Origin of the sequence: Terrabacter terrae (assembly GCF_039529575.1) — a bacterium.
Taxonomy (GTDB): Bacteria; Actinomycetota; Actinomycetes; order Actinomycetales; family Dermatophilaceae; genus Terrabacter; species Terrabacter terrae.
In genome coordinates, this window is record NZ_BAAANB010000021.1 from 273,839 (window position 1) to 331,509 (window position 57,671).

The following is a 57,671-nucleotide window of genomic DNA, read 5'->3' on the forward strand; positions in this document are numbered from 1 at the left end:
TCGTGACTTCCAGGGCAGTCGCACCGGTGGGGACACGGATGATGGCCCCGTTGGGCACGTGGTCGGCGCTGCCTGTGTAGATGGATACCGGCGTGTGCGAGGAGATGGATGGGCTGCCGTAGCCGCCTTTGTGAGTGTTGCCGTCAGGGGTGGTGATTCGCAGCCAGGTGATGCCGCTGTGGTCGTCGGGCTGCCAACCCAGCCGCCACGTGTCCCCGCTCGGGGAGACGCCTTCGGCGAAGACCTGCTCGTCACGATCCATGTTGAGCAAGGTACTTCGGGAGCGCGCCGTAACGCCGCTAGGTGCGTGAGTGGTTGCGACTACCTCTGGCTCGCGTCGCTCACGCGCACAGCGCGGCAGATCCGCGCGTTCTGATTCGGGTGCACCCTGCCTCAGCCGGGGGCCCAAGTTGTTCGCTCTGGCCCTGGTGTTGGGCCGACGTCGGCGAGCGCGATCGGCCGCACGACTGTTCCGCTGGTATCCACGACACGGCGCGGGCCAAGCGGCTTCGCCAAGTAGACGGTTCCCCAGACGTAGCCGAGCATGCCCACTGCGTTCCCAGATCGTCGGGACAGATCAGCACTCACAATCACCTGCGTTGGATCCTCGGACACCACGGACACGCCTCGGAGGGTAGCCAGCTGGTCCACCGTGACAAAGATCGTCAGCTCGCGTTTCCCGGGGACCGCCGAGTAGCCGGCGACCCGTGTCGGTCCGTCGACATGCGTCGGTGCTGGAACGGCTGAACGATTGGCCGCGACGTCGGCTGTGTTCGAGCACCCGCTTGCAGAGACAACAAGTGTGGTCGCGAGCGATACGAACACAGCGCTCGCTTTGCGCGGTCGGTTCACCTTTCCCTCCCCTGGAGCGGTCACGCTCCCCGGCTCTGGGCCGCAGGGGATGAATCCGTCCCTCAACCATTTGACACCCATGCGCTTACAAACGTTCCTTCATCAGCGGGCCGACGAGGAGAAGAGACCTATCCGCGGCAGATGCGTGCGTTGCGTCCGCAGCGCGAACGAGTGGTCGCCCCGGGCGTGAGCTCAGTCGTCAGCTCGGACGTGCCTTGCGATCGCATCCTTGAGGATCGGGTCGTTTGCGAGACCTTGAAGAGCCTCACGAATGCCGCGACGCCGGAAGCGGGCCAGACGAGGGACGAACATGACGCGACAGTCACCCAGCGATTTGTCACGGCACGCCTCAAGAAGGCGGTCGGCCTGGTCCGGCGATGCCATCTCTGACGCGGCCCCGGCCAGCGCGTCCCGAACCAATACGTCGTTCTCGCGCCGCAAGAGGTCGAGGACGTGCTCCAGGTGATCGCTCGCAGCGCGATTTGCCAAGGCATTGGCGAGTCCCAAGCGGATAACCCGGGGATGACGGGGGGTCTGCTCCAAGGCTCGGAACATGAGGTCGAAAGCAGCCGAGGGGACCGTCTTGTCGCGAGGTAGATCCCAGACCGACTCGACATGCACCCCTAGAAGCATCAGTTCGTTTGCAATGGATGCATCGGCTTGGTCGATGTGTGCTTCGCGCCGCTCGGACTCCTCCGCCGAAACCTTGCGCGCCATTCGTGTACCCCATCTCGCGGTGGTCTTATCTGCTCGCTGTCCGATTCGGGACTGCGACGACGGTACAACGGCACGTCGACGCAACCCGTCGAGACGGGCCAACGCCTTCACTCCCGCGGAACGATCCGCAACGTCCGGTCATCGGCAAATCCGGTAAACAACAACCGCCGACCGAGAGGAGCCGCAGGGGGCGAGTCCGGCTCGAGGAGCACGTCGGTTGGCATCGATGGTGAGCGGCTGAGGTCGAGTGTCTGTGGGGATTCTGTGGGGAATTTTCGGTGCCTCACGCATTGACGCTGGCCAACGAATTGCATTGTCGGGACTGTAAGTCCGTCGCGAAAGCTACGAAGGTTCGAATCCTTCACCTGCCACCCAGTGCCCCGGGAGGCCCTGAAAAGCGGAAACGCCGGTCGGGGCCTCTCGCATGTACCGGGAAGGGTACTTCGCGCTGCGGATTCCGAAGGCGATTCTGCAAGCCTCTGACTGGGGAATCGTGGAGCTGATGGCTCTGTGGGGTTCACGCGGGAAGATCCGCCTGCGAAGGCGAGGCGTTCGGCGCCCGCGGCCCACGACCTGCACCGATCGTGGGATGAGGTATGCAATCGCAGCAGACTCCTGCACCGTCGCGATTCCGTGATGTGCCAGCTAGGGGCGGCATCCGCCCTTCCGGCCTCGGGTCTTCAGCGCGCGTAGCGGGAGGCGGCGTGGACGTGGGCGCTGGGTTCTGCTGCCTAGGTCTGCTACGTCACCGAGCGGAGCCGACGCGAAACGAAGGGCCCGAGGCCGCGCATTGCGACATGAACGTCGGGTTCGCCCGCCTCAAATCGGCGTTGCCCGGTCCGGTCGCGAGCACCTTGCTACGCGGCCGGACCGGGACAGGGACTACCTGGCTCTGGTGACGGTCAACACCGGCGAGTTGCCGGCGGAGTCCGTGGCGCGGCGTGCGACAACGTCGTGTCAAGCCGTCCTCATCGGGGCTGAGGCCGCGGTGCGCTTCACGACCGAAACCTCCGAAGCGGAGAGCAGGCCCGCCGTGTGCCACTCCTGCGAAGTGGAGTCGACCGCACGCTCGAAGGCGACGTCGGTCTTGAACGGCGCCTTCGACCACAGGGCGTCGAGGAAGGATCGTCCGTCTTCGTGCACGCGGTTGGCGACGCCCGAGTCGTGCTTCGCGAACACGATGTTCGCCTCGCTTCGACGTAGGTACGCGTGGTAAGGCTCGGCGTTGCCGAGGAAGAACGGCTCGAACCGGATTCCGTTGTTCTCGAACGTCATCGCACTCTTTCCGGGCGCGAACGCTGCCCCCAGGTCGCCCGACAGGGGTACGTCGCCGTAGAGGCTGACGGGCAGATAGTCCGTCTGTGCCGCCTTGCCTATGAGGGCCACCGGTCCGTACATGAGCGCCTGGAGCGTCGGGTCGTCGATGGCTTTCTCGACCTGCATTGCGTAGGGGAACTGGACGACGAGCGTGTCACCGTCGCGCCACCGCCGGTTGAGACGTGCGTAGCCGTCGGCACCCGGATGCACCGGCTGGGGATGGCCGTTGATCGTCGCCGTGAACCGGTCGCCGGCCCAGGCCGGAACACGGAGGCGAAGGTCGATGACGGCTGAGCCGGAGAAGGTGAAGGTGCTGCGCTGCTCGCGTGGGTAGTCGCCGGACTGGGCGACGCGCACGCCGAGGGCCGTCCAGTCGAGCGTCGAGGGGATGTAGAGGTTGACCCACAGCGTCCGCCCCTGTGCGGCGCGGAAGTAGATGGAGTCCTGATACTTGGTGTGGTTCTCCAGACCGGTTCCGCCGCAACACGTCCCGATGTTGCCGTAGCCACGAGTCGCTCCTGGCCCGACCGGCACCATGTAGGTGACGAGTGGGTCGCTGGTGCTGTCGGAGTCCTCACGTGAGGCGAGGATCTGGTTGACGAGCGCCTTCTCGTAGTAGTCCATGTAGCGGGCGTCGGGGGAGTGGAAGAAGAGGTTCCGGGCGACCTTGAGCATGTTGTACGCGGCGCACGACTCGGCGTTCGTGGTCGTGACGATGGTGCCCGCGATCTTGTCGCGCGCGCGGAAGACCTCACCTTGTCCCGTGCCGCCGTGCATGTAGGTTCGGTGGGGCACAACCATGTCGAAGAAGTGCTCCGTGGCCGTCCGGTAGGACGCGTCTCCGCCCTGTTCGAAGGTGCGAAGGTAGCCGATGAACTGGGGGATGTGCTGATTGGCGTGCTTGCCGTCGAGCGTGTCCTTGTCGGCCACGCAGTCCGCGAGCAGCTGCGTGTTGTCGAAACAGCGTGCCGTCTCCATGAACCGCTCGTCGCCGGTCAGGGAGTAGAGGTCGGCCATGACCTCGTTCATGCCTCCGTACTCGCCGGCGATGTAGAGCGCCCACATCCGGTCGAGCTGTTCGCGAGGCAGTCGGCTCAGGCGGCTGTGGACCCACTCGCCCATACCGCGTACGACCTCGAGGGCCGTCGCGTTACCGGTGAGGGCGTACGCGTCCAGCAGGCCACGCATGATCTTGTGGCACGTGTAGTACGGAGCCCAGATGGCCGGATAGGTGACGAGCTGCTCGAGTTTGATGAACTGGGTCTCGGGGTAGGCGGCGAGGAAGCCGGCGTGGCTCGGGCCGGGGTCGCCACCCTCGCCGGTGACGACGGCGGCGTTCCAGGATCGACCGGACGCGTCGGCGACCACGGTGCCTGACGTGGCGTCGAACGGGTACCACGCCAGGTTGCCGTGCCCGGCACCGCCGGCCGCGGTCGTCAGCGCGGCCACCTCTGAACCGTCGAGGGCTCGATCGAAGAGGTGGAACTCGTCCACGGTTCCCGCCAGCGTGGCATCGCCGTACTGTGACCGTCCGATCCAGTTGTTCTTGGGAGCGCCGAGGTCAGCCGGCTTCAGCGTCATCCCTGGGTTGGTCCCCGCCACGGCGCCGTCGACATAGAGCGTTCCGACCTGGCCACGGAGGGTCACCGCAAGGTGCACCCAGCGCCCCGTGGGCAGGCGGCTCGAACCGTTGATGCGCTGCTCACCGCCGGCGCCCGTGGTCGTGATGGCGAACCGGGGACCTGAGCCGGCATCGACCGTGAGGAACATGTTGGCCCTGGTGCCCGTGCCGAAGTCGAAGGCGCGCGACCACGTACGGAGCTCCCGCAGGTTGGCCCAGAACGCGATGGTGAAGTCGGACAGCCCGTCGATCGTCGCATCGGGCAGGCCGACGTACTGCCCGTCGCCGGTCAGCACAAGGCCTCCGCCGAACCGGCCGTTGCCCCACGTGGCAGGAGGCGGTGGCGTGCCCGGGCGACCCACCTGGGTGGTGAGGGCGTCCTGACACTCCTTGAGCCCGGCCACGACGGCATCGAGCTTGTCCCTGAAGAGCTGCTCCCCGGTGCCGGCCCAGGCCTGCGCGAGCATCGACATCAGGTGGCCGCTGTAGTGGCCGCGAAGATTTCCTGTCGCGTCATCCCAGCCGCCTGGCGGTTGAGAACCCTTGGTGTCGAGGCCCGCGGTACGCCGGAAGTTGCTGAGGATGCGGTCGACCGGGTAGGCGCGAGCGTAGGCCAGAATGCGGTCGCGCTTCTCGGTGAAGATGCTCGGGGCGAGACGGACCTGCTGGAGGTCGAAGGGCACCGCCTTCCATGAGGTCGGAACGGGCAGTCCGTTGACCCTGCCGGCGGCGCCGCTCCCGGCCGCGAGTGGGCTCGCAGCAGGGTCGGACGCCGCGATGGCGGTTCCCGACGTGTTGATGCCAACGGCGAGGGTTCCCGCCGAGACTGCCCCGAACCGCAGCATCTGTCGGCGGGAGAATGTGTTGCTGGTCATGCGTCGTCTCCTTCGTCTTCGAAGGGATCGACCGAGGCCCAGCGCGCTCGCCCCAGGAAGGGCGTCGCCTGCTGGCGGCACCGATCCACGTCCTGACAGGCGTGGGGGGCGAGGACGAGGTCACGTGTGTGAGTGCACCCGGTGGTTCCCAGACGGAACGTGGTGAGTGTCCGGATGTGGGCGACCGGGTGGCCGTCCCTGCCGCCCCCCGGGTCGGGGCTGCTCACTCACCCTGTCCGGACAAAATATGATATATCACTTCGCTGGTCAACGGCTGGGCAGGGCCAGAGTCGCCTGTTTGCGAGATCATCGAGCGGATCTCACCACCGGATGGATTCACCTGCGGCGCAGCGGGACTGGGGCACATGCCACGGATTGGCGTCACGCACCGACGGTGGCAGGAGCGCGTCTGGAGCGCCCTGGAAGGCGACTCCGCGCAGGAACCGTGCAATCGCCGCAGTGCCGACCGAGGTGGCGTCGGTGGTCGTCGCGGGCCAAGGACCACCGTGCTGCATGGCCGGAGTCACGGCGACGCCCGTGGGCCAACCGCGCAGCAGCACGCGCCCACTCGTGCGCGCCATGGTCCGGACGATCGCCTGCACGTCGGGGCCGGTCTCGTCGTGACCGGCGTGCAGCGTGCTCGTGAGGTTCCCCGGGAAGAGCTCCAGCAGGGCGGCCGGGAGGTCGGCGTTCTCGTCGTACTCGACGACGATGGACAGGGGTCCGAACGCCTCGTCGAGCAAGGTGTCGCGGTGCGCCCGCAACGTCTCCAGTGAGACCGCCACGAGCGTGGGCGTGGCCCAGCCCTGGCCCGACTCGTCCCGGCGTAACGATCCCTCGTGCACGACGCGTACGCCATCGGTGTCGAGAATCGCGTCTCGTCGTGCTGCGTAGCCGTTGGCGATGCCGGGGTTGAGCAGGCGGTGCTCGGGGACTTCCGCCGCAGCGGCGCTGAGGCCATTGTCCAGCCCCCAGCCGGAGGGCACGAGAAGGAACCCGGGCTTGGTGCACAGCTGGCCGGCCGAGCCGCTGACGCTTGCGACGAACCCGGCTGCCAGATGGTCGCGCGACGCCTGGAGCCCCGCCCTCGTGACCACGACCGGATTGACGCTGCCGAGCTCGCCGAAGAAGGGGATCGGGTCGGGGCGAGACGCGGCGACGTGGGCGAGGAACCTTCCCGCGTGCAGGGAGCCGGTGAACGATGCAGCCCGAGTGCCGGGGTGGCGCAGGAGGGCGATTCCGGCGTCCTGGCCCTCCACGAGCTGCAGGGTGCCCTCCGGGAGACCCGCCTCGACGAGCGCGAGCGCGACGATGTCGCAGACGCGCCGGGAGAGAAGCGGGTGGCCGGGATGGGCCTTGACGACGACTGTGCAGCCGGCGGCGAGCGCGGCGGCGGTGTCACCGCCCGCGACGGAGAAGGCGAAGGGGAAGTTGCTCGCGGCGAAGACGGCCACCGGCCCGACCGGCATGAGGACCCGACGCAGGTCGTCACGCGGCACTCCCAGCGCGAAGTCGGGGTCGTGCGGGTCGATCCGCACGTCGAGGTGGTCACCACGCTCCGCGACGCGGGCGAACAGCCGCAGCTGGACCCGCGTGCGGCGCAGCTCGCCGGTGAGGCGCGCCGTCGTCAGGCCCGTCTCGCTCGCCGCGAGCTCGATGAGCTCGTCGGCGTGGATCTCGAGGGCTTCCGCCGCGGCGTCGAGACCGGCGGCGAGCACCGCCGGCTCCCGGGCCGACACGGCGTCGAAGGCGCGGCTCGCGCGCTCCACGACGTCGTCGACAGCGTGCTCGATCTCAGCCTCGGGCGTCGACGAGGCGCTGGGCGTGGTGGTTTCTGGGCTTGCGGAGTTCATGATCTCCTCGAAGAAGGTGCCGGCCGGGTGCCGCCCTCAGGCCGCTCCCGGGGCCTCGTCAGAAGGCGAAGCCGGTGGGGAAGGGGTCGGTGGGGTCGAGCAGGTAACGGGCTGTCCCCGTGACCCACGCGCGGCCGGTGATGGTGGGCACGACCGCAGGGGTGCCGGCCACGTCCGTCTCGGCGACCAGGCGGCCCACGAAGCGGCTGCCGATGAACGACTCGTTGACGAAGTCGGTGTGGAGCGGCAGCTCGCCGCGGGCCCACAGCTCGGCCATGCGGGCCGATGTGCCGGTGCCGCACGGGGACCGGTCGAACCACCCGGGGTGGATGGCCATGGCGTGCCGCGACAGGGTGGCATCCGACCCGGGGGCGATGAACTCGACGTGGTGACAGTGGTCGACCCCGTCGATGGTCGGGTGGTGCGGCGGGTCGGTGGCGTTGATCGCGTCCATGATGGCGAGACCGGCCGCCAGGATGTCGTCCTGCCGGGAGCGGTCGAACGGCAGCCCGACCGCGTCCAGGTCGACCATCGCGTAGAAGTTGCCGCCGAAGGCGAGGCTGTACGGCACGGCGCCCAGGCCGGGCACGTCGACGGTGGCGTCGAGCCGGACGACGAAGCTGGGCACGTTCTCGAGCGTCACCGACACGGCATGGTGGTCCTCGACCTCTACTGAGGCGATGACGAGACCGGCCGGTGTGTCGAGGCGGATGGTGGTCACCGGCTCGACGACCTCGACGAGTCCCGCCTCCACGAGCACCGTTGCGACACCGATGGTTCCGTGCCCGCACATCGGCAGGCAGCCGGACACCTCGATGTAGACCACGCCCCAGTCGCAGTCGTCGCGGGTGGGGGGCTGGAGGATCGCGCCGCTCATGGCGGCGTGGCCGCGCGGCTCGTTGACGAGCAGCTGCCGGATGCCGTCGAGGTGCTCGATGAAGTGCAGCCGCTTGTCGTTCATCGTCTCGCCGGGGATCGTCCCGACCCCGTCGAGGACGACACGGGTCGGCATCCCCTCGGTGTGCGAGTCGACGGCTGTGTACCACCGGCTCCCGGGGCGCGGGTCGATCCGCGCCCCGGCAGCCGTGTCGTCGGGTGTGCTCATCGGCTCGCGAGGTAGGACAGGGCCTTCTCGGTGTCCTTGCGGACCTGTGCCTCGTGCTCGGGGCTCAGGGGGCCGCGCGGCGGACGCGTACGGCCGCCGTAGCTCTGGCCCGCGATGTCGATGGACAGCTTGATCGCCTGGACGAACTCCGTGCGCGAGTCCCAGCGGAAGACGGCGACGAGGTGCGAGTAGAGCTCGCGCGCCTCGGCGATGTTGCCGTCCTTGACGAGCGTGTAGATCTCGACGGCCTCCTTGGGGAAGGCATTGGGGTAGCCGGCGAACCAGCCCACGGCACCCGCGACGAGCGACTCGAAGAGCAGGTCGTCCGCACCGGCGATGACGTCGATGTCGGCGACCTCCTGGATCTCGAGGACGCGGCGGATGTCGGCGGAGAACTCCTTGATCGCCACGACGTTGTCGAGCTGGGCGATCTCGGCGACCAGGTCGGGCGTGAGGTCGACCTTGGTGTCGAACGGGTTGTTGTAGGCCATGATCGGCAGGCCGACCTCGTCGACGCGGCGGTAGTGCTCGATGACCTCGCCGCGGTTGGCGCGGTAGATCGTCGGCGGCAGCAGCAGCACGCCGTCGGCGCCGTCCTCGGCGGCGAGACGCGCCCAGTGCTGCGCCTGGTGCCAGCCGACGCCGTGCACCCCCGCGACGACGATGCCGCGTCCGGCGACGGTCTCGACGGCGACCTGGACGACGCGTCGTCGCTCCTCGTCCGTGAGCGACGAGTACTCGCCGAGGGACCCGTTGGGTCCGATGCCGCGGCATCCGTTCTCGATGAGGAAGTTGCAGTGCTCGGCGTAGCGGTCGTAGTCGACGGCCAGCCCGGCGGGTGCGGAGGGGTCCTCCTTGAAGGGAAGGGTCGTCGCGACGACGACGCCGCCGAGGTCGAGGGTGGTGCTCACGGGTGGTCCTTTCAGTGGGGGTTGTGCGAAGCGGAGCCGGCGGCTGGGGCCCTGCTGCCGGAGTGGCGGGCCCGGGCGAGGTCGCCGAGGCGAACGGGGGTCACGATGGGCCTGGCCTCGAGGGCGGCAGGGGCACCCAGGAGCGCCGACACGGCGGGAGAGCACATGCGTCCCTGGCAGATGCCGAGGCCCGCACGGGAGGTGAGCTTGACGGAGACGGGATCGCTCGAGCAGGTGAGTGAGGCGGCCTCGCGCAACCGCCCGACCGAGACCTCCTCGCAGCGGCACACGAGGGTGTCGTCCTCGAGCCAGCGCACCCACCCCGGGCGTATGCCGTGGGCCGCCTCCATCCGCCGACTCACCTCGTGCGTCGCGCGGCGTCGCGCCACGGCGCGGCGGAGCCGGGTGTCGTCCCGGCGGCCCCCGGCTGCGTGGTGCCCGGCGATCCACCCTTCCGCGAGGGCTGCGTCGACGCCGGCGATGCCGGTGCTCTCGCCCGCGGCCCACACACCGGGAGTCGAGGTGCGCTGGTCGGCGTCGACAGCGACGAAGCGTGCGGCCGTGATGTCGGTGCCTAGGGCGATCGCGAGCTCCAACCGCGGCGTGAAGCCGTGGCTCACGAATACGGCGTCGGCTTCGACGATCCGCTCGGTGCCGGCGACCGGCGCCCAGGAGTCGTCGAGCCGCGCGATGGTGACGGCCTCGACCCTGTCGGCGCCGTGTGCTGCGATGACGGCCTCGCCGGTGCGGTAGGGGATGCGGTGGCGCACGTGACCGGCTGCATAGCCGGTGAGCTCGGCCAGCTTGCCCGGGCTGCCGGCAAGGAGCCATGGCCGGGGGAGCCAGCCACGGGCCAGGGCTCGGGCGCCGCTCGCCTCGTGGACGCCGAGCACCGTCGCGCCGACCCGGGCGAGGGTCGCGGCGACCGGGAGCAGGAAGGGGCCGGCGCCCGCGACGACGACCCGTCGCCCGACCGCCACCCGGTCGCTCTTGGCGAGCGCCTGTGCCGCCCCGGCGGTGGTGACGCCGGGCAGCTGCCAGCCGGGGAACGGCAAGGTGCGGTCGTGGGCGCCGGTGGCGAGGACCAGGGCGTCCGGGCGCAGCGTGAGCGGTGAACGGTCGATGTCATCGGGCGGGCCGACGAGGACGTGCAGCCGAGGGCCGTCGTCGTGCCGCTCGGCGGCCCAGACCTGGGCGTCGGTGAGCACCTCGATGCCGGGGTGCTCGTCGACGGCGGCATCGAGGGCCCGGAAGGTTGTCCATCCGTGCTGGAGCTCGAGGTCTGCGGCCTCGAGCCGGTCGGTCGCGACGGCGGGATGCCGCCAGTACTGCCCTCCGGTCACGTGCGATGCGTCGAGGACCGTCACCCGCGCGCCGGCCTCGGCTGCGGCCCGTGCTGCGCTGAGACCGGCCGGGCCGGCGCCGACGACGACCACGTGCCGGGAACCTCGGGCGTCGGCGAGAGGGTTCGCGGTCACCGGGCGGCCTCCGGCGGGCTGATGTGCTGACGGACCACGACGTCGCCGTCGCAGGCGCGACGCAGGCACGCGCGGACGTCGGCGAGGCCGTTCACCTGGACCACGCAGTCGAAGCACACGCCGATGCCGCAGAAGATGCCGCGAGGCTGGCTCGCGAACGACGTGGTGCGCCAGGCGGTGTCGCCGGCAGCCAGCAGGAGCCCGGCGATCGACGAGCCGGCCCGGCCGCTGACGGGTGCACCGTCGACGGTGATGGTGACGGTCTCGTGAGTGCTCATGAGGCGGTCTCCTCCGCGAGGACGGGGCCGGAACTCTCGAGCTCGGCGGCCCTCAGGCCCGGTCGGCCGGGACGGAACGGTGCGGCGTCGACCGCAGGGGCGGTGCCGGACACGAGGGCGGTGAGGATCTCTCCCGTGGCGGGTGCCAGCCCGATGCCGGCACCCTCATGACCGGTGGCGAACCACAGACCCGGCTGTCGCTCGTCGGCCCCGATAACGGGCAGGTGATCGGGCACGTAGGGGCGGAACCCGAGGTAGGACCGCATGACGCTCGAGCCTGCGAGCGAGGGGAACAACCGCAGGGCGCGTTCGGCGATCGCGGCGAGGATCTCGACGCGCAGCCGGGTGTCGAAGCCGACCTGCTCGCGGCTGGAACCGATCAGCACCGTCCCCGCGGCGGTGGACTCGACGACGGCCGACGTCTGCAGCGCGGCCTCGGCCGACTGTGTCGCACCGAAGTAGTCACCGTCGTAGACCTTGTGACGGATCCGGTGCGGCATCCGCGTCGTGACGAGGACCATGCCCCGGCGCGGTCGCACCGGAAGTGGTGCGCCCAGCCGTTCGCTGACACTGCCTGACCACGGGCCTGCAGCGACCACGACGGCATCGGCGCTGAGTAGGCCGGTAGAGGTGCGCACCCCCGTGATGCGTTCATGCGTGGTCAGCGCCTCGATGACCTCGGTCTGCGGCCGGACGGTCACGCCGAGCCGTCGCGCCGACGCGAGCAGGGCCTCGGCGGCGACCACGGGTTGCACCTGCGCGTCCTCGGGGTAGTGGACCGCGGCGGTGATGGCGGGGGAGAGGTCAGGCTCCAGCTCGAGCGCCTCTGCGATCTCCAACGGCCGGGCGTCGACGCCTGCGGCCTGCTGGTCCAGGGCGAACTGCAGGAGCGGCTGCGCGCCGGCACCGGTCGTGGCGGCGACGAGCCCGCCCTTGCGTTCGTACTCCAGCGACGGGAACTGCGGGCCCAGCTCGTCGGCCAGCTCCGCCGTGAGCGCAGGCCAGAGGGACGACGCGTAGCGGGCCAGGTCGAGCTCGGGACCGGGGCCCTTGTCCGACACGAGGACGTTGCCCTCGCCATGGGCGCTCGTGGCGGTGGCCGGTGTGCCACGGTCGACCACGGTGACGCGGGCACCGTCACGGGCGAGCGCACGAGCGCAGGCGGCGCCGATGATGCCGGCGCCGATCACGATGACGTCGCTCATGCTGCTCCTGTGGTGACTTCGAAGGGCGGGGGACGGATCACCGTCCCGCTGGACTGGCTGTCGGTGAGGTGCTCAGTGCTCGCTCTGGCCGGCCCAGAGGCCCAGCGAGTGGCCGATGTGGCGCTCCATGAGGGCGCGCGCGCCGCCGCCGTCGCCGCCAGAGAGCAGGTCGAGCAGCTCGTGGTGCTCGTGCGCGGACTCGACGAGCCGGCTGGTTCCGGCGATCGCGGACAGGCCGAGCAGGCGGGCCCGGCTGCGCAGGTCGCTGACGATCTCGACGGTGATGGGATTGCCCAGCATCGCGGTGAGCCGCACGTGGAAGGCGGTGTCCGCCTCGAGGTAGGCCACGAGGTCGCCGGTGCGAGCACCCTCGACGATCCGGTCCGCACCGGCGCGCAGCTCCGGCAGGGCTGCCGACGGGAAGGCGGCGGCGAGGCGCTCCATGCACGTCGGCTCGATCATGAGGCGAACCGAGGCGACGTTGCGCAGGGCGTCCTCGCTGACGGTGGTGATCCGGAACCCCTTGTTGCGCACCGGTTCGACGAAGCCGGAGTTCTCGAGCTCGAGGATCGCCTCGCGTACCGGCGTCGCCGAGACGTTGAACCGCGTCGCGAGCGTCGGGACGGAGACGAGCTGGCCCGGCGCGAGCTCGCCGGTCACGATGGCGGCGACGAGGGCACGCCGTACGCGCTCGCGCAGGCTCTCGGTGGGTTCGATCCGGCGGAGCGAGCCGCTGGTAGCCGATGCGCTCATCCCATCTCCTTCCGATGGCACGGCGTCGGCGGTCGCGGAGCGCGGCGAGACCCTCGTGCAGGTCAGTAGTATCTTACGTACTACTCCATGGCGCCTGTCAACCACGTCTCCCCGGCCGCGCTCCCTGGGCTTCGTCCACGGTGGTGAAGGCCGGGTACGTAGGCCGTCTCACGCACAGAACATTTTCTGTGAACGCTAACAAAGGCCTTCCGCTGGGCCACCCGGCTGTGATTGACTCCCCGGCATTCGCCGAAAAGCGATGATCAGTGAGATATCACGTAGCACTCAGGAGACCCAGTCGTGCCCGCTTTCCACCCCTCCGCACGCCCCTCCGCCGCGTCGGCGGCCGCCGACGTCGCCGGCCCTCTGGGGCGCACGCTCGGCGCCGGTGCGGTCCGCCTCGGGCCGGGCCTGCTGGCCGACTGGCAGGCACGCAACCGTGAGGTCACCGTGCCGCACACCGCGGAGCAGGTCGTCAACGCCGGCAACCTCGAGAACTTCCGTCGCATCGCCGACGGAATCACCGCCCCGTACGCGGGCCGCTACCCGTTCCTCGACACGGACGTCTACAAGACCCTCGAGGGCATCGCCTACGAGCTCGCCCGGCCGGACCTGCACGGTGCCCCGATGGCCGACGTGCGGGACTTCTACGAGGCCGCCGTGGACCTCATCGTCCGGAGCCAGCGCCCGGATGGATACCTCGGCACCGCCTTCGGCGGTGAGGGCGCGCTGCGGGAGCCGTGGTCCGACCTGGCCTGGGGCCACGAGCTGTACAACTTCGGCCACCTGGCGCAGGCCGCGGTGGCCGCGTCCCGCCAGCTCGGCGACCGTCGCCTGCTCGACGTGGCGCGACGGTTCGCCGACCTGGTCGTCGAGCGCTACGGCGACGACGGGGAGGCCGCCTACTGCGGTCACCCCGAGTCCGAGATGGCACTGGTCGAGCTGTTCCGCGAGACCGGCGAGGCCCGCTACCTGCGTCAGGCGCAGCTGTTCGTGGACCGACGCGGCGCCGGGACCCTCGCTCACTCGATCTTCCCGCCGAACTACTTCCAGGACCACGCGCCCCTGCGGCAGATGGACTCGGTTACCGGGCACGCCGTGCGCATGGTCTACCTCGCGGCAGGCGCAACCGACGTGGCCGTCGAGACGGGCGACGCCGCCCTCCTCGCCCACCTCGAGAAGCTGTGGGACGACATGGTGGCCACGAAGTCCTACTTGACCGGCGGGCTCGGCTCGCGGCACTCCGACGAGGCCTTCGGCGACCGTTACGAGCTCCCGTCGGAGCGCGCCTACGCCGAGACCTGCGCGGCCATCGGCGCGATGCAGTGGGGGTGGCGCCTCTTCGTCGCGACAGGCAGGGCCGACGTGCTGGACGCCGTGGAGCGCATCCTCTACAACGCGTATGCCGTCGGCCTCGGGCTCGAGGGCTCCACCTTCTTCTACGACAACCCGCTGCAGCGACGCCCCGACCACGAACAGCGCTCCGGAGCCGAGACCGGTGGCGAGCCCCTTCGCCGCGCGTGGTTCGGGTGTCCCTGCTGCCCTCCCAACGTCGTGCGCTGGATGGCCCAGCTGCAGGACCACGTCGCGGTCGCCAACGAGACTTCCCTGACGCTCGGGCTCCTCACGGCGGGCCAGGTCAACTCGCCCGGACTGGACGTCGACGTCGAGACGGCATACCCCTTCGACGGCACCCTCGAGATCGGCGTGCGACGGGCCGCCGCCGGGCCGGTCACCCTCGCCGTACGCGTCCCCGGGTGGGCCACCGGCGCGACGGCGACGCTGGACGGCGACGCGCTGCCCGACGTCGGCCCCGGTTGGCTGCGCCTGACCCGCGAGTGGAGCCCGGGGGAGCAGCTGCGCCTGCAGCTGCCGATGCGCGTCCGTCGCGTCGTGTCGCACCCGCACCTCGACGCCACGCGCGGCGCGGTCGCGGTCGTACGCGGACCGATCGTCCACTGCCTCGAGCAGCAGGACGCACCGGCCCCCGTCGACGACCTCGTCCTCGTGGGCGCCCGAGAGGCGACCCGGCCCGGCGCGGACGCGGTCACGGCGCGCGCCGTCGAAGGGCTCGTGGCCGTCCAACCGGCGACGTCGAGCGAGCCCTACCCGGACCTGGACGAAGCCCACCAGGGCGGCGGCGTTGCAGACGAGGACGCCTCGCCTGCGGTCCCGGTGCCGCTCGTCCCCTACTACCTCTGGGGCAACCGTCGGCCCGCTGCCATGCGGGTCTGGCTACGCCAGAGCTGAACCCTCCCGCACCTCCACCCAAACCCGAGACCCCGGAAGGTCACTATGAATCGGCACCTCACCACGACCGTGGCGCTCGCTGCGACCGCAGCCTTCGCCCTCGGCGCCTGCGGCGGCGGCCCGTCGAGCGGACAGACCAGCGGACAGACCAGCGGCGGCGGCACGTCGTTCAGCGCCACCCCTGCCAAGGGAGGCGTTGTCGAGGTGCTGCAGAAGGCCGACTTCTCCTACCTCGACCCCGCCCGCGGCTGGGACGGTGGCGTCAACAACTTCTACCGTCTCGTCTACCGCACCCTGACCACGTCGGCCCCGGGGAACGCCAAGGACCCCAACGCCATCGTCCCCGACCTCGCCACCGGCCTCGGCAAGCAGTCCGACGGCGGCAAGACGTGGACGTACACGCTCAAGCAGGGCCTGAAGTTCGACGACGGGACGCCCATCACCTCGGCCGAGGTGAAGTTCGGCATCTCGCGCGCCTGGGACCCCGAGATCGGCATCGGCTCGCCGTACGCCAAGCAGGTCATCGCCGCCCCGGCCGACTACCGCGGGCCGTACCGCTCCGGAGACCTGCCGACCATCGAGACGCCCGACCCGCAGACCATCGTCTTCCACCTCAAGAAGCCGTTCCCCGAGTTCGACGCCGTCGTCGGGCAGGTCAACATGACGCCCTTCCCCAAGGGGAGCGGCGCCGGCGACTCCTTCCTCAAGAAGATCATCGCCTCCGGCCCCTACAAGCTCGCCTCCTACACTCCCGGAAGCGTGATCCAGCTCGAGCGCAACCCGAACTGGGACCCGAAGACCGACGACGTGCGCACCGCCGAGCCCGATGGGTGGCGCTTCACAATGGGCCTCGACGGCGCCACCATCGACGAGCGGCTCATGGCCGGACAGGGCGCCGACGTCAACGCGATCTCCGGGACCATCCAGGCCTCGACCCTCCCCCGCCTGCAGTCACCGCAGCTGAAGGACCGGACCCTGCGGATGTCCGGCATCTGCACTACCTACATGTCCCTCAACACGACAAAGAAGCCGCTCGACGACCTCCGTGTGCGCCAGGCCATCAGCTTCGCGGTCGACAAGGCAGCCGTCCAGAACGCCACGGGCGGCACCCAACTGGCGACGATCGCCACGACGACGCTGCCGACGACCGTCGCCGGCCACAAGGACTTCGACGTCTACCCGAGCCCCGGCCACAAGGGCGACGTCGAGGCCGCCAAGAAACTGCTCACCGAGGCCGGCCAGTCGCAGGGCTTCCCACTGGTCCTCGACATCCGCTCTGACCCGAAGATGCAGAAGCAGGCCGAGGCGATCCAGCAGTCCCTCAAGCGGATCGGGGTCGACGTCCAGCTCAACGTCATCGACTCGGCAAAGTACTACGAGACCATCGGGACGCGTTCCCAGCAGCACGACGCCGCCATCACGGGCTGGTGCCCGGACTGGGCGTCCTCCGCTGCCACCTTCCTGCCTCCGCTCTTCTACGGCCCCAACATCCTGGACAAGGGCAACTCCAACCTGGCGCAGCTGAACGCCCCCGCCGTCAACCAGCAGATCGAGCAGATCGGGGCCATGACGGACCTCGCGGCGGCGAACAAGCAGTGGGGCGACCTCGACGAGCAGATCCTCAAGCTCGCACCGATCGTTCCCCTCAACGTCGAGCAGGCCGTCTACCTGCCCGGCAGCAACGTCGCGGGCCTGTTCGCCTCTCCGGGCGCCGCAACCGGCGGGATCGACTACGTGCTCGTCGGTCTGCGCGACCCGTCCAAGAAGTGACCCTCGCATGACGATCACCCCCACCGAGCTCGAGCTCACGGGTGCTGCTGAGGCGGCCCTGGGTGGCGCGACGGACACCGTCGCGCCACCCCCGGAGGTGGCCTCAGGGGCCAGGGCCCTGCGCTCGTTGCGCCGCGACGCCGGAGCCGTGCTCTCGGCCGGCTACATCGGGCTCGTCGTGCTCATGGCACTCTTCGCGCCGCTCATCGTACGGTTGAGCGGCTGGTCCCCCTACGAGTTCGACCAGTCGGCGATCGACCCCAACCTCGGCGGCGTGCCGCTCGGGCCCTGGGGCGGGATCAGTAGCGAGCACTGGTTCGGCGTCGAGCCGGGCAGCGGCCGCGACATCTTCGCCCGGATCGTCTACGGCGCACGGGTCTCGATGACGATCGCTGTCGCGGCCACCGCCCTGACCACGGTTCTCGGCGTGACCTGCGGCCTGCTCGCGGGCTACCTGGGCGGCAAGTCCGACCAGGTCATCTCGCGGGTCATGGACTTCCTCATGGCCTTCCCGGCACTCATCTTCATGATCGCCGTGCTGTCAGCCCTACCGGCAAGCAACCGGTCGGCGCTCCTCGTCGTCATCATCTCGGTGTTCGGCTGGCCCTACCTGGCACGCATCGTGCGGGGGCAGGCGATGTCCCTCGCCCGGCGCGAGTTCGTCGAGGCGGCCCAGGCCTCCGGTGCGTCAGGGGCGAGCATCGTCTTCCGCGAGATCCTGCCCAACCTGCGCTCGACGATCATCGTCATGGTCACCCTCTCGGTGCCCGGCTACATCGGCACCGAAGCGGGCCTGTCGTTCCTCGGCGTCGGCGTCGTGCCACCCGAGCCGTCGTGGGGCCAGATGATCGCCAGCTCCGTCACCTGGTACTCGGTGGTGCCGACGTACTTCGCGATCCCGGGCCTCTTCCTGTTCCTGCTCGTGCTCTCGTTCACCGTCCTCGGGGACCGGTTGCGAGCCGTCATCGACACCGGGGAGGCCCGCTGATGCCCCGATACCTCGTCGGCAGGATCGCCGCCATGGCCGGCGTCCTCCTGCTGGTCTGCCTCTTCACCTACGCCGTCTTCTTCCTCCTGTCACCCGACCCCGCCGTGCAGATCTGCGGCAAGAACTGCACGCCGGACCGGATCGACCAGATCCGCCAGAACCTCGGACTGGACCGACCGTTCTGGACACAGTTCTTCACCTTCCTCGGCGGCCTGTTCGCAGGACGCACCTACGGCGAGGGCGCGAACGCGGTCCAGTGCGCCGCACCATGCCTGGGCTACTCCTTCCAGTCCAGCCAGTCGGTGACCGACATGATCGTGCAGCGACTGCCGGTGTCGGCGACGGTGGCCATCGGCGCCGCGGTGCTGTGGCTGCTCGTCGGTGTCATCTCCGGTCTCATCGGCGCGGTCAAGGAGGGCACCTGGGTCGACCGGACGCTCACCGGACTGACGCTCGGGGGCCTGAGCATCCCCAACTACGTCCTTGCTCTCGTGCTGCAGTACGTCCTCGTCGTGCAGCTGCAGTGGCTGCCGTTCCCCCAGGCCGTCCCGTTCGGTGAGGATCCCGGCCGCTGGTTCCTCAACTTCGTCATGCCGTGGATCGTGCTCGCAGTCGGCTACGCGGCGGGCTACACGCGACTCACTCGGGCCAACGTCATCGACACCCTCCAGGAGAACTTCCTGCGCACTGCGCGTGCCAAGGGACTGGCTCCGCGCCTCATCTGGCGCCGCCACGCCCTGCGTCCCGCGCTGACACCTGTCGTCACCGTGTTCGGCATGGACTTCGCCGGGCTCCTCGGCGGAGCGCTCATCACCGAGACCGTCTTCGGGCTCAACGGCGTCGGCAAGATGGCGGCCGACTCGATCGCCAAGAACGACCAGCCGGTCATCATGGGCGTGACGCTGCTCGCAGCGTTCTTCGTCGTCGTGGGCAACGTCGTCGTCGACGTCGTCTACACCTTCATCGACCCGAGAGTGCGGGTGGCGGCATGAGCCTGGCGAGCACCGGCACGAAGCGACGCGCTGCGACAGGCGCACTCACGGTCCGCGACCTCACGGTCTCCTTCCCGACCGCCACCGGGAGCGTCGACGTCGTGTCGCACCTCGACCTCGACCTCCAGCCGGGCGGCGCGCTGGGCATCGTCGGCGAGTCCGGCTCCGGCAAGTCGCTGACGAGCCTGGCGATCATGGGACTGCTCCCACCCAAGGCCACGCGCGCCGGCACGGTGATGCTCGGGACGGACCAGCTCACCTCGATGTCGGAGGCCCAGCTGCGGCGCGTTCGTGGCGACCGGGTCGCGATGATCTTCCAGGACCCGCTCTCGTCGCTGAACCCGTACTACACGGTCGGGGCGCAGATCGAGGAGGCCTACCGCTCGCACCGGCGGGGAGTCACCCGGCGCAAGGCGCACCAGGTGGCGGTCGAGGCGATGGAGCGGGTCCACATCAAGGACGCCGCGCGTCGGGTCGACCACTACCCGCACCAGTTCTCCGGCGGCATGCGCCAGCGCGTCATGATCGCCATGGCGCTCGCGACCGAGCCCGAGCTGCTCATCGCCGACGAGCCGACGACCGCCCTCGACGTCACGGTGCAGGCGCAGATCTTGGCACTGCTGCAGGAGATCCGACGCGAGACCGGGACGTCGCTCATCCTCATCACGCACGATCTCGCGGTCGTGAGCGAGGTCACGGACCACATCGTCGTCATGCGATCCGGCGTCTGCGTCGAGCGCGGCCCCGTCGAGGCCATCTTCAGCGACCCCCAGCACCCCTACACGCAGGGACTGCTCGACGCCGTGCCGCGCATCGACGACGTGATCGGCGACCTGCGCAGCCTCAGCCCCACGGGAGACCACCGATGAGCACCACCCCCGTCTTGCAGGCCGAGCACCTGGTCAAGGAGTTCCCCGTCGCCGGGAGCGGAGGGCTGGTGACCCGAGGCCGCACCTTCCGTGCCGTCGACGACGTCAGTCTCACCGTGGCCGCGGGCGAGACGCTGGCGCTCGTGGGCGAGTCGGGCTCGGGCAAGTCGACGACCGCACGTCTCGTCGCGCGGCTGATCGACGTGACCTCCGGCACGGTCAGGTTCGACGGCCAGGACGTCACGGGGCTCAGCGGCCGTGACCTGCATGCCTTCCGCCGCGAGGTGCAGGTGGTGTTCCAGGACCCGTACTCCTCGCTCAACCCGCGGCACACCGTCGAGCGCATCGTGACCGCCCCCCTGCTCTACCAGGGGCGCAAGCCCCCGGGCGGGTCGAAGAGGTTCACCCAGTCGCTCATGGAGCGCGTCGGGCTCGACCCCAACCAGTGGCAGCGGCACCCCGCCCAGTTCTCCGGTGGGCAGGCGCAGCGGATCGGCATCGCCCGGGCGCTGGCCGTCGGGCCCCGGCTCGTGGTCTGCGACGAGGCCGTCTCGGCCCTCGACGTGTCGGTGCAGGCCCAGATCATCAACCTGTTGCGCGAGCTTCAGCGCGAGGAGGGGTTCAGCTACCTCTTCATCGCCCACGACCTCGCCGTCGTGCGGCAGATCGCGACGCGGGTCGCCGTCATGTCCGGCGGGCGCATCGTCGAGGCCGGCGACCGCGACAGCGTCTTCGACCACCCGCAGCACGAGTACACGCGCACGCTGCTCGGGGCCGTGCCGCGGATCCGTCCCGAGTGGGAGGCTGCGCGCAGGACGCGGGCAGCGGAGCGGCTTGCCGTCCGGCGTGAGCCCCTCGATGCCAGTCCCGCACGAACAGGAGCCTGACCGTATGCCGTCCACCGTGGACTACCACCTTCCCGGCCTGCACGTGCGGGAGCGCGTCGTGCCGGTGCCGCTCGACTGGGCCCGACCCGACGGGCCCTCGGTCGACGTCTTCGTCCGGGAGCTCGTCGACCCCGAGAAGCGCGACGAGGAGCTGCCGTTGCTGACCTACCTGCAGGGCGGCCCGGGCGGCGCGAACCCGCGGCCGGTGGACCGCAGCGGCTGGGTCGACGAGGCCCTGCGCACGCACCGCGTCGTGCTCGTGGACCAGCGCGGCACCGGGGCCAGCACGCCCCTGGAGGCCGTCGACCTCGCCGGCTTCGCCGACGCGGCCGCTGCCGCCGACCACCTGGCGCACTTCCGCGCCGACTCGATCGTGCGCGACCTCGAGCACGTGCGCACGACCGTCTACGGCGGCCGGCGCTGGGTGACCTTCGCGCAGAGCTACGGCGGGTGGATCACCTTGTGCTACCTCAGCCAGGCACCCGAGGGACTGGCGGCCTGTTACGTCGCGGGCGGCATACCCGGCACCCCGGCCAGCGCGGCCGAGGTCTACCGGCGCACCTTCACCCGCGTGGAGGAGAAGACCGCCGAGTACTACCGCCGCTACCCGCAGGACGTCGAGACCGTGGCGGCGATCGCCGACCGCCTCGCGGCCGGCGACGTGCTCCTGCCCGACGGTGACGTCCTGACGGTGCACCGGTTCCAGTCGCTCGGGATCGACTTCGGGATGAAGCCGGGGTTCGAGCGGATGCACTGGCTCGTGGAGAAGGCGTTCGCCCGGCCCGGCCGGCTCTCGGCGGGCTTCCTCGAGGAGTGCCTGGCCCGGTCCTCCTCGGCCGGCAACCCGCTCTTCTGGACCCTGCAGGAGTCGATCTACGGCGACGGCGACAACGGCCCGATCGGGTGGGCCGCGCAGCAGGAGCGGGAGCGCCGCCCGCAGTTCGACCCGGCCCGGCGGCCGCTGCTGTTCACCGGCGAGATGGCCTTCCCGTGGATGTTCGAGGAGGTGCGGCTGTTGCGCGGCTTCAAACCCGCGGTGCACGAGCTGGCCGCGCGTCCGGCCTGGTCGCGGCTCTACGACCCCGAACGCCTCGCGGCCAACGAGGTCCCGGTCGCGGCAGCGGTCTACTACGACGACATGTACGTCGATGCCCACCTGCAGCTCGACACCCTCTCGCGGGTCGGCAGCGCGCAGGCCTGGGTGACCAACGAGTTCGAACACGACGGGATCGGCAGCGGGCAGGTGCTGACCCACCTGCGCGAGCTGATCCGCGACCGAGGAGGAGAACGACGATGAGCGCCACGACGACCCAGGGAGCCACGACCCAGGGAGCGACGCCCCGTCCCCCGTATGCCGGTACCCGGCCTCCGCGCCTCCACGAGGCTCCCGGCTTCGTGTCCGGAATCGCCCGCGGCTGGGCCGAGGAGGCGGTCCGTCCCGTTCTGGTGGACGGGGCCGCCGAGGCCGCGGCCGAGCACCGGCGTCGACTCGTCGAGCGGCTCCCGGGGCGCACGGTCGTCGTGGCCTCCGGCAGGGCGCCGCAGCGCAACGGTGACGCGGCGTACGGGTTCCGTCCGGACAGCGACTTCGTCTGGCTCACCGGCTGTCAGGTAGAGGGCGCCACACTCGTGCTCCGGGCGGGCGCCGCGGAGGCCGCGGGTGGGACGCTGTTCCTGCCGCCTGCCGCACGACCGGGCGAGAACGCCTTCTTCGGCGACGCCAGCCACGGCGAGCTGTGGGTCGGCTCCTCCCCGGGGCTGCGCGAGTGGGCCGAGGCACTGCAGATCGACGTGCGCCCGGTCGGCGAGCTGCCGACGACGCTCGCCGGGTGTGGCGGAGCCCTCGCCTCGCCCAGCGTCGACGACGACACCGTCGCCCGGCACGGGCTCGTCCGTGACGCCGACCTGTCGGCGGCCCTCTCGGACCTGCGGATGATCAAGGACGACTGGGAGATCCGTGAGCTGCGTCGGGCGATCGACGCCACCGTCGGTGGTTTCGAGGCCGTCATGGGGGAGGTTCCGGCCGCGGTCGAGGGGCTCGGGGAGCGCTGGCTGCAGGGCACGTTCGACCGTCACGCCCGCACCCACGGCAACGGGCCGGGCTACTCGACCATCGTGGGTTCGGGCCCTCACGCGCCGACGCTGCACTGGGTCCGCTGCGACGGGCCGGTGCTGCCGGACGCCCCTCTGCTGCTCGACATGGGTGTCGAGTCCACCACGCTGTACACGGCGGACGTGACGCGCACGGTGCCCCCGTCGGGAACCTTCAGCCGCGAGCAACGCGAGGTCCACGACCTCGTGGAACGCGCGCACCGGGCAGGTATGGCGCAGGTGCGCCCGGGCGTCCAGTACACCGACTTCCACTTCGCCGCCATGGAGGTCGTGGCCACCGGCCTGCACGACTGGGGACTGCTGGACGTGTCGGTCGACGAGGCCCTCTCACCGGAGGGACAGCAGCACCGGCGCTACCTCGTGTGCGGCATCGGGCACCACCTCGGCCTGGACGTGCACGACTGCATGTCGTCGGCCTACGAGCAGTACATGGGCGCGCCTCTCGAGCCGGGCATGGTCCTGACGGTCGAGCCGGGCCTCTACTTCCACGCCCACGACCTCACGGTCCCGCCGGAGCTGCGAGGGGTAGGTGTGCGTCTCGAGGACGACCTTCTCGTCACTCCCGAGGGGAACGAGGTGCTCTCTGCAGCGCTGCCGATCGATGCACGCGGCATCGAGAAGTGGGCACGGCGGCACGGCGCCAGGGCGACCGGTCGGCTGGGGTGGGGCTTCGGAGGCTGAAGAAACGGATCCCGATGCTCAGTGGTGCATGAGGACCGCACCCCACGCCGCCTGCACGCGCATCCGGCGACCGCGACCGCTCAGCGCTTGCGGGCGAGCCGCCAGGTGGTCGTGCTCGCGTGCACCTCGCCGGCGCGCAGCACCGTGCTGGGGAATGCCGGTTGGTTGGGTGAGTCGGGGAGCCCTTGGGTCTCGAGGGCGATCCCGGCCCTCGGGGCGTATGCCGTTCCCGACGTGCCGGTGACCGTGCCGTCGAAGTGGGCCCCGGTGTAGACCTGCACGCCCGGCTGGTCGCTCGACACCTCGAGGGTGCGTCCCGACCTGCCGCGCAGGGTCGCGACGTGACGCGGTCCCGCACCGGTGACGACGAAGTTGTGGTCGAGTCCCTGGCCGAAGCGCAGCTGCTCGTCATCGGACGCGAGCACGTCGCCCAGGCGGGTCGGGCGTCGCAGGTCGAAGGCGGTGCCGGTCACCTCCCGCAGCTCGCCGGTCGGCAGCAGCTGGGCGTCGGTCGGCGTGAAGGCGTCGGCCGTCAGGCGCAGCTCGTGGTCGTCCACCGGGCCGCTGGCCTCCCCGTCGAGGTTGAAGTAGCTGTGGTTGGTCAGGTTGACCACGGTGTCGCGGTCACTGCTGGCGGTGTAGTCGATCCGCACCGTCCCGGGCTGCACGGAGTAGGTGACGGTGACGTCGAGCGCGCCGGGGAAGCCCTGGTCGCCGTCGGGGCTGTGCAGGCCGAGCCGCACATGTGTCGGCCCCTGGTCCTGCACCTCCCACTCGCGGTGGTCGAAACCGACGAGGCCCCCGTGCAGGGCGTTGCCGTTCTCGTTGGCGGCGAGGAGGTGCTCCACCCCGTCGAGGGTGAACCGCGCACCGGCGATGCGGTTGCCGAAGCGACCGATGGTCGCGCCGAGGTAGCCGCCGTGCACGGCATACGTGACCGGGTCGGCATGTCCGAGAACGACGTTCGTCTCGCCCTCGTCGTCGGTGACGACGAGGCGGCGGACCGCCGCTCCGGCGGTGACGACCTCGAGCAGCAGGCCCTCGGCGACGAGCTCGACCGAGGTCGGGGTGGCGGGTGACATGGGCGCTCCTGCGGCATTCGATGGGAGGGGTGTGGCTGGGGCGGACGCGCCGGGTCCTCGACGTGTCCGCCCCAGCAGAGGCACTGCGGCCGAGCTTCAGGTCAGCAGGAACGTCGTCTTCGATCCCGACGCCTGCCCCAGCACGAGGCGCCCCTTGTCGTGGCGAAGGTACGACCCGGGGGAGGCCAGCGACTGCAGTGACACACCCTTCGGGTTCGCCAGGCCGGGGAGGCGCTGGAAGCTCGCCTCGGCGGCATACGTCGTGGTGGCCTCAACGGGGTCGATGCGCACGCCCGTGCTGGTGGCCCGGACGTAGCGGTCCGGGAAGTTCACCGACTGCAGCGAAACCGTGTCACCTCCGGAATGGCCCGACACGAAACGGAACTGGCAGTCCGCAAGCTCGCGCACGTCCGCGTCGACTCGGAGCTCGTAGGCGTGGTGGCGGACGAACGACGAGGACGAGTCGGCGGGGGAGAGCCGAACGATCGGACCACCGACGCCCACCGGGACGCCGAAGAGCGGCGTGCCGTCCGCGTGCCAGTAGAGCCGCTGAGCCCGTGCATGGCGGTTCGGGTCGTAGAGCGGGTCTCCGACGATGTCCTTGTAGTCGCGCGCGTGGTAGACGAGGACGTCGGTGACGCCGTCCTCGGCCACGGTGAAGCTGTTGTGGCCCGGGCCGTACTGGTGTGTCTGCTCGTTCGTGGTGAACACCGGATCGGCGGACTTGCTCCACGACCGTGCGTCGAGCAGGTCGGCGCGGGCGTCGGCGGTGAGCAGCCCCATGCAGTAGCGCGAGTCCGTGGCGCTCGCCGAGAAGGTGATGAACACCCTGCCGTTGCGGACGAGCACCGCCGGTCCCTCGTTGACCTTGTAGCCCTGCACCTCCCAGGACCTGGTCGGGGTCGCGATGCGCACGGGCGCGGTGGCCAGGGCAAAGGGCGAGGCCATCTCGGCGATATAGAGGCTCGTGTTGACCGCGATCTCGGGCTCGCTCTGCGCCCAGACGAGATAACGGCGTCCGAGGTGCTCGAACGTCGTCGAGTCGAGGGCGAACGAGAGCCACGGCGTCACGATCATTCGCGGCGCTCCCCAGCCGGACGGCTCCCGCGGGTCGGCGAGCGTGGACTCCATGACGTACATCCGGATGTTGAAGACGTTGCCCCCGTCACCTGCTGCGAAGTAGATGTACCAGCGGCCGTCGATCCGGTGCAGCTCCGGAGCCCAGATGTGGCCGCCCATCTGGCCCGTGCTCGGCCGCCGCCATACGACCGACTCGGCCGCCGAGCCGAGCTCGGCGATGGTGCTGGAGCCGCGGACCACGATCCGGTCGTACTCCGGCACGGACCCGGTGAAGTAGTACATGCCGTCCACCGGGAGTGTGACGAAGGGGTCGGCGCGCTGCCAGACGAGCGGGCTCACGGTCGGCGCCCCGTAGACCTGGGCGTCGGTCGGCGCGGGCGTGGGTGCCGCGAGTGCCGGCGCGGCGACGCCGGGCAGGACGAGCCCGCTTGCGGCGAGACCGAACCCGCCGAAGCCGCCTGCGAGGAGTGCGCGTCGTGAGAATGCGTGTGTCATGTCGTGCTCCTACTTCAGCTGGACTCGGAGGAAGGTCACCGAGTTCGGGTCGAAGGTGCGGGTGAAGGTGGAGTCGATGCCCTTGACCGTGCTCGTCACGGGCGCGATCGGCTGGGCGGTGCGGGTGTTCTGTGCCTCAGGGTCGCCGGAGATGACGGTCATCTCTGCCTTGCCCATGACACGCGCGCCGTGCAGGTCGATGGTGGTGCGGGCGGGAGCGGCCTGGGCGTTGACGACCTTGACGATCAGCTGCTTGCGCGCCACGTCCTTGGTGACGACCTGGGCGAAGGGCTCGGTGACGGCGTCGTCGCGGAAGCTGCCCCACAGGGCGCCGTCGAGGTAGAGCTCGACCTGCCCGCCACGGATCTTGACGGTGATGTCGTAGGTGCGACCCGTCTCGATGCTGTTGGGCTTGGCGAGCAAGGTCTGCTTTGCGCCGCCGACCGCCTTCTCGACCGCTCCCTGGGTGTTGTTCCAGCCACCGAGGTTCCACCAGTAGTAGTTGCCGGTGTCCTTGACGCCGAAGCCGATGAGGAAGCCCTCCGCGCCGGCGGTCTTGGTGGCTTTGAGGTGCAGGTCGTAGTCGTGCCAGCTCACGTCGCCTGCCCGGACGAGGGTGTCCTGCGCCCCGGTGTCGGACTGGACGTACTCGCCGTTCTGGACCGACCAGGACCCGCGCCCGGCCAGGGGCGTCCACCTGGAGGCGTCACCGGAGAAGTCGTCGGCGAAGAGCTGTCCGCCGTCGGCGCCGGTGACGGTGACGTCGTCGAAGCGGGCGGCCGTCGCCCACGTCGAGAGCCCGATCGCCCCGGTGATCGGCTTGGCCTGGGCCACCGAGCCTGTCGCGGTGCTCGGCACGACCTGGTTGCCGACGTTGTTCATGAAGAGCTTCTGGACCTCGTAGCTCGTCGATCCCCACGAGGCGTTGTTGTCGAACCAGATCATGTCCGGCTTCCACTGCACGTAGTCGATGTTGGACAGCAGCGGTGCGTAGGACGCCATCTTCACGACGTCGGCGTTGCGCTCGAGCCCTGTCATGTAGGCCGCCTCGGCGAGCGAGTTGCGCAGCTTGTTGTCGAGCGACGCGTACTCGCCGAGGAAGACCTTCGGTCCCTGGCGGTCGTAGGTGTCGTAGCGCTTGTTGTTCTGCAGGAACCAGTCCGGGCTGTTGTAGTAGTGCTCGTCGAGCATCGCCGTCCCGTGGGCCTTGTTGAGGTCCCAAAGCCGGTCGAAGGTCGTGCCCATGTCGTCGGGGCCGGAGTTGGAGATGACCGTGACGTCCGGATGCGCGGCCTTGATCGCCGCCTCGAACTTCACGAAGTTGGCGAAGTACTGGTCGGGCAGGTTCTCCTCGTTGCCGATGGCGATGCGCTTGAGCCCGAAGGGCGCCGGGTGGCCCATGGCCGCTCGCTTGGCGCCCCACTCGTTGGTCACGGGGCCGTTGGCGAACTCGATGAGGTCGAGCGCGTCCTGGATGTGGCGCTGCAACAGCGCATCGTCGACGGTCGCGCGGTTCTGTCCGCATCCGGTGACGAGCGCTGGCAGCACCGGCACCGGCTGTGCGCCGATGTCCTCGGCGAACTGGAAGTACTCGTAGTAGCCGAGGCCGTAGGACTGGTTGTAACCCCAGAAGTTCGCGTTGGTCGCGCGCTGCTCGACCGGTCCGATGGTGTCCTTCCACTGGTAGCTGCGGGCGCGCGGATAGGCGTTGGCGGCGTCGTAGGAGTCCATGCTGCCGGTGTTGACGAGGCACCCGCCGGGGAAGCGCACGAAACCGGGGTGCAGTGCGGCGATCTTGTCGGCAAGGTCCTTGCGCAGGCCGTTCGGGCGGTCCTTGAAGGTGTCCCGCGGGAAGAGCGAGATCATGTCGAGGCGTAGCGTGCCGGTGCCACCCGCCTCCACCGCGAGCCGTCCCGAGGTCGTGGAGGCGCTTGCGACGAACGTGCCGGTGTACTTCCGCCACGTGTCGCCGGCGACCGCGACGGACACGGGGGAGGCGTATGCCGTCGTGCGGGCCGCGTCGCGGAGAGTCACCGTGAGCGGGGTGCCGGTCGTCGAGTCGGTGCGCGCCCAGACGCTGAAGTCGTAGGTCTTGCCGGCCTCGAGGGGGATCCCCGTGTTGTAGCCGGAGTTGCTGACACCGAAGGTGCCCCCGGTGGGGTTGGTCAGGGCCAGGCGCAGGTAGGTGCGGTTGCGCTCGCCGAGCCGGGCGCCGTCGTCGACGGTGGCCGCGGTGCCGGAGCCGCCGGCCGTGGCCGACGACGTCCACGACGTGAGGCCGGTGTAGCTGCGGTTGTCGGTCGGGGAGTACTCGAAGGAGCGGTTCTGGACGAGCTCGGCGTAGAGGCCGCCGTCGGCGGCGCGGTTGATGTCCTCGTAGAAGACGCCGTACATCGACGGGTCGATGGTCGGCCCCGTCGCCGCGGTGTCGACGGAGACGGAGTAGTCGAGGGGAGCGGGGGCGGCGGCAGCCGTGTTGGCGGCGTGCGCCGGCTGAGCCGTCGGGAGGCCGGCAAGGAGCCCGACGCCGAGGACGCCGGTTGCCAGGCCCGCCACGACACGTGCGTGCGTCATGGAAGAGGCCTTTCGTGGGAAGGAGGGCGATGGTCTGCTTCCGGGTGTCCTCCGCGCACGGGGCAGCGTGGTCCCTGAGCAGCCCCGCTCACGAAAGTGAGCGCTAACATAGCAGTCCCTCGATTGCCGTCAAGAGGCCCAGAAATATTCGGCCAAAGGGTTGACGGGCCGCGATGTTAACGTTCACACTCGTGCCTCAAGTGGCCTGACGGTCACGGCGGACGAGGAGGTCGGCCGCATCCCGGCGCCAACGACGGCGTCCGAAGATCATGGAGGAAGTCCAGTGCTGAACAAGATCCTTCCGGTGGCCGTCGGTGCCGTGGCGCTCGTCGCGCTCTCGGCCTGTGGCGGTGGCAGCAACGCCGCGACGGGCGCCGGTGCCGGTGGCAAGGGGCCGATCGTCATGGGGTTCGCGCAGGTGGGCGCCGAGAGCGGCTGGCGCACGGCGAACACCAAGAGCGTGCAGGAGTCCGCGAAGGCGGCGGGCATCACGCTGAAGTTCTCCGACGCGCAGCAGAAGCAGGAGAACCAGATCAAGGCCATCCGCAGCTACATCCAGCAGAAGGTAGACGTCATCGCCTTCAGCCCGGTGGTCGAGACCGGTTGGGACACCGTGCTGCTCGAGGCCAAGCGCGCCAACATCCCGGTCATCCTGACCGACCGCGCCGTCGACTCCGAGGACAAGACGCTCTACAAGACCTTCCTCGGCTCGGACTTCGTCGCGGAGGGCAAGAAGGCCGGCGAGTGGCTCGTCAAGGACAGCCAGGGCAAGAGCGAGGTCAACGTCGTGGAGCTGCAGGGCACCACCGGTGCCGCGCCGGCCATCGACCGCAAGGAGGGTTTCGCCGAGGCCGTCAAGGCGGCCCCCCAGATCAAGGTGATCGCCTCGCAGACCGGTGACTTCACGCGCTCCGGCGGCAAGCAGGTCATGGAGGCGTTCCTGAAGTCCAACCCGAAGATCGACGTCGTCTACGCGCACAACGACGACATGGGCCTCGGCGCCATCGAGGCCATCGAGGCCGCCGGCAAGGTGCCGGGCAAGGACATCAAGATCATCACCGTCGACGCCGTCCACGACGGCGTGCAGGCCCTGGCTGACGGCAAGATCAACTACATCGTCGAGTGCAGCCCGCTCCTCGGTGACCAGCTCATGGACCTCGCCAAGAAGGTCGTCGCCGGTCAGTCCGTGCCCGAGCGGGTCGTGACGCAGGAGACGACGTTCACGCAGGAGCAGGCCAAGGCCGCCCTGCCGCAGCGCAAGTACTGAGCTCTCCCACCCGAGGCGACCAGCGGCCAACACGCCGGGCCGTACGCCTCTCTCCGAACGACGGCTCCCGCCACCCTCCGGGTGTGGTGGCGGGGGCCGTCCACCCCACACCCGGACCCGAAGGACAGGACGCCATGACCGACACGTCGAGCACGACGGTCGCCGAGCCGGGCCCACCCGGCGGCACCGGAACTCACGCCGACCCGGTGGTCGCCATGCGGGCGATCACGATGGAGTTCCCCGGGGTGCGCGCGCTGCAGGACGTCGACTTCCGCCTCTTCCCCGGTGAGGTCCACGCGCTCATGGGGGAGAACGGTGCCGGCAAGTCGACCCTCATCAAGGTGCTCACCGGCGTCTACACCGCCACGTCCGGCACGACGCAGCTGCGCGGCGAGCGCGTCGCCTTCTCCGGGCCCGGCGAGGCCCAGGCCTCCGGCGTCAGCACCGTCTACCAGGAGGTGAACCTCTGCCCGAACCTGTCGGTGGCAGAGAACATCCTGCTGGGTCGAGAGCCCCGCCGCCTGGGTTCGATCGACGCCGGTGCCACCCGGGCCCGCGCCGCCGAGCTGCTGTCACGCATGGGCCTCCGGATCGACCCGGGCTCGATCCTGTCCGAGCACCCCATCGCGATCCAGCAGCTCGTCGCCATCGCGCGGGCCGTGGCGATCGACGCCCAGGTGCTCATCCTCGACGAGCCGACCTCGAGCCTGGACCAGGACGAGGTGACCGAGCTCTTCCGCATCATGGGCCACCTCCGCGACGAGGGTGTCGCCATCCTCTTCGTCTCCCACTTCCTCGAGCAGGTCTTCGAGATCGCCGACCGCATGACGGTCCTGCGCAACGGCCGGCTCGTCGGCGAGTACCTCACCCGCGACCTCACCCGGCTGGATCTCGTCTCGGCGATGATCGGACGCGAGCTCGGTGCGCTCGAGGAGGTCGAGCGCCTCGCGGGTGACGTCGCCGAGAGTGCCGAGAGTGCCGACGCCGCGGCGACGCCCCTGTTGCGGGCGCGTGGGCTCGGGCGCAGGGGATCCGTGGCTCCCTTCGACCTCGACATCGCCGCCGGCGAGGTCGTCGGCCTGGCCGGTCTGCTGGGCAGCGGCCGGACCGAGCTCGCGCGACTGCTGTTCGGCGCCGACCGTGCCGACTCCGGGGAGGTATGCGTGGACGGACGTCCCGTGAGCCTGCGCACCCCCCGCTCTGCCATCGCCGCCGGCATCGCCTTCTGCTCCGAGGACCGCAAGGGGGAGGGGATCCTCTCCGACTTGAGCATCCGTGACAACCTCGTGCTGGCCATGCAGGCTGCGCGCGGGTGGGCGCGCCCGATCCCGCGGCGTACCAAGGACGAGCTCGTCGAGAAGTGGATGACCGCACTCGACATCCGACCCCGCAACGCGGACGCGCTCGTGGGCAAGCTCTCCGGCGGCAACCAGCAGAAGGTGCTCCTGGCCCGCTGGCTCGTCACCGAGCCGAAGCTGCTGATCCTCGACGAGCCGACGCGTGGCATCGACATCGGGGCCAAGGCGCAGATCCAGAGGCTCGTGGCCGAGCTGGCGGCCGACGGCATGGCCGTCGTCTACATCTCGGCCGAGCTCGAGGAGGTCACCCGACTGGCACACCGCATCGTCGTCCTCAAGGACCGCTCGAAGGTCGCCGAGCTCGACGGTTCGGCCACGGCGGACGACATCATGCGGCTGATCGCCACCACCGACGGATCCTCGGACCAGAGCCCGGTGTCGCCGGACGGCGGCGCCCTCACCGAGCAGGTGGCCTCATGAGCACCGTGTCCCCGACCGCAGATTCTTCTCGGGCCACTGTCCTCGAGCGCGTCAAGGGAAGCCGGCTGCTCTGGCCGGTCCTGGCGCTCGCGGCGCTCGTGGCGGCCAACGCCGTGCGCAACCCGGGCTTCCTGTCGCTGCGACTGCAGGACGGCCACCTCTACGGCAGCCTCGTCGACATCCTCAAGAACGGCGCCCCCACGCTTCTCATCGCGCTCGGCATGACGCTCGTGATCGCCACTCGCGGCATCGACCTCTCGGTCGGAGCCGTCGCCGCCATCGCCGGTGCGGTCGCGTGCACCACGATCGCCGGCGCGCCCGACCCGAGGAGCCCCGGCGCCGCTCTCACCGGGGTCGCGCTGGCCCTCGGGCTGTGCCTCGTGCTCGGTCTGTGGAACGGGCTGCTCGTCGCGCTGCTCGGCATCCAACCCATCATCGCGACCCTCGTGCTCATGACGGCCGGGCGCGGCATCGCCATGCTCGTCACCGACGGGCAGATCATCACCGTGCGCAACAACCCGTTCGCGGAGATCGGCGCGGGCTTCCTGCTCTTCCCCATCTCGATCCTCATCGCCCTCGCAGCCCTGGGCCTGGTCGCCAGCGTGACCCGCCGCACGGCCCTGGGCCTGCTCATCGAGTCGGTCGGCATCAACCCGGAGGCGAGCCGGCTCGCCGGCCTGCGCTCCCGCACCATCATCTGGACCGTCTACGTCTTCGCGGCGCTGTGCGCCGGGGTCGCGGGCCTGATGATCAGCTCGAACGTCAGCGCTGCCGACGCCAACAACGCCGGTCTCTGGATCGAGATGGACGCCATCCTGGCCGTCGTGATCGGCGGTTCGTCCCTGGCCGGCGGCAGGTACTCCCTGTCGGGCACGCTCGTCGGCGCCCTCATCATCCAGACCCTGACGACCACCGTCTACTCGATGGGCATCGCCCCCGAGGTGACGCTCGTGTTCAAGGCGCTCGTCGTCATCGCGGTGTGCCTGCTCCAGGCCCCGAAGGTCCGCGAGCGGTTCCGGCGAGGTCGACGCGCCACGGTCGCCTCCGACGCCACCGCGACCGGTCGTGCCGGCACCCCGACCCGGACCGCGGCAGCTCCCCGGACCGCCGAGCCCGCCTCGGTCGACGCACCCCAGCAGGAGGTGGCGCACTCATGACCACGACAGCACCCGTCCGACCGACCGCCCCGGCGCCGCCGTCCGGCCGTCCCTCCCTACGCGGCCTCAAGGTTCCCGGCCGCGTGCTGCCGGTGGTGGCGACCTTCGTGCTCTTCGTGCTGCTCTTCGGGGGAGGAGCCGTCCGCTACGACGGCTTCACCTCGGGACAGGTCTTCGCCAACCTCTTCATCGACAACGCCTTCCTCATCGTCCTGGCCGCGGGGATGACGTTCGTCATCCTGACGGGCGGCATCGACCTGTCGGTCGGCGCGGTGGTCGCCCTGTCCACCATGGTGGCCGCGGCCTCCCTCAAGGCGGGGCTCCCCGCGCCTGTCGTCATCCTGCTGGTGCTCGCCGTCGGCACGGGGCTGGGCGTGCTCATGGGACTGGTGATCCACCACTTCGAGATCCAGCCCTTCATCGTGACGCTCGCCGGGATGTTCCTGGCCCGCGGGCTCTGCTTCGTCATCGGCGTCGAGTCCATCTCGATCAAGGACCCCTTCTTCCGGGCCCTCGCCACGGGCACGATCGAGCTGCCCGGCGGAGTGGCCATCACGTGGAGCGTCGTCATCGCGCTCGTCATCGTCGCGGTCGCCGTGTGGGTCCTGCACCGCACCCGGTTCGGTCGAACCATCTACGCCATCGGCGGCAGCGAGAGCTCAGCCGTCCTCATGGGGCTGCCGGTCGGGCGGGTCAAGGTGACGGCATACGCCATCAGCGGACTGTGCGCAGCGATCGCCGGACTGCTCTTCTCCGTCTACATGCTTTCCGGCTACGGGCTGCACGCGGTCGGCATGGAGCTCGACGCCATCGCGTCCGTCGTCATCGGCGGGACCCTGCTCTCCGGCGGCGTCGGCTACGTCCTCGGGTCCCTGCTCGGCGTGCTCGTCCTGGGTGTCATCCAGACACTCATCTCGTTCCAAGGCACGCTGAGCTCATGGTGGACAAAGATCGCGATCGGAACCCTGCTCCTGCTCTTCATCGTGATGCAGAGGCTCTTCACGAGGAGGAGCGCGTGAGCGACACCGCCACCCGCGCCCCGGTCATGCAGGACGTCGCCCGGTTGGCCGGCGTCTCGCACCAGACGGTCTCGCGAGTCATCAACGGTGCCGCAAGCATCCGTCCCCAGACGCGCCAGCGCGTGCTCGAGGCGATCGAGCAGCTGGGCTACCGCCCGAACACGGCTGCGCGCACGCTCGTGCGGGGGCGGTCGGCGACGATCGGGATCATCACGACCGCGTCGACGCTCTTCGGTCCCACCAGCGTGCACCGCACCGTCAACACTGCGGCGCGGGCAGCCGGCTTCTTCGCCTCCTCGGTGTCGCTGTCGGAGATGACGCGTGAGGGCTTCGACGCGGCCGTGGACCATCTCGACCGGCTGGCCGTCGAGGGCATCGTCGTCATCGCGGGGCACGACGAGGCGCTCGAGGTCGCGCGGTCGTGGAGTGCCCGGCTGCCCTTCGTCGTCGTGGAGGGCGACCTGACCCGGGCGCGGCGGACCGTGGGCGTCGACAACGTCGCCGGGGCGAGGCTGGCCACCCGGCACCTGCTGGACCTGGGCCATGTCGAGGTCGCCCACGTCACCGGCCCCCTCGACTGGGCCGAGTCCCGAGCCCGCCTCGAGGGGTGGCGCGCCGAGATGGTGGCGTCCGGCCATCGGCCGATGGAGCCGGTGCCCGGGGACTGGTCCGCCGAGAGCGGCTACCGTGCCGGGCTCGCGCTGGCCGAGAACCGCGACGTCACCGCTGTGTTCGCAGCCAACGACCAGATGGCCATCGGCGTGCTGCGCGCACTGCACGAGGCCGGGCGCATCGTGCCCGACGACGTCAGCGTCGTCGGCTTCGACGACGTCCCCGAGGCCGCCTACCTCATCCCGCCGCTGACGACGGTCCGCCAGGACTTCGTCGCGATCGGTCGCGAGGCGATCGCGATGCTGACCGCCGCGATCTCCGGCGAGACCGACCAGGTGCCCAGCCTCATCGACCCCGAACTCATCGTCCGGGCGAGCAGCGCGCCGCCCGGCCAGACCAGGAGCAGAGCCACATGACCGAGGCTGTCACCCCCCAGCCCGCTGAGCAGTACGTCGTCGGCGTCGACTACGGGACCCTGTCCGGGCGCGCCGTCGTCGTGCGCGTCTCCGACGGCGCGGAGCTCGGCGCGGCGGTGCACGAGTACGCCCACGCCGTCGTGACCGACCGCGTCCCGGTCGACGGCGGTGCGCCTCTACCGCCGGAGTGGGCGCTGCAGGTGCCCGACGACTACCGCGACGTCCTGCGTCACGCGGTGCCCGAGGCAGTGGCCGCGGCGGGCGTCGACCCGACCGACGTCGTCGGGATCGCGACCGACTTCACGGCGTGCACGGTCCTGCCCACGGCCGCGGACGGCACGCCGCTGTGCGAGCTGCCCGAGTGGACCGACCGCCCGCACGCCTGGGTCAAGCTCTGGCGCCATCACGCCGCGCAGGCCCAGGCCGACCGCATCAACGCGCTGGCGGCCGAGCGCGGGGAGGCCTGGCTGCCCCGCTACGGGGGGCTCATCAGCTCGGAGTGGGAGTTCGCCAAGGCGCTGCAGGTGCTCGAGGAGGACCCGGAGGTGTATGCCGCCACAGACCGCTGGGTGGAGGCCGCCGACTGGATCGTGTGGCAGCTGTGCGGCTCGTACGTCCGAAACGCATGCACTGCGGGCTACAAGGGCATCCGGCAGGACGGCGCCTACCCGACGCACGACTTCCTGGCCGCGCTCAACCCCGACTTCGCCTCCTTCGTCGACGACAAGCTCGACCAGCCGATCGGCGAGCTCGGCTCTGCTGCAGGCACGCTCACGGCGCGCGCCGCGGAGTGGACCGGGCTGCCCGAGGGCATCGCGGTCGCCGTCGGCAACGTCGACGCCCACGTCACGGCACCGGCCGCCCAGGCGACCGCCCCTGGGCAGATGGTGGCGATCATGGGGACGTCCACCTGCCACGTCATGAGCAGCGACGTCCTCCGGGACGTGCCCGGCATGTGCGGTGTGGTCGAGGGCGGGATCATCGAGGGCCTCTACGGCTACGAGGCGGGCCAGTCGGGTGTCGGCGACATCTTCGGCTGGTTCACCCGCACCGCACTTCCCGCCGACTACGCCGCCGAGGCCCAGCGCCGGGACATGTCGGCCCACGAGCTGCTCACCGAGAAGGCGGCCGCGCAGGCGGTGGGGGAGCACGGGCTGCTCGCCCTCGACTGGCACTCCGGCAACCGGTCGGTGCTCGTCGACCACGAGCTGTCCGGCATGATCGTCGGACAGACGCTCGCCACCAGAGCCGAGGACACCTACCGGGCCCTGCTCGAGGCGACGGCGTTCGGCACCCGCGTCATCCTCGAGGCGTTCCGCGACAGCGGCGTGCCCGTCACCGAGCTCGTCATCGCCGGAGGCCTGGTCAAGAACCCCCTCCTGATGCAGGTCTACGCCGACGTCACCCGCATGCCGTTGTCGGTGATCGGGTCGTCGCAGGGGCCGGCGCTCGGATCGGCGATCCATGCCGCCGTCGCTGCCGGCGCCTACCCCGACGTCGCGTCCGCCGCCGCCCGCATGGGACGGGTCGAGCGCGCGGCGTTCGTGCCCGACGAGGCCCGCGCGACGGCATACGACCCGCTCTTCGAGGAGTACGTCCGTCTGCACGACCACTTCGGCCGCGGCGGCAGCGACGTCATGAAACGCCTGAAAGCATTGCGCCGCAACGCGATCGCTGGCAACCGGCAACTCGCCTCCGCCCAGTCCACCACCAGCCAGGAGGTCAGCGCAGGCGGTGAGGCCGCGTGAGCGTCGTCACCGATGTGAACGCAACCATTGCGAGCATCCGGCGGGAGGTGTGCCTTCTGCATGCCGAGCTGACCCGCTACCAGCTCGTCATCTGGACCGCCGGCAACGTCTCGGCCCGGGTGCCCGGGCGGGAACTCATGGTGATCAAGCCGAGTGGGGTGTCCTACGACGACCTCACCCCCGACAACATGGTGGTGTGCGACCTGCACGGACGCGTCGTCGACGGTGAGCGCGCCCCGTCCTCCGACACGGACGCCCAGGCGTACGTCTACCGCCACCTGCCCCACGTCGGGGGGGTGGTGCACACGCACTCGACGTATGCCACGGCATGGGCCAGCCGCGGCGAGCCCATCCCGTGCACCCTGACGATGCAGGCCGACGAGTTCGGCGGGGAGATCCCCGTCGGGCCGTTCGCGCTCATCGGCGACGACTCGATCGGGCGCGGCATCGTCGAGACCTTGTCCAGGTCCCGCTCGGCTGCCGTCCTGATGAAGCAGCACGGTGTCTTCACCATCGGCAAGGACGCGCGTTCGGCGGTGAAGGCCGCCGTCATGTGCGAGGACGTCGCCCGGACCGTCCACATCGCCCGCCAGCTGGGCCAGCCCATCCCCATCGACCCGCGGGACGTCGACTCCCTCTTCGACCGCTACCAGAACGTCTACGGACAGAAGGACAACTCATGACGCAGCCCGCCCACGACCAGCGCGAGGTCTGGTTCCTCACCGGCAGCCAGCACCTCTACGGAGAGGAGACGCTGCGCCAGGTCGCCGACCAGTCCCAGGCGATCGCCAAGGAGATCGACGCGAGCGGCGTCCTGCCGGCCCGGGTGGTCTGGAAGCCGATCCTCGCCGACTCCGCCGCCATCCACGCGGCGATCCTCGAGGCGAATGCGAACACCGACTGCATCGGCGTCATCACGTGGATGCACACCTTCTCACCGGCCAAGATGTGGATCACCGGCCTGGATGCGCTGCGCAAGCCCATGCTGCACCTGCACACGCAGGCCGGGGCCGAGCTGCCTTGGTCGAGCATCGACATGGACTTCATGAACCTCAACCAGGCCGCCCACGGTGACCGCGAGTTCGCCTTCGTGGGGGCGCGCCTCGGGGTTGCACGGAAGATCGTGGCCGGACACGTCTCCAACCCGACGGTCATCAAGCGGATCGGCTCATGGGGACGTGCCGCCGCCGGCGTGGCCGAGCTGCGCACGCTGCGCCTGGCGCGTTTCGGCGACAACATGCGCGACGTCGCCGTGACCGAGGGCGACAAGGTCGAGGCCCAGCTGCGCTTCGGCGTCTCGGTCAACACCTACGGCGTCAACGAGCTCGTCGAGGTCGTCGACGCGGTCACCGACTCGGAGGTCGACACGCTCGTGGGCGAGTACGAGCAGTTGTATGCCGTGGTCCCCGAGCTGCGCCGCGGCGGCGAGCGGCACGCATCCCTTCGCTACGGTGCCCGCATCGAGGCCGGGCTCCGGACGTTCCTGGGCGACGGCGGGTTCGGCGCCTTCACGACGAACTTCGAGGACCTCGGAGGACTGCGCCAGCTCCCGGGCCTCGCGGTCCAGCGCCTCATGGCCGACGGCTACGGCTTCGGCGGGGAGGGCGACTGGAAGACCTCGGTGCTGCTGCGCGCCGCCAAGGTGATGGCGCAGGGCCGGCCGGGCGGCACGAGCTTCATGGAGGACTACACGTACCACCTGGTTCCCGGCGAGGAGAAGATCCTCGGTGCGCACATGCTGGAGGTGTGCCCCTCCATCGCGGGCGCTCGGCCCAGCCTGGAGATCCACCCGCTCGCGATCGGCGGCCGGGAGGACCCCGTTCGCCTGAAGTTCACGGCCGCTCCTGGGCCCGGTGTGGTCGTCGGCATGAGCGACCTCGGTGGGCGTTTCCGCTTGACTCTCAACGAGATCGACGTCGTCGAGCCGGACGAGGAGCTGCCCCGGCTGCCCGTGGCCTGCGCCGTGTGGGAGCCGCGTCCGAGCCTGTCGACCTCGGCCGAGAGCTGGCTACTCGCCGGGGGGCCACACCACACGGTGCTGTCCACCGCGGTGGGCACCGAGGAGTTCCGCGACCTGGCCGAGATGGTGTCGACGGAGCTCGTCGTCATCGACGCCGACACGACGACGGACAGCCTGCGTCAGGAGCTGCGCTGGAGCGCCGCCTACCACCGCCTCGCCGCCCGCCTCTGAGCCGCCACGAGAGCAGAGCACCGCGGCCGGCGCGCTCGCGCGCTGTGGCCTCCACCGGGACGGCTACGTCGACTTCGCCGAGCACTTCGTCGACGCTCGCGCCGACCACGACGAGCAGACCTGGCGCCAGCTGAAGGGCACTCGGTCGGCCTGTGCTTCGGACGACCCAGTCCTTGCCGACGACCGGATGCCCCGTCTCGTCCAGGGCCGCAGGACCACGGACCGGCAGGGACCGAGTGACAGGGGAGGCCGAGAGTCGCGCGCCCACCCGACAGGGAGTCTGTCGGGTGGGCGCGCATGCGTCCCCATAGGTCGCCGTCAGGGTCACAGAGTCAGCGTGCTCGTGCCTGCCGGCACGGAGACGACCTTCGGCTTCCCACCTCCGCGCGGGTGCAGGGACAGACGCGTCGGCTTCTCGGCCTTGACCGAGAAGGTGGCCGCCGACCCGTCGTAGACGAAGTCGCGCACGACCACCCGGCCACCGACGGCTTGGAGAACGAGGTGGCCGTCTTCCTTGAGCAGGGTGGTGTTCGTTCCCGCGGTGACGGCATACCGGTGCCCGTGCAGCGGCACGTCGTCGACTTCGTTGGTGCCGGGGAGGCCCAGGGTGCCGAACCGGAAGCCGTTCGGGTCACCCCACGGCTCGTCGGCGATGAGCTCCTGCGTGCCCATGAGCGGCATGAGGTTGCTCCACGAGTAGGTCCGCCACGTCGTGTCGGTCGCGGCGCTGTTGATGACCTGCCCCGGCTCCGGGTCGAAGTACTCCGGGAACCAGCCGAGGTACTCCCACGTGGTGAGCCAGAGGTTCGTGCTCTTCGTGGCGAGGTCGGCGGCGGGCTTGTCGAAGCCGTAGCGCTTCAGGCCGTCGTAGACGGTGGCGTTCATCGGCGGCCAGACGGCGCCCTGCCACTCCTCGCAGGCGTCCTCCTCGCCCTGCTTCTGGAAGTACTCGTAGCCCGTGACACCGGGGTGCTTGGCGCCCGAGTTGCAGAACGCCGGGTCGTTGCGGGCCACGCTCGGCACGGCGTACTGACCCCAGTACTCCGCCGGGTTGAGCAGGTGCTGGTCGACGAGGACCTTGGCTCGCTCGGGCGTCGCCAGGCCACCGAAGAGCGGGTAGAAGACGGTCGGCGTGTTCGTCTGCTCCCACGACCCGTCGAGGTAGCGGTTGAGGTAGAGACCGCGCTCGGCGTTCCACAGGTGCTCGTTCATGCGCTTCTTGAGCTGGTCGTGCAGGGCGGCGTACTTCGCGGCGTCGTCCGGCTTGCCGAGGGCCGTCGCCATCCGCGACAGGTTGTCGGCGAAGAGGCCGTAGTAGGAGTTGAGCGCGACGTCGGTGAGGTCGGTGTTGTCACGGTTGTCGGTGCCGTTCGTGACGATCTGCTTGAAGTTCCAGTACTGCGGGCTGTCGTCAAGGCCGAGGTGGTTCCCACGACCGCCCTGACGCGGGCCGGCCCACGGGCTCTCGAGCAGGCCGTCCCTGTCGGTGTCGAACTCCGGCATGCGGGCGATGTAGCTCGTGAAGTAGGGGTAGACGAGCTCGAGGACGCTTTTGTCACCGGTGCGGGTGTAGGTACGCCAGGCGAGGTAGGCGTGCATCGGGCCGGCGTTGAGCTGGTCGTAGCGTGGCCCGCCGTTCTGGTCGTAGAAGTCGCGGATGTGGTCGATGGCGAGCGCCGGGTCGAGGCTGTTGGCGGTGATGCCGTCCCAACCGGAGTCCCAGCCCTTGAAGATGTCGTCGCCACCGCCGCCGAGGCCCCACATGACGAAGGAGCGGTCGTACTTCTCGTCGTAGTTGGCGTTGAGCGCCATCGCGTCGCGCATGAACGTGGTGGCGCGGGCGACCGGGCCGCTGCCGTGGACGCTCGAGTCGTCGACGTGGGCGCGGGCGTTCGCGATGAAGGCGAGCGTGTCGTCCTGGCTGCGGGTCGACTGCGCAACGGGGGTCTCGCCCATCCGCGCCGTGAAGGTCAGCGTCTGGCCCTTGTCCAGGTGGTAGCGCAGCGCCGCAGCTCCCTGCCCGGAGGCGGCCGGCTTGCCGACCATGCCGGCGAGCATGTCCTTGAGGGTCGCCCACGAGCCGGTGGTCCTGGCCGCGGTGTTGGCGTCCACGCGGAAGTGGCCGGTGCGGCTCGCGTCCCGGATGCCTGCGGAGGTGCCGGTGAGTGACGAATCGCCCTGGACGGCATACGTGCTCGGCTCGAGCCACGGCGCACTGGCATCGAGCCAGAGGGACGTGTCGTCGTCGAGGGCCGTCACCGAGCCGACGAGCTCGGAGTCGTTGACGCGAGCGTACTTGACGACGACGTTGCGCTTGCCGGCCTGCAGCGCGTCGTACTTGGCCTGTAGACCCGGCAGCTGGGCCTTGGCGGCAGCGACGTCGGCGGCTGACCAGCTCTCCGGGTGGTCGATGGTCGCCTGCAGGCCGCCGAGGCGCTCCTTGGTGATGACGCGGTCGTCGGTGGACAGCTCGATCTCGTAGTAGGAGCCGTCGGTGGCGATGGGGCCGATCTTCCAGATGCTCGGCACCATGTTCTCGTTGATGACCTTGCCATCCTTGGTCAGCAGGTCGACCGAGACCGAGAATCGGGTCTCGCCCTTTCCGACGAAGAGGGCGCCGTTGAACTCCTGCTCCTTGAAGCCGGGCATCGCGAACGGCCGGCTCAGGGGCGCCAGCTCAGGGTGGTCGGAAGAGGCTGCGGCAGCTCGGGCGGCGGACCTCGCAGTGAGCTGTTCTGTGGGGGAGGCGCTGGCGGGACTGGTGGCCGCTGCGCCGACGGCGGCCACCACGAGGGTGGCCATGGCTCCGGCGGTGACATTGCGAACCCGCAGGGTTCGCGCTGGTCGAGACATCGTTGTCGTCCTTTGGTGGATGTGAACGTTAACATCCGGGTGTTCGCCGACGGTATGTCCCTTTTGTCGCTATGCGCAACCCTCGTCCGACCAGCCGACAACAAGGTGACGGGCTGATGCCCTGGGGGCTCAGTGGGATGCAGACGCCGTCGAGCGGGTAGCGCGTGCACGTAGCCGCCCTCGCGGTGGGGCCGATGGCTGGTCATCCCCACCCGCTCCACCTGCGGCAGGTGAGTGCTTCGGCGGCATTCAGGGTTCGGTCGGCAGGGCCCCGGTGCGAACCAGCTCCTCGGCAACGACAGCCAGCTTACGGTTGGCGTTCTGACTCGCCGAGCGCAGCATCTCGAACGCCTGCGCTGGCGTAATCCGGTGGCGTTCGACCAGCACGCCGATCGCCGTCCCGATGACCCGGGAGTTGGCCAGCGCGGCCTCGAGGTTGTCGGCGCGCTCCTCGACCATTGCTCCCTCGATCGCGATCGCCGTGTAGTCGGCAACCAGGGCCGCCCGCGCCCGGGCGTCGACATCGAAAGTGTCGGCCTTCGCGTTGTAGAGCGTCATCACGCCCAGGAGCTCTTGTCTGACGTGCAGCGCCGAGGCCAGCACGGACCGGATAGGAGTGCGCGCTACCATCTGCTGGGGGTAGGACCCGAACCGGGACTCCGCCGCCAGGTCCGGCACGTGAACCACACCCCCCGCAGTGAGGGCCAGCCGCCCGGGGCTCGTGGGAGCGGCGACAGCGATCTCCGTCACGACCTCCAGCAGTTGTCGGTCGCTGGCCGTGTAGAACCTGGGGGCGCGCCCAGCACCGTGGTGTGTCACCGCAACGACGGCCCAGTCGCAGGGGACCGCGGTCAGTGCGTGTGCCACTGCCTCGTCGACCGTCGGCGCCATCCCATCTGTCTCGACCAGGAAGCGCGCGAGTCTTCCCAGCAGCTCTTCCTTGCTCCGAGTGCCGCCGGATGCGCGAATCGATGGTGTGTCACCTGGCTGGTCCCGCGCCCCCGGGGCGACCAACTTCGAGGCCTGCCTCGGTGAGTGCTTGGCACTTTCGACCTCAGGCATGCACCGATCCTCGCACCAGACGGCTTTGGACTTCCAGAGTCGACCTGCGGCATCCCGCCGCGGTACGGAGGGCGCCCCCGGTAGCGGATCGCGGGGCTTCCGGACGTCGCTGTGCCAGCCGGTAGCCGGCTGGCGTGGAGACCGGCAGGCATCGCCAACCTCCACAGCAAGGCTGGCGCGGCGCACGCCCCCACCAGCGCATCTCGGGCCCACCCATGCCGTTGTTACCGCCGGCGGGCTGGGCTTTGCTGCGTGGCTCGTTCGCCCGTGGCGAGGGTCGCCCAGTAGACGCTGCCCCCTGTGGGGCCGCGGCTACGGCCACTTGCGAGGGCCAGTTTGCGCACGATCTCCAGTCCGCGTCCGCGCTCCGGTATCCCGGCATTGCTCTCCACCGCGTGACCGGCTCCATCACCGCTCGGCGAACGAGTGCTGACGCTTCCGCGGTCGCGTACCGCGATGTGCAGCAGTTCATGGCCGTACCCCAAACGCAGCTCGAGGTCGGAGCCGGCGTGCTCTACCCCGTTGGTGACCAGCTCACTGACGATCAGCGTGGCGTCCCCAGCCAGATCTGACAGCGCCCAAGAGTCCAGCACCTCGGTGATGAACCGACGGGCCCGGCGCGGGGCGATCGGCACCGGCGCCAAGATCAATCGTTCCCGTCGCATCGGCGGCTCCGTCGGCATCTGCGCGAAGGCGGCCTCAGCCGAGTCGGCGAGGCCGACGAACAGTGCAGCGCCCGTCGCCCGGAGCGCCTCAGCCGGTTGGTCATGCGCGCCGACAAGCCATACCACCGGGCCCGGCCAAGGCCCGGACCATTGCGCCCCGACCCAGACGGCGACACACACCGGGTCGAGCCAGGTCACCTCCGACATCTCGCAGACCACGCACGGCGGGTTCTCAGTCAGCGCCTTGGCCAACGCCTCACTCAACCGGGGCGCGTCGAAGGAGTGGACCGATCCGCTCATGCGCAACACCGCGCCCACGCCGCTGTCGGTCCTGGTCAGCTGCACGAGCCCAGCACCTGCCGGCATGAATCGAGGCCGCACCGGCTGTCCAGCCGCCCGCTGCTCGTCCCGTCTCGCATTCTCGGGCCCCACTCCCGCTCGCCTGTCCGCCGGCACGTCACGACGAGGGTCAATCATCCCACCTGCAGACGAAGCGGCGCCAGACCCACGGCATCCGGAGCACCGTGCGTCCGCCGGTTCAGGGCGTGCCGTGGGGCGGCTCAGCTGCACTCGTCGACCTCCGGGTCTTCCAACGAGCCATCCGCTTGAACGCCGCGAGGGGAAGTGACCTCGTCATCGCATCAGGGGCGGGGACGCCCAGCGCCCAACCCTGCGCCTCGCGGCGCTAGGCGAAGTGGTCACCGGTGTGAACCGCGCGCGCGACAGCGACGACCGGGACGCCTGCCCGCGCGACCGCCTCCTCCAGCCGGCGACGCACGTGCTGCGCGCCGATGCGATGCCGGGCCATCAACATGCCCACGGCTTGGTCGACCGTCTCGAGGTCCTGCAGCCGGGCCGGGGCCCGTGCCGCCTGAAGCCGGGTGTCGAAGCTCAGGTCCGCATTCGCGACCGCCCCGGGGGCCCAGGCCCCGAACAGCTGAGCCAGCTGCTCCTGCCGGCCATCGAAGGTTCCCGGCTGCGCTCCGTAGAGGTTGACGCCCGCGGTCACTCGGTCGCCGTCCATGATCGGCAGCGACAGGGTGCTCCTCACGCCAGCAGCGGCGCCGGCCTGGGCGAACAGCTGCCACTGCCCCTCGTCCAGCGGGTCCTCGCTCGAGAACTCGACCGTCTCTGCTGTCTGCGCGGGTGCACGCCACCCTGCACGGCGCGAGTCGGACGGGGCAGTCGGGCTCACAGCGGCCGGAAGCGCGGTGGAGCTCGGGCGCGGGCCGCGGCGCCGCATCAGCCGCTGACGCCGATGCCGCACGCACATAGCGCAGCCTCCGGACGCACCGTGTGCGGCGGCTCGTGTGGCGGACGAGCGGTGGGGTATCGGCGCGGAGCGCCACGGCCTGCCGCTCCAACAGCGCGGCCCCAGGTCGTGGTCGCCGGCCAGGTAGCCGCTGGGGAGCCACAGGCAAGGACCCTCCCGCGCGGTCAGGGGCGGTCTTCGAAGCCCACCGAGGCGCTGGGCGGTGTTTTACGCGGAGGGGGCTGGGCACGACCTACAGCCTCGGCGATGCCCGCCCCCCCCCTGTCGGCGATTCGACCAGGAGCTGCCACAGCCTGACCCGTCCCCGGACCCCACCAACCGACAGCTGCACGCCGTCGCCCATGGAGATCGGGCGCAGCTGATCGAGTGATCCGGACGGCACATCGAGGTCCAGTCGGGACACTGGTCGGCCCCTGCGAATACGCGGCCAACCGTGGCCATGGCGGAGCACGTCTCTCGAGGCCGCAAACGATCACCCGCATAAACACCGATGAGTTCGCTGTCAGCGGCAGATCCGGTAAAGAGCGCCGCCCAAAGGAGGCCAAGAGAGGTCGACCATGGAAACGGGCCGGTGTCCCGTTGCAGTCGAGCGTCTTCGGTGGATGTCGAGTGCTGGGGGAATTTCGCGGAAGAGACTCGGTAGCAGACGCATCAGTTCTGTTCAGCGAATCGCCTTGTCGGCATTGTAGATCCGTCGCGAAAGCCTACGAAGGGCCGAATCCTTCCCCTGTCACCCAGTGCCCTGAGAGGGCCTGACCAGCGGGGATGCCAGTCAGGGCCTCGCATGTACCGGGGCCGGATACGTCGCGCTGTCGCTCACGGACAGCGCTGAGCTTGTAACCCTGCAACAGCGGCTTCCTCGCTGTTACGCGGACAGGGCGGCAGGCGTTGTGTCATCGTTGGGCCAACGGTTCGTGAGGAATTGCTGCATCGCCGGCGGCAACCACAGGACTGCATCATGGGCACCGACTGAGTGACTTGACGGTCGTGCCTCCCTGCGCCGGCGGCGTAGCGCATTCGTTCCAGTCGAACGATTCGCCGTACGAGTCAGGGGGAGCACCGATGTATCTTCGCATTGTTCTGACAGCGACCGCCACTGCCGCGCTCATCGTCGGGTCGGCTACCGTCGGGAACGCCGCCGTGCTCAGTCCGACGCCGAAGTCGTCTTCGCACGCAGGCGACGGCACCGTGTACGCCTCCGTCCAGGTTGGAAGCCGGCTGTTCGTCGGGGGCAGCTTCACCATCGTGGACGGGACTCGTCGATGGCGCCTGGCAGCCCTGGATGCCGCGACGGGCCGGCTGGACACCTCCTTCCGCGCGGACGTGGACGGCGACGTGCGCTCCTTGGCCAGTGACGGCCGCACCTTGTTCATCGGCGGCAAGTTCAGCCAGGTCAACGGTGTCGCGCGCAAGAACCTCGCCGCCGTCAACGCCTCGACGGGCGCTGTCGGGAACTTCAACCCTGCCCCCTCGGGGATGGTGCGTGGCCTCGCCTACTCCGGCGGCAAGGTCTTCTTCGGAGGCGGATTCACCAAGGTGGGCGCTACCGCCGTGAGCTACCTGGCCTCGGCCGACGCCGCCACCGGCGCGGTGAACCTCGCGTTCCCCCGCGCCGACGCCCCGGTCAACGTCGTCAAGGCCGTCGGGGCGAACGTCTGGATCGGTGGGGACTTCGCCCACGTCGGCTCGGCAACGCGCAGCAAGGTGGCCGCGGTCTCGACCTCGGGAGGTGTCCTGGGCTACCAGACCACCGTGGGCGGCCCGGTCGACGACCTGGCGGTGGACAGCACGGGCGTGTTCCTGGCCGTGGGCGGCGGGGTGTCGACGGGGAACTCCCTGACCAAGACGACCTCGACCGGGGTGAGGGTCTGGCAAGTCTTCACGGACGGCGACGTGCAGGCCGTCGAGGTCGTGGGCGGCACGGTCTACGCCGGTGGGCACTTCGGGTTCCTCTGCGGGTCCCCGGCGTCAGGATGCACCAAGTCGGCGAAGAAGTCCTTCGTCGCCGACGCCGGCGCAACCACGCCCAACGCCCGAGCCTGGGCGACGTTCAACTCCCCGCTCGGCGTCTGGGACCTGACGACGGCCGGGACCAACCTCTACGCCTTGGGCGTGTTCACCACGGTCAACGGCAAGTCGGCGCCGCGCATCGCCCGCTTCCACGGGTGACGTTCGAAGGGGCGAGCCGGCTTCCGGGTATCCGCCGGTCGAGCCAGGTCGACGAGCTCAGCGGGGAGGGCTGCGTCGGTGCCCCCCAGGGTGGTGTCGACGGGGCGTCACGAGGTCGTCGTGGAAGCCGGCTCGAGTCGCACTTCCGAGGCGCGGTGGGCTGAGGGGGCCCCCGTCCACGTCATCCGCCGAGGGACGGGACGCCTCGGAGCTCGCGGAACGGATCCTCCGGATCGTCTCCCAGGGGCCGACGGTGAGAGGGACTGGGCGTCGGTGTAGCCGACCACCATGCCCTCCTCGCCGAGCACTGCGGCGCCGCCGTGGCCGTGCTCGGCGAAGTCGTATGCGACGTGGCGGAGCGTGTCGCGCTCGCCGCCCACGTGGTCGGCGCCGTCGGCGGCGAGCCGGTGCGCTCCGCCATGGCCTCGGGCGAGGTGCGCATGACCTCGGCGGCGAAGAGGTCTCGAGCGGGTCGGTGGCGTCGTCACGAGTGAGGTGGAGGCCGCGTCTGGCGATCTTCTCGGTGAGGACCGAGCGTTGGAGGACGAGCACGGAAACGGCGTACGCAGCCGACGAGGCGATGAGCAGGGGCAGCAGCGCGTCCCAGGCGGCCTCCACCGCGCCAGCCTCGGCACCAGAAGCTTCGACACGCGTCGATGTGGACGGAGATCGATGGATGGGCGCGGCCCCCCCGTCGAGAGTCGGCCGGGCCGAGGTGGGTAGGGATCCTTGACCGATACCTGCAAGCGAAGGGATGCCCGATGACGACGAAGGTCGAGAAGTCCGTTGAGGTGGATGTGCCGGTGCGGACGGCCTACAACCAGTGGACCCAGTTCGAGGAGTTCCCGCAGTTCATGGGCGGCGTCGCCTCGGTGACTCAGGTCGACGACACGAGGCTGCACTGGGTCGCCCAGATCGCAGGCGTGCGCCGGGAGTGGGACGCGGAGGTCCTCGAGCAGGTGCCCGACCAGAAGGTGGCCTGGGCTGCGGTCGGCGGCGCGACGAATGCCGGGGCCGTCCACTTCATCCCCAACGGGGCCGACCGGACCCTGGTGACCCTGCACCTCGAGTTCGAGCCCGAGGGCCTGGTGGAGAAGGCGGGTGACGTCCTCGACGTCGTGAGTCGACAGGCCGAGGCGGACCTCGCCAAGTTCAAGTCCTTCATCGAGTCCCGCGGCGCCGAGACCGGCGCCTGGAGGGGTGCGGTGAACGAGGATGCGTCCCTCGGAACTCCGGGTGCGGAGGACGCCGCCCTGTCCCAGGGCGACACCGGCAAGGCAGGCGTGTCCAGGACCGCCATGGCCGCCGGTGCCGCTGGGGCGGCCGCTGTCGCCGGAGCGGCCGTTGCTGCCGGGGCCGCGTCCGGGGACTCCGACGAAGGCAGCGCCCCGACAGGTGAGGACGTCGTCGACGTGCTGACCACGGACCACCGGGAGGCCATGGCGCTCATCGGCGAGATCCGTCTGACGCAGGAGGCGAGCACGCGCCGAGACCTGGCGGACACGCTGATCGCCGAGCTCGTGCGGCACGCCGTGGCGGAGGAGATGTACGTCTACCCCGCCATGAAGAAGCACCTGCCCGATGGTGAGGCAGCGGTCGAGCACGACCTCGAGGAGCACCAGCAGCTCGAGGAGACGATGAAGCAGATCGAAGGCGTCGACGGGGGAGACCCGCAGTTCGACGAGCTGTTGCGCACTCTGGAGTCCGTCCTCGGCGACCACATCACCGACGAGGAGGGGGAGCACTTCCCGCAGCTGCGGGCCGCGCTACCGCCGGCGGAGCTGGTCGAGCTGGCAGGGAAGGTCGAGGCGGCCAAGAAGCTCGCGCCGACGCGGCCCCATCCCGCCGCGCCGAACAACCAGCTCTTCCACAAGCTGGCCGGTCCCGGAGTGGGGATGGTCGACCGCCTGCGTGACAGACTGGCCAACCGCTCGACCAGCTGACCGGCAGGGCAGGCGGCACGCACCTGCCATCCGGTGCCGGGAGGCCCTGACCCACCTGCCGGTCAGGGCCTCTCGCACGACTCGCCCGCACGCGCCTGCCGGAGGAGCCGGGCTCCTCGAGAGTCTTCGCCAAGCCCTGAGCGGGGTATGCATCTCATGCACCGACCCTTGACAGGGGCCGCGACAGGGGACGAACATCTCGGCTCAGTGGCTAGCCGGCCTAGTGGCCTAGCCACTTACTCAACGAGGAGTAGGGCATGACTGCAACCCCTGTCGCTGACCCAATGTCCGCGACCCACCGTCGACGTGCAGTAGTGGCCAGCACCGTCGGGACCACGATCGAGTGGTACGACTTCTTCCTGTACGGAACTGCTGCCGCGCTGGTCTTCCCCCACCTGTTCTTTCCCAGCAGCACGCCCCTCAGCGGCACGCTGCTCTCGTTCAGCACCCTCTTCGTCGGCTTCGCCGCGCGTCCCATCGGTGCTGCGATCTTCGGCCACATGGGTGACCGCGTCGGTCGCAAGTCCACCCTGGTCGTGACCCTCCTGCTGATGGGGACGGCCACCTTCCTGATCGGGGTGCTCCCGACTGCCGCCTCCATCGGGGTGGCTGCGCCGATCATCCTCACCGTCCTGCGGCTGGCACAGGGCATCGGTGTCGGCGGTGAGTGGGGCGGCTCGGTCCTCATGAGCATGGAGTGGGGCAGCCGCAAGCGGCGTGGCCTGATGGCCAGCTGGCCACAGCTCGGCGTGCCGATCGGCCTGCTCCTCTCGACGGCCATGGTCAAGCTGATGACCAGCGTCCTCAGCGAGTCCGCCTTCGCCAGCTGGGGCTGGCGGGTGCCGTTCCTGGTGAGCTTCGTGCTGGTCCTCGTCGGGCTCTACGTCCGGCTGCGGGTGGTCGAGAGCCCCCAGTTCGTCGAGGTGAAGCAGACGGAGGCAGTGGTGCGCCAGCCGCTGCTGCAGGTCTTCAAGGAGCACCCGTTGGAGATCCTGAGCTCGGCGTTCGTGCGGCTCTCGGAGCAGGCGCCGTTCTACCTGTTCATCACCTTCGTGCTCACCTACGGCACCGAGCACCTGGGCCTGGCCAAGGGCCAGCTGCTGAACTACACCCTGATCGCGGCGGCGCTGGGGCTCGTCAGCGTGCCCTTGTTCGGCCACCTGTCCGACCTGTTCGGCAGGCGCCTCATCTACGGGATCGGCATCGTGTGCACGGCGCTTTTCGCCTTCCCGTACTTCCATCTGCTCGACACCAAGGTCTCGGGACTGGTCCTGCTGGCCATCGTCCTGTCGCTCATCTTCCACGACATGCAGTACGGCCCCCAGGCCGCGCTCATCGCCGAGAGCTTCGGGACGAACCTGCGCTACAGCGGAGCCGGCGTCGGCTACCAGCTCGCGTCGGTGATCGCCGGCGGACCGGCGCCGCTGATCGCGGCCGCGATCCTCGCCACGACCCACTCGAGCACAGGTATCAGCTGGTACATCGTGGGCTGCTGCGTCCTGGCCATGGCGGCCTTGGTCATCATGCCCCGGACGCAGCTCAACCGCGAGGCTGAGATGGAGAGGGAGGACGGCAAGCGCGGGAGCGTCGTCAGCGCCTCCGACGCGCGGGCCTAGTCACGACACGACGACCTGGGTCTCCACCGGGAGCCGTTCCACGCCGGAAGGCGTGGAACGGCTCCTTCCATGGTGGATGCTTCGCAGCCTCGGGTGTGCGGGGGCCGCGGCAGCTCAGAGCTCGAAGACGTGCTCCTGCCGGTAGCCGGTCGTGAGGTCGGTGAGGGACAGCTCGATGATGCCCGCTGGGTCGACGGTGTAGCGCTCCTCCAGCAGCGGGCCGGCCTCCATGCGCACGATCGGCACCTCGGGCAGCAGGGACGACTCTCCGCCACTGCCGTTCACCGCGGCCGCCCGCTGCAGCTCGGGGTCGAAGGGGAAGACGATCTCGGCGACCGGTGCGAGGTCGCCACGCGGCTCACCCTGGTCGTCGACCGAGGAGTACTCGACGAAGCGGAACCACCCGATGTTGTGCGCCGCCTGGTAGCGGCGGGTCACCACGACCGGGTCAGCCGACGTGGGCCCACCCAGCGCGTCCGAAGTCCGCAGCGACCGGTCCAGCACGGGGTCGAACGACAGAGCGGTCCCGGCCTCGCGCTCCCGGAAGACGCCGAAGCCGCGCGAGAGCCGGTCGCGCAGCGAGAAGCCGGCGTCGGGGTCGGCCGCGATCGCGAGACCGACCGCGGTGGAGGCGCTCGGCATCGGGGAACGGTGCACGCGACGGCCGAATCGTGACCGCAGCAGGCGCGGCACCAGGGGCAGGCCGCTGGCCCCGCCGACGATGTAGATGCCGGCCACGCCCTGGAGCTCGTCGCCGTCCCCGTCGGGGGAGCCGAGCGACTGCACCAGCGGCTCCATCGCCTCGGTCGTCGCAGCGACCAGAGGCGTGACCGCGGCGTAGAACTCGTCGATCGGAACCGTCACAGCGCTGCCGGCCCCACCGTCGGCGGCGGGGATTTCGACGACGACGCGGCGGGACTGCGGGCCTATGCGCTCCTTGGCCTCTCGGCACTCCTCGAGCAGGCTCGCGCGTGCCGCCCCCGGCAGCTCGCTCCCCGAGCGGCCGGCGACCTGCAGAGCGGCCTCGGCAAGGGCCTCGTCGAAGTCGTCGCCGCCCAGCAGGTTGACCCCGAAGGAGTCGAGCACCTCGTGGTGGGTGCCCGACAGCCGCAGCAGCGACGCGTCGAAGGTGCCGCCGCCGAGGTCGTAGACGATGACGAGGTCGCGCCGGGACGTGATCGAGCGGGCCTGCCGGTGCGCGAACTCGAAGCTCGCGGCCGACGGCTCGTTGACCAGGCCGGCGACGTCGAAACCAGCGAGTCGGCAGGCCTCCAGCGTGAGGAACCGCTGGGCGCTGCCCGCCTGCGCGGGCACCCCGAGCATGGCCCGAGGCGCAGCCGTGCCGTCCAGCCGGCCCTCGATGCTCGACGCGGTCCGCAGTGCGTCCAGCACCGCGGCGAACAGGCCGGTCAGCACGTCGAAGAGCGGCACCTCGCGCTCCCCGATGCGCATGGGCGTGTCGGGGGTGACGCGAGGCTCGGCCAGGAGGCGCTTGAAGGAGCGGGCGGACGGCATACCTCGTCGTGCCGCCTCGAGGGCGGCGAACCCGTAGACGAGGGTGCCCCCGTCGTCCGCGACGACGGACGGGAAGTGGTCACGCGCGTCGCCGTCCTCGTCGAGGAAGGCCACGACCGGGTAGTTGCCGCGGTCGGCGTGCGCGACCACGGTGTGCGTGGTGCCGAAGTCCAGGCCGAGATCCATTCCCCAAGGCTAGGCCGCCGCCGCCGCGACGAGCATTTCGGCCCGTATGCCGGTTGGGGCGCACCGGCCGTCACCGGCGGCGCACAGACCTCAGGCAAACCCCAGCGGCCGCCCAGAGCGCGTGCCTACCGTCGATGACATGGTCGCGGTTCCCCGACGAGACCTGGGCAGGACCATCCGGCTGCTGCTCGCCTTCGTGGTGGCAGCCGTCCTGCTCGGTGTGCTCGGAGCCGGCCTGTCGGTGCCGTCCGTGGCCGCCGTCGGTCGGCTGACCTCGGCGGGGGACTCCGGCTTCATGACGCTGCCGAGCACCTTCTCTGCGGCCCGGCTGCTGCAGGGCTCGCGCATCCTCGCCGCCGACGGGTCGCTCATCGCCACGCCCGAGGACCAGGACCGCAGGGTCGTCAGGCTCGGCCAGGTCGCGCCGGTCATGCGCCAGGCGCAGGTCGCGATCGAGGACAGCCGCTTCTACAGCCACGGCGCGATCGACGTCAAAGCCCTGACCCGGGCGCTCATCGAGGACCTGCGCACCGGGACGGCGAGCGAAGGCGCGTCGACGCTGACCCAGCAGTTCGTCAAGATGACGCTGCAGGCGCAGGCCCTCGCGACGGGCCGGAACGCAGCGGCCGAGGCAGCGGTGGCCAAGACCCTGACGCGCAAGCTCACGGAGCTGCGCTACGCGGCGTGGCTCGAGCGGACGTGGAGCAAGAACCAGATCCTCGAGGGCTACCTGAACCTCGCCTACTACGGCGACGGGGCCTACGGGGTGGAGGCGGCCGCCCGGCACTACTTCGGGGTGCCCGCCGGCGCGCTCACGCTGCCGGAGGCGGCCACCCTCGCCGGCCTCGTGCAGAGCCCGAGCACGACCGACCCCGTCCACCACCCGAGGCAGGCGCTGGCGCGGCGCAACGTCGTGCTGGACCGGATGCACGACCTCCACCTGGTCACGACCGCCCGGTGGCGCGCCGCCCTGCGCCGGCCGCTCGCGGTGGACCTGCACGTGACCTATCCGCCCGCCACGTGCACGGCCTCGCGCCACCCCTACTTCTGCTCCTTCGTGATCCGGTGGCTCGAGGAGCAGCCGGCGCTCGGTGCGACCCCGCAGGCGCGCCACGACCTGCTCTACCGCGGTGGCCTGACGGTGCGCACCACCCTCGACCCGTCCGTCGAGAAGGACGCGAACGGGGCGCTGCGCGCCGTCGCCCCGGTGGGCAACTCGCTGGGAGTGGCGGCAGCGGCCTACGTGACGAGGCCCGGCACCGGCGACGTGCTCGCCCTCGGCCAGGACACGGCATACGGCACGGACGCGGGCTCGGGGCAGACGGAGCTGGACTACGCGGTCGACACGGCGTACGGCGGCTCCCGCGGCTTCCAGTTCGGCTCGACCGCCAAGGCGTTCTCGCTGGTCACCGCAATGGCGCAGGGGCTGGGGCTGCACGCGACCGTCGACGCCCCGGCGGCCGGCCCCCAGCAGCCGGCGATCTTCGGCCGCAGCCAGTTCCCCAAGCCGTGCGGTCTCTACAACGGGTGGAAGGTCTACAACGACGAGGCGTGGGGCGGCGGCACGATGTCGCTCATGGAGGCCACCGCGAAGTCCACCAACACCGCGTTCGTCGCGCTCGCGAGCCGGATCGGGGTGTGTGCGATCCACCGGACGATGACCGCGTTCGGGATGCACGACGCGAGCGGTGCACCGATCGGCACCTACCCGCCGCAGGTCGTCCTCGGCGCCCAGCAGGTCTCCCCTCAGACCCTCGCGAACGCGTATGCCGCCCTCGCCGCCGGCGGGGTGCTCTGCCGGACCAGGCCCGTCACCAGCGTCACGCAGGATGGCAAGGTGCTGCTGGCCCCGTCACCGTCGTGCACGCGCGTCGCGGACGCCGGCGTCGTCGGCCAGGCGACGAGGTACCTGATGTTCAACATGACGCACGGCTCGGGGATCCTCAACCAGCTGGCGGGTCGCCCCTCGGCCGGCAAGACCGGCACCGCCGACGGCAACGCGCAGTCCTGGTTCGTCGGCTACACGCCGCAGCTCACGACGGCGGTGTGGGTGGGCAACCCGGTGAACCAGAACCGCCGGATGTTCCACGTCTCCATGGCCGGCAAGAGCTGCACGGCGATGACCGGCGCCTGCTTCGCCGCACCGATCTGGCGCCGGATCATGAGTGCCGCCCTGGCCGGGCAGCCGGTCGCGACGATGCCCTGACCGGCAGGCAGGTCGCTGCGCGGGTTCGGCTGCGACCGGACCACCCCACGGGTGCGTGCGATGCGGGAGGATCAGGACATGGGTTCCCACGACGAGACGGAGCGGAAGTACGACGTCGACGCTGCCACGGTGTTCCCCAACCTCGCCGAGACGGAGGGGGTCGCCTCGGTGGGCCAGCCCGGCGCGTTCCACCTCGAGGCCGTGTACTTCGACACCGCTGACCTCGACCTCGCCCGGAGCGGCGTGACCCTCCGCCGCCGCACCGGGGGCAAGGACGCAGGCTGGCACCTCAAGCTCCCGGCGGGCAAGGACACCCGCACCGAGATCGGCGAGCCGCTGGGCGACGACGGCAGGGTGCCCGAGAGCTTTCGGGCGCGGGTCCATGCGCTCTCGCGCGGGAGGGAGCTGCGGCCGGTCGCCACGGTGACGACCCACCGTCGTGAGTACCCCCTCACCGACGCCGCGGGCTCCGTCCTCGCGCTCGTCTCGGACGACACCGTGCAGGGCCAGCACCTCGACGGCAGCGAGCCGGAGCTCGCGTGGCGCGAGTGGGAGGTCGAGCTGGCCGACGGCTCACTGGACCTGCTGGACGTCCTCGAGGAACGGCTCCTGGCTGCCGGGGCGTCCCCGGCGGCCGTCGGCTCCAAGCTCGCCCGGGTGGTCGGCGTGCTGCCCGCCGCGGGGGCGACCGCGGGCGCGATGGGCGCCCCTCCGACGAGTGGAAAGGGCAAGGGCAAGACCACGGTCCGGGAACTGCTGTCGTCGCAGCTCTCGAAGCACCTGGCCCGCCTGCTGGAGCAGGACGCCGGCGTCCGGGCCGACCGGACCGAGGCCGTGCACCGCGTGCGCATCGCCGCGCGGCGGCTCAGGTCGGCGCTCACCACCTTCCGGCCCCTGCTCGACGGCTCGGTCACCGACCCGGTGCGGGATGAGCTGCGCTGGCTGGGAGAGGAGTTCGCGCTCGCCAGGGACGCCCAGGTGCTGCGCGAGCACCTCGGCGGGGTCCTCGCCGGCGAGCCGGCCGAGCTCGTGATCGGCCCCGTGAGTGCCCGCCTCGACGAGGAGCTGGGCAACGCCTACGGATCGGGCAAGGAGGCAGCCAGGCGAGCGCTGGACAGCGACCGCTACGTGCGGCTCCTCGACACCATCGAGGGCCTCATCTCCTCACCTCCTCTGGAAGCCGATGGCGAACGCCCGGCCAAGAAGGTCCTGCCTGGCCTGCTGGCACGAGACGTCAAGCGCCTGCGGCGTGCCGTCCGGGAGATCGAGGCGGCTGCAGACCCGGGGAGCCGCGACCTGGCCTTCCACGAGGCTCGCAAGAAGGCCAAGCGCCTCCGGTATGCCGCGGAGTCGGCCACGCCGGTCCTGGGCAAGCGCGCCACGTCGCTCGCCGCGGACACCAAGAAGATCCAGGAGACCCTCGGGATCCACCAGGACACCGTCGTCGACCGTCGACGACTGCGCGAGTACGCCGTGCAGGCCTACCTCGACGGGGAGAATGTCTTCACCTTCGGCCGCCTGCACGGCCTCGAGCAGGCGCGTGCCGAACGCGCCGAGCGCGACTTCGAGGCGCTGTGGGCGGCCTTCCGCAAGAAGCAGATCCGCCGCTGGGCGCCCTAAGGCAGTCGCGGAGGGGCAGGGCGACGCTCGTCCACGGGGCGTCAGCGGTAGAGCGCGAGGATCAGGCAGAGCGACGCGGTCGCCGCGAGAACGGTCGAGGCGACTGCCAGGGCGAGGGCGCGGCGGGGGGCCGGCCACAGCTCCGCGAGCCGGAAGCCGAGACCCAGCCCGAACATCCCGGCAGCCAGCAGCACGTTCGTGCCGCTGTCGGACACGGACAGCGCCGCGCCGGGGAGGATCCCCGTCGAGCGCACGGCCACGGCGACGAGGAACCCGACGAGGAACCAGGGGACGACGGGCACCGACTTCGCACTGTCTGCGCCGGCCCTGTCAACGCCTGCCGACGCCTCCTCAGCAGGGTCCCCGTTGCCATCCCCGCTGCCATCCCCGTCGGCATCCCCGTCGGCATCCCCGTCGACGGGGCCGGCGAGCCGCCGGCCGCGAGCCGCGAGCGCGTACGTCGGGGCCAGCAGCGCCACCCGGCCGAGCTTGACCGTGGTCGCGACCGCGACGGCGCCCGTCCCGACCAGGGATGCGGCCGCCACCACCTGGGCCACCTCGTGGATGCTGGCCCCGGCCCAGATCGCGGACTCCTCCTGCGAGAGCCCCCAGCTCCGGGCGAGCCAGGGCACCGCGATGATCATGCCGCTGCCGAAGAGGGTGACCATGGCGACCGCAAGGGCGACGTCGCGCTGGCGCACCCGCACCGCATCGGTGACGGCCGCGATGGCCGCTGCGCCACAGATGGAGAAGCCGGTGGCCACCAGGGTGACGAAGCCGTGGTCGAGCCCGAGCCGGCGGCCGATCAGGCGCGTCCCTGCGAAGGTGATGCACACGGTGGCCGCCACGACGGCGACCCCACGCACGCCGATCGCGCCGATGTCGCCGATCGGCAGCCGCAGGCCGACGAGCACGACGCCGAGGCGCAGCAGCAGCCGCGTGACCGAGGCGTGCCCCACGAGCAGGCGAGAACGCGACCATGCCGTGTTGGCGACGACGGCGCCGAGGACGAGCGCCAGCAGCAACGGCCCGAGCAGCGGCACGAACCGGCTCACGACGGTGGCGACGACGGCGGCCACCAGAGGGGGAGCGGTCCGGGCGAGGGCGGGGAGCGGAGGTTGGTCGGTCGGCACACCTGCACCCTGTCGTTCGGTCGCACGCACCAGAAGACCGGGAGGACGCACGAACCATTCGCGTGGGTTATGACTGTGGGGGAGACCCGCCCACCCGACGACGAAGGACGGCCATGCCCGGCGACATCGAGCTCGACACCCTGCGGCTGCTCACGGCGCTCGTCGAGGCCGGGAGTCTCACCGCGGCCGCCCGGATGCGGGGCATCAGCCAGCCGGCCGCCAGCGCCCGGATCCGCGAGTTCGAGGCCCGCTGGCAGCTCGCCGTCGTCCGCCGCTCGCCGCGCGGTGCGACGCTGACCACGGACGGTCACGCCGTCGTGGCCTGGGCGCGGGAGGTGCTGCAGTCGGTCGACTCCATGCGGTCGGCGCTCGAGGCAGTGAGCCAGAAACGGTCGGCCAACCTGCAGATCGCGGCCAGCCTGACCCTGGCCGAGCACCTCGTGCCCCGGTGGCTGGGCGAGCTGCACGCCCTCCGCCCGTCGACCCGTCCGGTCCTG

General features: G+C 70.3%; 42 protein-coding genes (1 of these 42 cut by a window edge). 23 read left to right on the forward strand and 19 right to left on the reverse strand.

What is annotated here, in order from left to right:
• From ABD194_RS11420 to ABD194_RS11465, 10 genes are all read right to left on the reverse strand, one after another.
• Positions 1–262, reverse strand: a 262-nt coding sequence (locus ABD194_RS11420; RefSeq protein ID WP_343991370.1) for a hypothetical protein, incomplete at its 3' end; no start/stop codon positions are given.
• Positions 263–1,044: 782 nt separating this feature from the next.
• Positions 1,045–1,569, reverse strand: coding sequence for a hypothetical protein (locus ABD194_RS11425; protein WP_343991372.1), 525 nt, complete (start codon positions 1,567–1,569; stop codon positions 1,045–1,047).
• A 957-nt stretch (positions 1,570–2,526) separates the two neighbouring features.
• Positions 2,527–5,382, reverse strand: coding sequence for a beta-L-arabinofuranosidase domain-containing protein (locus ABD194_RS11430; protein WP_343991374.1), 2,856 nt, complete (start codon positions 5,380–5,382; stop codon positions 2,527–2,529).
• 320 nt (positions 5,383–5,702) lie between these two features.
• Complete coding sequence (locus tag ABD194_RS11435) at positions 5,703–7,235, reverse strand: aldehyde dehydrogenase (NADP(+)) (protein WP_343991376.1); 1,533 nt, start codon at positions 7,233–7,235, stop codon at positions 5,703–5,705.
• 58 nt (positions 7,236–7,293) lie between these two features.
• Complete coding sequence (locus ABD194_RS11440; protein ID WP_343991378.1) at positions 7,294–8,340, reverse strand: proline racemase family protein; 1,047 nt, start codon at positions 8,338–8,340, stop codon at positions 7,294–7,296.
• Complete coding sequence (locus tag ABD194_RS11445; RefSeq protein WP_343991380.1) at positions 8,337–9,251, reverse strand: dihydrodipicolinate synthase family protein; 915 nt, start codon at positions 9,249–9,251, stop codon at positions 8,337–8,339. Before ABD194_RS11445 ends, ABD194_RS11440 begins: the two co-directional genes overlap by 4 nt.
• Before the next feature lie 11 nt (positions 9,252–9,262).
• A complete protein-coding gene (locus ABD194_RS11450) occupies positions 9,263–10,729 on the reverse strand; it encodes an FAD-dependent oxidoreductase (RefSeq protein ID WP_343991382.1) in 1,467 nt (488 codons plus the stop codon).
• Positions 10,726–11,007, reverse strand: coding sequence for a (2Fe-2S)-binding protein (locus ABD194_RS11455; RefSeq protein WP_343991384.1), 282 nt, complete (start codon positions 11,005–11,007; stop codon positions 10,726–10,728). The genes ABD194_RS11450 and ABD194_RS11455 overlap by 4 nt, the downstream gene beginning before the upstream one ends.
• On the reverse strand, positions 11,004–12,212 hold the full coding sequence (locus ABD194_RS11460; protein ID WP_343991386.1) for an NAD(P)/FAD-dependent oxidoreductase: 1,209 nt from the start codon (positions 12,210–12,212) through the stop codon (positions 11,004–11,006). The genes ABD194_RS11455 and ABD194_RS11460 overlap by 4 nt, the downstream gene beginning before the upstream one ends.
• Positions 12,213–12,284: 72 nt before the next feature.
• Positions 12,285–12,965, reverse strand: coding sequence for a GntR family transcriptional regulator (locus tag ABD194_RS11465; protein WP_343991388.1), 681 nt, complete (start codon positions 12,963–12,965; stop codon positions 12,285–12,287).
• A gap of 300 nt (positions 12,966–13,265) precedes the next feature.
• Here ABD194_RS11465 and ABD194_RS11470 point away from each other — a divergent pair, with 300 nt between their 5' ends.
• From ABD194_RS11470 to ABD194_RS11505, 8 genes are read left to right on the forward strand one after another with little or no spacing between them, the layout of a single operon-like run.
• Complete coding sequence (locus ABD194_RS11470) at positions 13,266–15,215, forward strand: glycoside hydrolase family 127 protein (RefSeq protein WP_343991390.1); 1,950 nt, start codon at positions 13,266–13,268, stop codon at positions 15,213–15,215.
• Positions 15,216–15,260: 45 nt separating this feature from the next.
• Positions 15,261–16,985: an ABC transporter substrate-binding protein gene (locus tag ABD194_RS11475; protein ID WP_343991392.1), complete on the forward strand. Its 1,725-nt coding sequence runs from the start codon at positions 15,261–15,263 to the stop codon at positions 16,983–16,985.
• A gap of 7 nt (positions 16,986–16,992) precedes the next feature.
• Positions 16,993–17,973, forward strand: a complete 981-nt coding sequence (locus ABD194_RS11480; RefSeq protein WP_343991394.1) for an ABC transporter permease — start codon at positions 16,993–16,995, stop codon at positions 17,971–17,973.
• Positions 17,973–18,965: an ABC transporter permease gene (locus ABD194_RS11485; protein ID WP_343991396.1), complete on the forward strand. Its 993-nt coding sequence runs from the start codon at positions 17,973–17,975 to the stop codon at positions 18,963–18,965. The genes ABD194_RS11480 and ABD194_RS11485 overlap by 1 nt, the downstream gene beginning before the upstream one ends.
• Positions 18,962–19,834 (forward strand): ABC transporter ATP-binding protein, encoded by an 873-nt coding sequence (locus ABD194_RS11490; protein ID WP_343991398.1) that lies wholly within the window; start codon positions 18,962–18,964, stop codon positions 19,832–19,834. Before ABD194_RS11485 ends, ABD194_RS11490 begins: the two co-directional genes overlap by 4 nt.
• A complete protein-coding gene (locus ABD194_RS11495; RefSeq protein ID WP_343991400.1) occupies positions 19,831–20,721 on the forward strand; it encodes an ATP-binding cassette domain-containing protein in 891 nt (296 codons plus the stop codon). The genes ABD194_RS11490 and ABD194_RS11495 overlap by 4 nt, the downstream gene beginning before the upstream one ends.
• 4 nt (positions 20,722–20,725) lie before the next feature.
• On the forward strand, positions 20,726–22,018 hold the full coding sequence (locus tag ABD194_RS11500) for an alpha/beta fold hydrolase (protein ID WP_343991402.1): 1,293 nt from the start codon (positions 20,726–20,728) through the stop codon (positions 22,016–22,018).
• Complete coding sequence (locus tag ABD194_RS11505) at positions 22,015–23,514, forward strand: aminopeptidase P family protein (RefSeq protein ID WP_343991404.1); 1,500 nt, start codon at positions 22,015–22,017, stop codon at positions 23,512–23,514. The genes ABD194_RS11500 and ABD194_RS11505 overlap by 4 nt, the downstream gene beginning before the upstream one ends.
• 80 nt (positions 23,515–23,594) lie before the next feature.
• On the opposite strand, the gene ABD194_RS11510 is transcribed toward ABD194_RS11505, so the two are convergent.
• From ABD194_RS11510 to ABD194_RS11520, 3 genes are all read right to left on the reverse strand, one after another.
• The gene (locus ABD194_RS11510; RefSeq protein ID WP_343991406.1) at positions 23,595–24,596 is read right to left on the reverse strand and encodes an aldose epimerase family protein; all 1,002 of its coding nucleotides are present in this window, start codon (positions 24,594–24,596) and stop codon (positions 23,595–23,597) included.
• Positions 24,597–24,692: 96 nt separating this feature from the next.
• Positions 24,693–26,171 carry a family 43 glycosylhydrolase gene (locus tag ABD194_RS11515; RefSeq protein WP_343991408.1) on the reverse strand — a complete coding sequence of 493 codons (1,479 nt, stop codon included), beginning with the start codon at positions 26,169–26,171 and terminating at the stop codon, positions 24,693–24,695.
• A 9-nt stretch (positions 26,172–26,180) separates the two neighbouring features.
• The gene (locus tag ABD194_RS11520; protein WP_343991410.1) at positions 26,181–28,745 is read right to left on the reverse strand and encodes an alpha-L-arabinofuranosidase C-terminal domain-containing protein; all 2,565 of its coding nucleotides are present in this window, start codon (positions 28,743–28,745) and stop codon (positions 26,181–26,183) included.
• Positions 28,746–29,028: 283 nt separating this feature from the next.
• Between ABD194_RS11520 and ABD194_RS11525 the strand changes: the two genes are divergently transcribed.
• The 8 genes from ABD194_RS11525 (at position 29,029) to araA (ending at position 38,933) form a co-directional block, all read left to right on the forward strand.
• Positions 29,029–30,012, forward strand: a complete 984-nt coding sequence (locus tag ABD194_RS11525) for an ABC transporter substrate-binding protein (RefSeq protein WP_343991412.1) — start codon at positions 29,029–29,031, stop codon at positions 30,010–30,012.
• A 134-nt stretch (positions 30,013–30,146) separates the two neighbouring features.
• On the forward strand, positions 30,147–31,790 hold the full coding sequence (locus ABD194_RS11530) for a sugar ABC transporter ATP-binding protein (protein ID WP_425579978.1): 1,644 nt from the start codon (positions 30,147–30,149) through the stop codon (positions 31,788–31,790).
• On the forward strand, positions 31,787–32,947 hold the full coding sequence (locus ABD194_RS11535; RefSeq protein WP_343991414.1) for an ABC transporter permease: 1,161 nt from the start codon (positions 31,787–31,789) through the stop codon (positions 32,945–32,947). The genes ABD194_RS11530 and ABD194_RS11535 overlap by 4 nt, the downstream gene beginning before the upstream one ends.
• Positions 32,944–33,966, forward strand: coding sequence for a galactofuranose ABC transporter, permease protein YjfF (gene yjfF / locus ABD194_RS11540; protein WP_343991416.1), 1,023 nt, complete (start codon positions 32,944–32,946; stop codon positions 33,964–33,966). Before ABD194_RS11535 ends, yjfF begins: the two co-directional genes overlap by 4 nt.
• Positions 33,963–34,994, forward strand: coding sequence for a LacI family DNA-binding transcriptional regulator (locus ABD194_RS11545; protein WP_343991418.1), 1,032 nt, complete (start codon positions 33,963–33,965; stop codon positions 34,992–34,994). Before yjfF ends, ABD194_RS11545 begins: the two co-directional genes overlap by 4 nt.
• Positions 34,991–36,742, forward strand: a complete 1,752-nt coding sequence (araB, locus tag ABD194_RS11550; RefSeq protein ID WP_343991420.1) for a ribulokinase — start codon at positions 34,991–34,993, stop codon at positions 36,740–36,742. Before ABD194_RS11545 ends, araB begins: the two co-directional genes overlap by 4 nt.
• Positions 36,739–37,425: an L-ribulose-5-phosphate 4-epimerase gene (locus ABD194_RS11555; RefSeq protein ID WP_343991422.1), complete on the forward strand. Its 687-nt coding sequence runs from the start codon at positions 36,739–36,741 to the stop codon at positions 37,423–37,425. Before araB ends, ABD194_RS11555 begins: the two co-directional genes overlap by 4 nt.
• Positions 37,422–38,933, forward strand: coding sequence for an L-arabinose isomerase (gene araA, locus ABD194_RS11560; protein WP_343991424.1), 1,512 nt, complete (start codon positions 37,422–37,424; stop codon positions 38,931–38,933). The genes ABD194_RS11555 and araA overlap by 4 nt, the downstream gene beginning before the upstream one ends.
• A gap of 324 nt (positions 38,934–39,257) precedes the next feature.
• On the opposite strand, the gene ABD194_RS11565 is transcribed toward araA, so the two are convergent.
• The 4 genes from ABD194_RS11565 to ABD194_RS11580 all read right to left on the reverse strand — a co-directional run bounded on the left by ABD194_RS11565 (position 39,258) and on the right by ABD194_RS11580 (position 44,708).
• Positions 39,258–41,735, reverse strand: a complete 2,478-nt coding sequence (locus ABD194_RS11565; protein ID WP_343991427.1) for an MGH1-like glycoside hydrolase domain-containing protein — start codon at positions 41,733–41,735, stop codon at positions 39,258–39,260.
• Positions 41,736–42,035: 300 nt separating this feature from the next.
• Positions 42,036–42,848: a GAF and ANTAR domain-containing protein gene (locus tag ABD194_RS11570; RefSeq protein ID WP_343991429.1), complete on the reverse strand. Its 813-nt coding sequence runs from the start codon at positions 42,846–42,848 to the stop codon at positions 42,036–42,038.
• A gap of 224 nt (positions 42,849–43,072) precedes the next feature.
• A complete protein-coding gene (locus ABD194_RS11575; protein WP_343991431.1) occupies positions 43,073–43,858 on the reverse strand; it encodes an ATP-binding protein in 786 nt (261 codons plus the stop codon).
• 340 nt (positions 43,859–44,198) lie between these two features.
• Positions 44,199–44,708, reverse strand: coding sequence for a GAF domain-containing protein (locus ABD194_RS11580; RefSeq protein ID WP_343991435.1), 510 nt, complete (start codon positions 44,706–44,708; stop codon positions 44,199–44,201).
• A 1,266-nt stretch (positions 44,709–45,974) separates the two neighbouring features.
• Between ABD194_RS11580 and ABD194_RS11585 the strand changes: the two genes are divergently transcribed.
• The 4 genes from ABD194_RS11585 to ABD194_RS11600 all read left to right on the forward strand — a co-directional run bounded on the left by ABD194_RS11585 (position 45,975) and on the right by ABD194_RS11600 (position 50,514).
• On the forward strand, positions 45,975–46,955 hold the full coding sequence (locus ABD194_RS11585) for a hypothetical protein (protein ID WP_343991437.1): 981 nt from the start codon (positions 45,975–45,977) through the stop codon (positions 46,953–46,955).
• 350 nt (positions 46,956–47,305) lie between these two features.
• Positions 47,306–47,449 carry a hypothetical protein gene (locus tag ABD194_RS11590; RefSeq protein ID WP_343991439.1) on the forward strand — a complete coding sequence of 48 codons (144 nt, stop codon included), beginning with the start codon at positions 47,306–47,308 and terminating at the stop codon, positions 47,447–47,449.
• A gap of 267 nt (positions 47,450–47,716) precedes the next feature.
• A complete protein-coding gene (locus ABD194_RS11595; RefSeq protein ID WP_343991441.1) occupies positions 47,717–48,898 on the forward strand; it encodes a hemerythrin domain-containing protein in 1,182 nt (393 codons plus the stop codon).
• Between the two features lie 314 nt (positions 48,899–49,212).
• Positions 49,213–50,514 carry an MFS transporter gene (locus ABD194_RS11600; RefSeq protein ID WP_343991443.1) on the forward strand — a complete coding sequence of 434 codons (1,302 nt, stop codon included), beginning with the start codon at positions 49,213–49,215 and terminating at the stop codon, positions 50,512–50,514.
• Between the two features lie 114 nt (positions 50,515–50,628).
• Here ABD194_RS11600 and ABD194_RS11605 read toward each other — a convergent pair whose 3' ends face one another.
• Positions 50,629–52,215, reverse strand: coding sequence for an Hsp70 family protein (locus ABD194_RS11605; RefSeq protein ID WP_343991445.1), 1,587 nt, complete (start codon positions 52,213–52,215; stop codon positions 50,629–50,631).
• 139 nt (positions 52,216–52,354) lie between these two features.
• Here ABD194_RS11605 and ABD194_RS11610 point away from each other — a divergent pair, with 139 nt between their 5' ends.
• Positions 52,355–54,421: a transglycosylase domain-containing protein gene (locus ABD194_RS11610; protein ID WP_343991447.1), complete on the forward strand. Its 2,067-nt coding sequence runs from the start codon at positions 52,355–52,357 to the stop codon at positions 54,419–54,421.
• 78 nt (positions 54,422–54,499) lie between these two features.
• Positions 54,500–56,041, forward strand: a complete 1,542-nt coding sequence (locus tag ABD194_RS11615; protein WP_343991449.1) for a CYTH and CHAD domain-containing protein — start codon at positions 54,500–54,502, stop codon at positions 56,039–56,041.
• Positions 56,042–56,082: 41 nt separating this feature from the next.
• On the opposite strand, the gene ABD194_RS11620 is transcribed toward ABD194_RS11615, so the two are convergent.
• Positions 56,083–57,174 (reverse strand): YeiH family protein, encoded by a 1,092-nt coding sequence (locus tag ABD194_RS11620; RefSeq protein ID WP_343991451.1) that lies wholly within the window; start codon positions 57,172–57,174, stop codon positions 56,083–56,085.
• A gap of 113 nt (positions 57,175–57,287) precedes the next feature.
• Here ABD194_RS11620 and ABD194_RS11625 point away from each other — a divergent pair, with 113 nt between their 5' ends.
• Positions 57,288–57,671: the start of a LysR family transcriptional regulator gene (locus ABD194_RS11625; RefSeq protein ID WP_343991453.1), read on the forward strand. 495 nt of this gene lie beyond the right edge of the window; 384 of the gene's 879 nt are visible here — the first part of the coding sequence; its start codon is at positions 57,288–57,290; its stop codon lies off the right edge, out of view.

Coding starts and splice junctions, on each gene's coding strand:
- ABD194_RS11530 (WP_425579978.1), top strand. CDS start 30,147: ATGACCGACACGTCGAGCACGACGGTCGCCGAGCCGGGCCCACCCGGC.
- ABD194_RS11460 (WP_343991386.1), bottom strand. CDS start 12,212: ATGAGCGACGTCATCGTGATCGGCGCCGGCATCATCGGCGCCGCCTGC.
- araB (WP_343991420.1), top strand. CDS start 34,991: ATGACCGAGGCTGTCACCCCCCAGCCCGCTGAGCAGTACGTCGTCGGC.
- ABD194_RS11465 (WP_343991388.1), bottom strand. CDS start 12,965: ATGAGCGCATCGGCTACCAGCGGCTCGCTCCGCCGGATCGAACCCACC.
- ABD194_RS11440 (WP_343991378.1), bottom strand. CDS start 8,340: ATGAGCACACCCGACGACACGGCTGCCGGGGCGCGGATCGACCCGCGC.
- ABD194_RS11455 (WP_343991384.1), bottom strand. CDS start 11,007: ATGAGCACTCACGAGACCGTCACCATCACCGTCGACGGTGCACCCGTC.
- ABD194_RS11505 (WP_343991404.1), top strand. CDS start 22,015: ATGAGCGCCACGACGACCCAGGGAGCCACGACCCAGGGAGCGACGCCC.
- ABD194_RS11490 (WP_343991398.1), top strand. CDS start 18,962: ATGAGCCTGGCGAGCACCGGCACGAAGCGACGCGCTGCGACAGGCGCA.
- yjfF (WP_343991416.1), top strand. CDS start 32,944: ATGACCACGACAGCACCCGTCCGACCGACCGCCCCGGCGCCGCCGTCC.
- araA (WP_343991424.1), top strand. CDS start 37,422: ATGACGCAGCCCGCCCACGACCAGCGCGAGGTCTGGTTCCTCACCGGC.
- ABD194_RS11435 (WP_343991376.1), bottom strand. CDS start 7,235: ATGAACTCCGCAAGCCCAGAAACCACCACGCCCAGCGCCTCGTCGACG.
- ABD194_RS11485 (WP_343991396.1), top strand. CDS start 17,973: ATGCCCCGATACCTCGTCGGCAGGATCGCCGCCATGGCCGGCGTCCTC.
- ABD194_RS11570 (WP_343991429.1), bottom strand. CDS start 42,848: ATGCCTGAGGTCGAAAGTGCCAAGCACTCACCGAGGCAGGCCTCGAAG.
- ABD194_RS11520 (WP_343991410.1), bottom strand. CDS start 28,745: ATGACGCACGCACGTGTCGTGGCGGGCCTGGCAACCGGCGTCCTCGGC.
- ABD194_RS11425 (WP_343991372.1), bottom strand. CDS start 1,569: ATGGCGCGCAAGGTTTCGGCGGAGGAGTCCGAGCGGCGCGAAGCACAC.
- ABD194_RS11515 (WP_343991408.1), bottom strand. CDS start 26,171: ATGACACACGCATTCTCACGACGCGCACTCCTCGCAGGCGGCTTCGGC.
- ABD194_RS11595 (WP_343991441.1), top strand. CDS start 47,717: ATGACGACGAAGGTCGAGAAGTCCGTTGAGGTGGATGTGCCGGTGCGG.
- ABD194_RS11510 (WP_343991406.1), bottom strand. CDS start 24,596: ATGTCACCCGCCACCCCGACCTCGGTCGAGCTCGTCGCCGAGGGCCTG.
- ABD194_RS11480 (WP_343991394.1), top strand. CDS start 16,993: ATGACGATCACCCCCACCGAGCTCGAGCTCACGGGTGCTGCTGAGGCG.
- ABD194_RS11605 (WP_343991445.1), bottom strand. CDS start 52,215: ATGGATCTCGGCCTGGACTTCGGCACCACGCACACCGTGGTCGCGCAC.
- ABD194_RS11610 (WP_343991447.1), top strand. CDS start 52,355: ATGGTCGCGGTTCCCCGACGAGACCTGGGCAGGACCATCCGGCTGCTG.
- ABD194_RS11565 (WP_343991427.1), bottom strand. CDS start 41,735: ATGGCCACCCTCGTGGTGGCCGCCGTCGGCGCAGCGGCCACCAGTCCC.
- ABD194_RS11615 (WP_343991449.1), top strand. CDS start 54,500: ATGGGTTCCCACGACGAGACGGAGCGGAAGTACGACGTCGACGCTGCC.
- ABD194_RS11500 (WP_343991402.1), top strand. CDS start 20,726: ATGCCGTCCACCGTGGACTACCACCTTCCCGGCCTGCACGTGCGGGAG.
- ABD194_RS11495 (WP_343991400.1), top strand. CDS start 19,831: ATGAGCACCACCCCCGTCTTGCAGGCCGAGCACCTGGTCAAGGAGTTC.
- ABD194_RS11535 (WP_343991414.1), top strand. CDS start 31,787: ATGAGCACCGTGTCCCCGACCGCAGATTCTTCTCGGGCCACTGTCCTC.
- ABD194_RS11430 (WP_343991374.1), bottom strand. CDS start 5,382: ATGACCAGCAACACATTCTCCCGCCGACAGATGCTGCGGTTCGGGGCA.
- ABD194_RS11475 (WP_343991392.1), top strand. CDS start 15,261: ATGAATCGGCACCTCACCACGACCGTGGCGCTCGCTGCGACCGCAGCC.